The sequence below is a fragment of the Clostridium sp. LIBA-8841 genome (assembly GCF_034439435.1).
GTDB lineage: Bacteria > Bacillota > Clostridia > Clostridiales > Clostridiaceae > Sarcina.
This window is the reverse complement of the sequence record NZ_JAPCKJ010000002.1, coordinates 230,687-288,357: the sequence shown is the minus strand read 5'-3', so window position 1 is coordinate 288,357 and position 57,671 is coordinate 230,687. Positions and strand designations below refer to the sequence as shown.

The window sequence follows — 57,671 nt, the reverse complement described above, 5'->3', positions numbered from 1 at the left end:
GTTTATTTAGATTTTAGGTGATTGCTTATGAGATTTACTGATTTATTATCCATAATATGGAGAAATATGTGGAAAAGGAAGACAAGAACAATTTTTACAATGATGGGTGTAATAATTGGCTGTCTTGCAATTTTTATAATAAGTTCTATAACAAACGGCTTTGAACGATACTTAACTTATGAAATGGAAAGTTTAATGGATACATCTGTAATAAATATATATCCTAATTGGGGTGGAGAAACAGATGGTAAAGATGAGGAGAGTTCTAAAAGTAAATTAACAGATAAAAATGTTGAAGAATTAAATAATTTAGGATATTTTTCTGAGGTAATGCCTAAAAGGTATGCTCATACTCAAATAAAGTATGGGAAAGTACAAACATATTCAAGGGTATTAGCTAATGATAAGGCAAATTTGATTCCAGAAAGTTCTATTTTAGTAGGAAAGACTCCTAGACCACGAAGCAAGGAATTATTACTTGGATATGATGTAGCAAAGGAACTATTAGGGTATACTTGGGAAGAAAAGGTTAAAGACGATTCTGAATTTCAACAGCTTATTGGAAAAAGAGTAAAATTAGGTGGAGAAGATTTTGGAGTAGATGAAAATGGAAATCCAATAAAGAGCAAGCAAGTAACTTGTAATATTGTTGGGGTTTTAACAAGTGGAAATGGCCAGAGCAACTATGAAATTCAGGGTTCACGTAAACTTGTTGACGATATGATAAAAAGTGCTCCATTTGTGGATGAGCAATATTTGAAAGAACAGCTTACAACCTATGAAAGAATAGATGTTAGAGTTGATGATAAAGAAATGTTAGAGTCTTATGAAGGTATATTAAGAGACATGGGATATCAAACAAATTCCTTTAAGGAATTTGAAAAACAAACAAGATCCATGCTATTAGGTGTAAGTATAATACTTGGATCATTAGCAGGAATCTCTCTTTTAGTAGCTGCTTTAGGTATAACCAATACTATGGATATGGCTATATATGAAAGAAATAGAGAAATTGGAGTGATTAAAGTAATTGGTGGAAGCATAAAAGATGTTATAAAAATCTTTGTCGGAGAAGCTTGTGCAATATCAATTACTGGAGGATTTATCTCCATAATATTAGGTGGCTTAGCAACATGGGGTATAAATTCGGCAGCAAGATCAATAACACAAAATATGATGGGACAAGCTATAGAAAAAATAGCAGTTCCAAGTGTTTCATTAATTTTAGGTATTCTTGCTTTTTGTTTAATAATTGGGTTTGTTGCTGGAATACTTCCAGCTAGAAAGGCTGCTAAGACAGATGTTATAACAGCTATAAGATAAAAATAAAAGACCATACTAGTGTATGGTCTTTTATTTTTTTATTAATCAGCAACTCTAACTATTTGAACCCATGAACCTATTCCAGTGTTTATACCAGTAGATTCTCCTAAAATGGCTGGAGTTACAGCAATTGGTACTGATACTATTTGGCCTAAAACATTTCTTGTAGAATTATTGACTAATGTAAATACATCACCAGCATTAGCATTTACAGCAATACTTCCATTAACAACTCCTATTTGCCCAGGTTCAACCCTAGGAGTTCCAGATAAAAATACTCTAGAATTACCTTTAAATAAAGAAACCAATGCACTAGCAGTAGAAGGATTTATATTGTCTAAATTAAATGACCACATAAATAGGTATCTTCCAGCCTCATTTATTGTAAATGTTCCATTTGTTATATTAGCTGTTATTGCTGTGAATGTTGAGCCATTAGGATTTTGAACATTATAAGTGAAAATACCATTGGCATTAATATTTTGACTTGCTGTAGCTGAATAACTAACTAATAGTGTATCATTAAAGTTTCTTCCAGGTTCACCTTGAAGTCCTTGAAGGCCAATAGGACCTTGAGAACCAGCAGGACCTTGAGGACCAGTAGGGCCAGCAGGGCCAGTAAGACCTTGAGGACCTTGAGGACCAGTAGGACCAGTAGGACCTTGAGGACCTTGAGGGCCAATAGGGCCAATAGGACCAACAAAACCTTGAATACCCTGAGGACCAGTAGGACCAGCAGGACCTTGAACACCAGGAGGGCCTTGAGGACCAGTAGGACCGATGTCACCATCAGGACCTTGAGTACCTTGAGGACCAACAGGACCTTGATCACCTTGAGGACCTTGAAGGCCAGCAGGGCCAGGATCACCTTGAGGTCCAGTAGGGCCAGGGTCGCCTTGAGGACCAGTAGAACCAGTAAGACCTTGAGGGCCTTGAGGACCAGTAAGACCTTGAGGACCTTGAGGCCCTATAGGACCCATAGGGCCAGTACAACCTCTATCACCTTTAGGGCCCATAGGGCCTCTTGGACCAGGTTTACAACAACCACACTTTATTTCGAAAGAACATTTATCATCATGACATTTATCATCACGACATTTATCATCGCAACATTTATCATTATAACCGTTATCATCATAACAGCTATCTTGGTAATTGTTATTATATCTATCGTAATAATCAGATTCGTCATTATTATAATAATTATTATATTCATTTGGATTATAATTTCTTCTTACCATAACTAAAACTCCTTACATAATATTGAAAAAGCAATTTCACAATATTAGTTTATGAAATTATTATTATGTTGTTCCAAATATTAAATATAAAAAATTAAAAACACTCAATATAAAAATAATATAGAGTGTTTTTTTATTAGTTAACAATAGTTCTTAATAAATTAATTCCTAAAATATTATATGAAATTAAGTATATGTTATAGCCGATAAGAAAAATATTAACGATTTTAAGTAATTTGTTAATCATTTTTTCAAGTTTTGATCCAGTTTTGATTTTTGCTATTTTTAAGTTAGCTTTCCAAGGAAAGAATAACTCAATTCCTTCTGAGGTAAAAAAGTCTAAAATCAGATGAGATACATAACCGCAAATAAATCCCATAGAAATTACTAAAAATATTATGTTAAAGTTACTAACATGTACAATTGTATAAAGAATTAATATTATTATCGATAAACATAAGAGGCTATGGGTAAAACCTCTATGTCTACATCTGCTTCCTAGATATTTAGAAAGAAATGGATACATTTGACTGATTGAAGATTTTCTGTGATCTATGTCTGGAAATAAAGATCCTATATAAGAAAAATGAAAAAATAAAGCTATTAATAAAATCTTATAAGCTATATCATAGGGTATTAAAAATAGAGTTATAAGTGAGTTGAGCATTATAAGAGAAATGCATATACCACCTGTTGAATGTGTTTCTTTTGTCATATATTCTCCTTCAAAATAATTATCATTAGTTTTATATTAAAAATATTATCATAATATTACTTTATTATAAAGCTAAAATAGAAAGAGAAAGTTTAACAAAAAATCCTAGGAATAGAGTGGACAGTTCTATTCCTAGGATGATAGTTATGGTGGTAATTTTATGTAAGGTTTCTTACCAAATTTAAAGTAATATACTTAAATTACTGAGTAATATTATTTGTTTTTATTTATAAGTACAGAATATGCAATTAATAATATTCCTAATAAAGCAAGGATTGAATTTATAACACTTGAAAGAGCTTCCATAGATGTAAAGCAAAATACTCTTTGTTCTAGATATAAAGCTATGTTATTTAAAAATATATTTTCAAGTATTAAGGGAGAAAAAAGAGTTGTTAATATAACTGCGATTACGGCTATTAAAGCTTTTTGCGTGTTTTTCAAAATAAATCAACTCCTTACTTATTAAAATAAATATTACAAACTTCATTTAAGAGATATTACAAATGTATTCTAACAAGATTTTAAATTATATGGAATAGTTTGTGCATAACTGGGTAAAAAACATGTAAAAGTGGGCATTATATGTAAAATGTAATCTTTAATCTAATAAAAATATACTATAATTAATAAAAAGATTTTTAATTAAAATGTGAGGTTATAATATGGAAAAATGGTTAAGGTGGGCTACAGAAATAGATTCCATTGCACAGGCAGGTTTAGCTTCTTCAAAGGATGTATATGATATAGAAAGATTTAAGCAACTTAAAAATATAGCCTCTGAAATAATTAGTGAAAGTGCAAATCTGGAATTACATAAAGTAAAAAAATGTTTTGCTTTGAATCTTATAATAATCCTAACTTTAAGACTAAATTCGATTAATAATTATAAGAAACTAATAAGTTTATATGAATATACTAAAGGTCATAACTTATGAAACTATTAGATACTAAACTTTCATAAATTATGACCTTTAATTTTTGACTAGCTAAAATCAACATTTACTTAAAACAGAGCCTTTTAATTAAGTGGTTATTAACTGCTTAGAAGCCTCTTTTCTTTGCTTCTATTCCACTTTCATTAAGTGCAGGCTCTTCTATAGTTGTGTTAAGATGATTCTTAGACCATTGGTTTTGAGTTTTATTACCATTAGCTAAATACTTTTCTTTTGTATATACTTTTTTATTTATACTTTTCATGAAATCAACTCCTTAAACTTTTATATTAATAGTATGTAAAATTTTAAGAAAAATATATTGTAAATTGAGACCATATTTGTATAAAATAATTTGTATAGGAGGAAATTTGTTATGAGATTAAAGGTTATAAAACATATGTATGCAAGTAAATTAAAGAATTATAGAGATATATTAGTATATCTTCCAGAAGATTATGATAAAAATGAAAAAAGATATAATGTTATATATTTTCATGATGGTATGGAGTGTTTTTTTGAGGAATGGTCTTTATCAGGTAAATCATGGCATGTAGATAAGGTTATAGAAAATCTTATTGATGATAATTTATTAGAGGAATGTATAATTGTAGGAATTTCAAATAATTTTGATAGGATTAGAGAATTAGCTCATTTTAACTTTATAAATAAAGGAGAAGAAATTTATTTAGTAGAAGGAAAAGGTGAACTTTACGAGGATTTCTTAATAAAAGAGCTTAAACCATACATAGATAAGAATTTTAGGACAAAGCCAGAAAGAGAATTTAATGCTCTCATAGGATCTTCTATGGGTGGAATGGTTACTTTTAATATAGGTATGAGAAACCCAGAAGTCTTTTCAAAGTTAGGAGTGCTTTCTCCGGCCTTTTGGATGGCATATGAAAATGGGTTTGAAAAGATTAAAAATTATGGACATCATGATTTAAAACTATGGATGGATTATGGAACAGGAGAAGGAAGACTTATAACAGAGCCTGTTAAAAGTGTAAGTAAAATGCTTTTAGATAATGGGTATAAATATAAGGATGAATTTGTTCTTTATGAAGACTTAGATGCACCGCATAATGAAGGAGCATGGAATGCAAGGCTTAGAGATGTAATATTATATTTATTTAATGGAGATATGACAAATAATTATAAGCTTATTTCAGAAGAGAATTTAAAAAATCACAAAATGAATTTTGAAGAGCTTAAGTTTACTAATTATAAAAAAGATTAAGATTAACTATTAACTTTAAAAATTGTGTATTAAGTAAATTTTATTATTACAGGATTTTTTATGAATAGAAATTTAGGAGAAGATATGGATAAAAATAAAATAAATTCTTTAAATAGTATAGGACAATTTTTAGCTAAAAGAGATTTTAGTCAACTTACTAAGGAGTCTTTAAAGAAGAATTTTGGCATTGAAAAAGTAGATGTTTTAATATTATTAGGAAGTGCTATAACTTATAATATTAAGGTTGCTATAGAAGCTTATGAAAATAGGCTTTGTAATAAAATTTTAATATGCGGAGGAATTGGCCATTCAACTGATCTTCTTAGGGAAACAGTTAGAAAACATAAAAATTATAGTGATATAAAAACTTATGATAAAGCTGAAGCAGATATTATATATGAAATAATATTAAAATATTTTAACGTGCCAAAGGAAGATATAATTATAGAGAATAAATCAACTAATTGTGGTGATAATGCAATAAAAGCCATAGAAATTTTAGATAGATTAGATATTAACTATGATTCATTATTACTTATACAAGATCCTACAATGCAACTTAGAACATATTTAGGATTTTTAAAAGTTTTAAAAAATAAAGATAACGTTAAAGTCTTAAATTATGCTCCATTTATACCAATATTAAATGAAAATTTGGAGTTTGATAATAGTGAAGTTGATGGAATATGGAGTTTAGATAGGTATGAAGAACTTATTCTTGGAGAAATACCAAGACTTAGAGATGATGAAAATGGATATGGACCTAAAGGAGCAAATTATATAGAACATATTGATATACCAAAGGAAATAGAAGAGCATTACTTGATTTTAAGTAATATTTTAGGAAAAGAAACTAGATAAAAAAAAGAAGTAATATGGTTCATATTACTTCTTTTTTATTTTATTAACTAATTATCAATAGTTATATAAGGAATTAAGTAATAAAAACTTATTAAGTGAGAATAAATACTTTAATCTATTGGATTTAAAATAAAAGAATTTATCAAAAGGTTACATTGAACAAGGAATAGATATAATTTTAAATGACTCTAAATATGATTTTCTTAAAGAAAATCATAGATATAAGGATTTATTAAAGAATAAAGCTAATTAGAAAGATATTTATAAACTTCTAAATTTAAGTTGTATGTGTAATACTTAATATAGATGAACAAATTATATAGAAATTTTATTTTAGGAGACATAAGTATGAAAGTTTTTAAAATGCAATTACCTAAGATTCCTTTAGAATTAAATAAAATAGAAGATATAACTAGAGAAATTTTAAGTGAAGAAAAATTAGAAGAAGTTATAATAGAAAATGCAATAATAGAGAATATAGAACAAACTTCAGTAAAGTTCGATTCATGTATATTTAGAAATGTTATGTTCATAAATTGTAGCTTTACAAGAATAGATATGACAGATGTAAGATTTGAAAGATGTGATTTGTCTAACTGTGAGTTTTTTGAGGGGGGACTTTATAGAGTTGAGTTTAAAGGATGTAAAATAATAGGGAGTAGATTTGATGAATCATCTTTAAACAACATTTCTTTTAAAGATTGTTTAGGAAGATATTCTAACTTTTCTTTTAGTACTTTAAAAGAGGTAGAATTCAAGGAATGTGATTTAACAGGAGCTGTATTTCAAGAAGCTAAACTAAAGAAGGTAAATCTAGAAAATATAGATTTTAAAGAAGCAATATTTAGAGGAACAAATATTAAAGATATTGATTTTAGAAGTTGCAATATAAATGATATAGATATAAATATGGAAGACTTAAAAGGTGGAGTAGTTACAGCGTACCAAGCTTTGGAATTAAGTAGATTCTTAGGAATAATAATAAAATAAGATTAAGATAGGTGGATAATAATTTATTATCTACCTATCTTAATCTTTCATCATCCTCTTCTACATATTCTAAAATATCTCCTGGTTGACATTTTAATATTTCACATAAAGAATTTAAGGTTGAAAATCTAACAGCTTTAGCCTTATTATTTTTTAAAATAGAAAGATTAGCCATTGTTATTCCCATCTTTTCTGATAGTTCTGTAGAACTGATTTTTCTTTTAGCCATCATTACATCTAAATTCACAAGAATTGGCATGTTTTAATCCTCCTAAATCGTTTTATCATTTTCTTCTTTAATCTCAATAAATCTTTCAAATAATCTAGCAAGAACCATACATAATAAACCTATGGTAACACATATAAAAGATATTATTAATATAGGAGGTGCTATTATAGTTTTTTCAAAGAAATCTATTGAATATTTTAAATAAATAGAAGTTAAAGAAAATGTTATTATTTCAGAAAAAGAGCAAATACAAATAATTTGTAGTGATTTAACTATCTTAAATGAAAAAGGATTTTCTTTCTTTATCAAATGACATATTGTTTTTACTTTAAATAAAGCTAATATATAAGGAATAGCACAAATATAAATACATATAGTCACAGTCCATATTAAAGGAGAGTCTACCATAGAAAAATGGCTCTTAAAAAGTGCAGTTAACAATAAAGGTGTTCCTATAAGAACTAATATAGTTAAAATAATTCCCAGTGCTACTACATAGTCTAATATTTTTGAAGTAATATTACTTTTCAATTTTAGTACCCCATTTCAATTTTATATTATGAAGAAATTATAAACATTTTCTTATCGAATGTCAATAAATACTTATTAATAAAGTGCATGTAGTTCATAGGCTCATATATTAATAAGAACATAAAAAGTAATATATTAATTCTATAAACTTTCTATACTATGTAGTGAATTTTATTCTGTAATTAAAATGAGGATCTTGAAAAAGCATAGACATAAAAGAAAGTAAATATTAAGAGTCTTTAAATTAAATTCTTAAAGGCTCTTTTTTATTTTCAATAAAATCTTATAAAAATTAATCTTTATACAATCTTAATACTAACAAATAAAACTCTAACGCCATCTTAATATGTTTTTAAATATAATAAATTAAGGAAAGGGGGAAAGAAAGATGAAATTCATTTTAATCATTATGGGATTAGCATCCTTAATATTATTTATTTATCTTTGGTATATATTGCTTAGGGGGGATAGAAATGAGTAATGCAATTTTACAATATTCGTTATACTTAATAATCTTAGTTTTATTAGCGATTCCATTAGGAAAATATATTGGAAAAGTCATGAATGGAGAAAAGGTATTTTTATCAAAATTAATATTACCTTGTGAAAACTTTATATATAAGGTACTAGGAATTAATGAAGAGGAGATGGACTGGAAGAAATATTCAATGTCAGTTTTAGCATTCAGTGCTATAGGCTTTATATTCTTGTTTATTTTGAATTTGTTCCAAGGAGTATTGCCATTAAATCCTGAAGGAATAGAAGGAACTTCATGGGATTTAAGTTTTAATACAACAGCTAGTTTTATTACAAATACAAATTGGCAGGCTTATTCTGGTGAAAGTCAATTAAGTTATTTAACTCAGATGCTTGGCTTGACAGTTCAAAACTTTTTATCAGCAGGAACTGGAATTGCTGTTTTATTTGCTTTAATAAGAGGATTTACAAGAGTAAATAAAAATGAATTAGGGAATTTTTGGAGAGATTTAACGAAGAGTGTTCTTTATTTATTAGTTCCTTTTTCAATAGTTCTTTCAATATTATTAGTTTCACAGGGAACAGTACAAAATTTTAAATCTTATGAAGAGGTAGCTCTTTTAGAAGAAATTGTTTTAGATGATGGGAGTATAGTTACTAGTCAAATAGTTCCTCAAGGACCAGCAGCCAGTCAGGTAGCTATAAAACAGTTAGGAACTAATGGTGGGGGATTCTTTGGAGTAAACTCAGCACATCCTTTAGAAAATCCAACAGCCTTTTCAAATTTATTAGAAATGTTATCTATACTTTTAATACCTGCGTCTCTTTGCTTTACTTTTGGTAGAAATGTAAAGGATAAAAGACAAGGAAAAGCCATATTTATAGCTATGTTTACCTTACTTGTTGTTGCACTATGCATAATTGGAATAAGTGAAGCTAGTGGAACACCACAATTAGCTCAGGATGGAGCCGTAAATCTAGGCTATATAGATCAAGGTGGGGGGAATATGGAAGGTAAAGAAAGTAGGTTTGGAGTAGTTGGCTCTAGTACGTGGGCAGCGTTTACTACAGCGGCATCTAATGGTTCTGTAAATTCTATGCATGATAGTTTTACTCCAATAGGAGGAATGATTACAATGCTTTTAATGCAACTTGGAGAAGTTGTGTTTGGTGGTGTTGGATGTGGACTTTACGGAATGATAGCATTTGCAATAATAACTGTATTTATAGCAGGGCTTATGGTTGGAAGGACACCAGAATATTTAGGTAAAAAAATAGAACCTTATGAGATGAAGATGGCTATGCTTATATGTTTAGCAACTCCTATTGCTATTCTTATAGGAAGTGCATTAGCAGCTATTAATCCAGAAGTAATAAATAGCTTAACTAATTCAGGTACACATGGCTTTTCAGAAATTTTATATGCCTATTCTTCTGCAGGAGGAAATAATGGATCAGCCTTTGCTGGACTAAGTGCTAACACGGTATTTATAAATGTAACTATAGGATTAATAATGCTATTTGTTAGGTTTGTTCCTATGATTGCTACACTTGCTATTGCAGGTTCTTTAGTTAAAAAGAAAAAAGTTGCAACTAGTATCGGAACATTACCAACTCATAATTTATTATTTATAGGTTTATTAATTTTTGTAGTTCTATTAGTAGGTGCTTTAAGCTTTTTCCCAGCGCTTGCTTTAGGCCCAATAGCTGAGTTTTTGCAAATGATTGCTTAAGGAGGAGAAAAATATGAAGGAGAAAGAAAATTCTTTATTTAATAGAAAAATGATTAAAAGAGCTATAAAAGATTCTTTTATAAAATTAAATCCAAAGATTCAATTACAAAATCCAGTAATGTTTATAGTATATATAGCTTCTATATTAACAACCGGTTTATATATATTTTCATTATTCGGAATAAAAGATAACTCGCCATCTTTTATATTAGGAATTTCGATTTTACTTTGGTTTACTGTTTTATTTGCTAATTTTGCTGAAGCTATTGCAGAAGGTAGAGGAAAGGCACAAGCTGATGCTTTACGTTCTGCTAAAAAAGATATTTCAGCTAATAGAATAGATTCTATAGAAACAAAGGAAAGAGTTAGTAAGGTTAATTCAACTGAGTTAAGAAAAGGAGACTTAATAATAGTAAAAGCTGGAGAGCAAATACCAGCTGACGGAGATGTAATTTATGGAGCAGCATCAGTGGATGAGAGTGCAATAACAGGCGAATCAGCCCCTGTTATAAGAGAAAGTGGTGGAGATAGGAGTGCTGTAACTGGTGGAACTCAAGTTATATCAGACTATATAGTGATTAAGGTAAGTAATAATCCTGGAGAAAGTTTTATGGACAAAATGATAGCTATGGTAGAGGGAGCATCTAGAAAGAAAACTCCAAATGAAATAGCACTTCAAATATTATTAGTTTCTCTTACAATAATATTTTTAGTTGTTACAGTATCATTATATGCTTATTCGGAATTTGCTTCAAATCAGAGTGGAGTTATAAATAGTACTTCAGTAACTTCATTACTAGCTTTACTAGTTTGCCTTGCACCTACGACAATAGGAGCTTTACTTTCTGCTATTGGAATAGCTGGAATGAGTAGATTAAATCAAGCTAATGTACTAGCTATGAGTGGAAGAGCTATCGAAGCTGCAGGGGATGTTGATATTTTAATGCTAGATAAGACTGGTACAATTACTTTAGGAAATAGACAAGCTAGTGAGTTTTTACCTGTAGATGGAGTTGATATAGAAGAACTTGCAGATGCTGCTCAGTTATCATCTTTAGCAGATGAAACTCCAGAAGGAAGAAGTATAGTTATCTTAGCAAAGGAACAGTTCGGAATTAGAGGAAGAAATTTAAGTTCTTCAAATGCTAATTTTATTGAATTCACTGCTAAAACAAGAATGAGTGGAGTTGATTTTAATGGAGATGAAATAAGAAAAGGATCAGCAGATTCCATAAAAAAATATATAACTGAAAATGGCGGAGTTTTTTCTGAGGAATGTGAAAAAAAGGTTGAAGAGATTGCTAAAAAGGGGGGGACACCCTTAGTAGTGGCTAAAAATTATAAAATTCTAGGAATAATATATCTAAAAGACATAGTAAAAAGAGGGGTTAAAGAAAAATTTTCTGATTTAAGAAAAATGGGAATAAAGACAATAATGATAACTGGAGATAATCCACTTACTGCGGCGGCAATTGCAGCAGAGGCTGGGGTAGATGATTTTTTAGCAGAAGCTACTCCAGAAGGTAAGTTAAATATGATAAGAGACTTTCAAAAGAAGGGACATTTAGTAGCTATGACTGGAGATGGAACTAATGATGCACCAGCCTTAGCACAGGCAGACGTGGCGGTAGCTATGAATACAGGAACACAAGCAGCTAAAGAAGCTGGGAATATGGTTGATTTAGATTCATCACCAACTAAATTAATAGATATAGTAAGAATTGGAAAACAACTTCTTATGACTAGAGGAGCACTTACAACTTTTAGTATAGCAAATGATATAGCAAAATATTTTGCTATAATTCCTCCACTTTTTATAGGACTATTTCCTGAGCTTTCAAAGTTGAATATTATGGGATTAAGTAGTCCAGAAAGTGCAATACTATCTGCTGTTATATATAATGCTTTTATCATAATCGCTTTAATTCCATTAGCGCTTAAGGGTGTTAAATATAGAGAAGTTTCAGCTAATAATCTATTATCAAGGAACTTGTTTGTATATGGTCTAGGAGGTATTATAGCTCCATTTATAGCTATAAAAGTTATAGATATATTAATAACAATGTTAGGTATAGTTTAAAGAGGAGGATTAATATGAAGATTATTAAAAAGTCTATTTTAGCTCTTTTAATTTTCACAATATTATGTGGAATAATTTATCCGGTTTCAACAACAGTATTAGCGCAGGTTTTCTTTAAGGAAGAGGCTAATGGAAGCATTATAGAAATAGATGGGAAAAAATATGGAAGTGAATTATTAGGTCAACAATTCACAGATGATAAATATTTGTGGGGAAGGATTATGAATATAAATGTAGAAATATTTAAGGATGATAATGGAGATCCGTTAATGTATTCATCTCCATCAAACTTAAGTCCAGCAAGTGACGAGTATGAAAAATTAGTTGAAGAGAGAATAGAGAAGATTAAAAAATCAAATCCTGATATGAGAGAAGAAGCAATTCCAGTAGATTTAGTTACTTCTTCAGGAAGTGGATTAGATCCTCATATTTCCGTGGCAGCAGCTAAATATCAATCAAAAAGAATTGCTGAAACAAGGAATTTAAGTGTAGGGGAAGTAAATAGCATTATAGATAAATATACAACAGGAAGATTTTTAGGCGTCTTTGGAGAGAAGGTAGTCAATGTTTTACAAGTTAATCTTGCTTTGGATGGAATATTAAAAGAATAGGGGGATTATAAATGAGGGAAACTCGTCCTAATCCAGAGAAAATATTGAAAGAGATAAATAAGAATGAAAGAGATAGTAAAAAAGGAAAACTTAAAATTTTTTTTGGATATGCTGCTGGAGTTGGAAAAACATATGCAATGTTAGAAGCAGCTCATTCAGCAAAAGATATGGGGTTAGATGTTGTTGTTGGATATGTTGAACCACATACAAGGCCGGAGACAATAGCACTTTTAGAGGGACTAGAATTGCTACCTAATTTAGAAATATCATATAGAGAAATGATATTAAAGGAATTTAATTTAGATATGGCTTTAGAGAGAAAACCTGATTTAATAATCGTAGACGAGTTAGCTCATACAAATGTTAAAGGTCTTAGGCATGAAAAGAGATATATCGATATAGAGGAATTGCTAGATGCTGGAATAGATGTTTATACAACTCTTAATGTCCAACATATAGAGAGTTTAAATGATGTAGTGGCATCTATAACTAATATAGTTGTTAAAGAGAGAATACCTGATAGAATATTTAAAAATGCTTTTCAAATTGAATTAATAGATGTAGACCCATCAGTTCTAATGGAAAGATTAAATGAGGGGAAAATATATGTTAAGAAGCAGGCTAAAAAAGCATTAAAAAACTTTTTTATAAGAGAAAATTTGGTTGCTTTAAGGGAGTTAGCATTAAGAGAAACTGCCAATAGTGTAAATAAAGAGGTTATGATAAATAAAAGTGAGAATGCTTATCATACTAATGAGCACATATTGGTATGTTTAAGTTCTTCTCCTTCAAATAGTAAGGTAATTAGAACAGCGGCAAGGATGGCAGAAGCTTTTCATGGAAAGTTTACAGCCTTATTTGTTGAAACAACTTCATCAAAGGAATTGAAAGAGGGGAATATTGGAAGGTTAAGAGAGCATGTTAAATTAGCAAAAGACTTAGGTGCTAAAATAGAAACAGTTTATGGAGATGATGTTGCATATCAAGTTTCAGAGTTTTCTAAAATAAGTTCAGTTTCAAAGGTCATAATAGGAAGGACTAAGAAAAAAAGACACCCTTGGTCAAGACTAGGTATTGTAGATAGATTAATAGAGTTAGCACCAGAACTAGATGTTTATATAATACCTGACGAAGAAGAAACTACAGAATATATAAATAAAATTGTCTTAAATAAAGAAAAAATAACAACTAAAGATTCTTTTAAGACTTTAGGAATTTTAATTATGGCAATTGTTGTAAGTATATTCTTTGAAAACTTAGGTTTTAGTGAAGCTAATATAATAATAGTATTCATTTTAGGTGTCTTAATAATAGCAAAGGAAACCTATGGAAGAATATATGGAGTTTTATCTTCTTTATTTAGTGTTTTACTATTTAATTTTTTCTTCACAGAACCTAAATTTACTCTTGATGCATATGATACAAGCTATATAGTTACATTTTTAATAATGCTTATATCAGCTTTAATAACTAGTACACTTACAAATAAAGTGAAAGTACAAGCTAACAAATCAGCAATAACAGCTTATAGAACTAATATTTTATTAGAATCTAGTAGTGAACTTGGAAGATGTTCAGATTTGGAGGAGATTATTTTAAAGTCTCAAGAACAAATAAATAGATTAGTAAAAAAACCAGTAGTGATTTATAAATTGAAAAATGGACAAATTGAAAGCATATATAATTATAAATTTAAAAATGGAAGCGAGTTAAGTGATAAATATATAAATTTAGATGAATATGGAGTAGTTATTTGGTCTATTAATAATAAAAAATATGCAGGAAAGGGTACAGATACATTACCAGGAGCTAAAGCTATGTATATTCCTATATTAAGTCATGAGGATATAGGTATAGTAATAGGAGTAATTTTAGAAGAAGGAGAAGAATTAGAAGAAGGAGAAAAATCTTTATTAATAGCAATGATAAATCAGATATCTTTTGTAATTGATAATTATATTTTAGAAGAAGCCAAAAAAAGAGCATTAATGCAGGCTGAGAATGAAAAATTTAGAGCGAATTTATTAAGAGCTGTTTCTCATGATTTAAGAACGCCTTTAACTAGCATATCCGGAAGTGCAAGTTCGCTTTTAAACAATAATTTTGATGAAGAAACTAAAAGGAAATTGACATTAGACATATATGATGATTCGGTTTGGTTAATAAACTTAGTTGAAAATTTACTTTCAGTTTCAAGAATAGATAATGGAAATATAAATTTAAATAAAGAAGCTCAATTAGTAGAAGAAATTATTTCAGAGGCTTTACAACATGTAAATAGAAATGTATGTGATTATGACATAGAGGTTGATTTAGAAGATGAATTGTTAATGATTAATGCAGATGTAAGACTTATAATACAGGTGATTATAAATATTGTAGATAATGCAATAAAGTACACAGAAAAAGGATCAAAGATAAAAATAAGTGCTTTTCCTAAAGGAGATAATGTAATAATTGAAATAGCTGATAATGGTAAAGGAATTAGTAAGAAAGATAAGGAGCATATATTTGACATGTTCTTTACTTCTAAGGAAAATAGTAGTGATAGTAGAAGAGGATTAGGATTAGGACTAGCTTTATGCAAGTCAATTATAAATGTACATCAAGGAGAGATATATGTTAAAAATAATAAGCCTAGAGGAACTATAATTGGCTTTAGTTTACAGAGATTTGAGGTGAATGAGGATGAAGTCATCAATTTTAGTTATTGAAGATGAAAAAGCTATAAGAAATTTTATAACAGCTACTTTGGAGATAAATTCATATGAGTGTTATACAGCTGTTAATGGCTCACAAGGAATAATTTTAGCAATATCAAAAAGACCAGATATTATAATACTAGATTTGGGATTACCAGATATGGATGGTATAGAAATTATTAAAAAAGTAAGAGAATGGTCAAACTGTCCAATAATTGTAGTAAGTGCAAGAAGTGAAGATAGAGATAAAATTGAAGCATTAGATCTAGGGGCTGATGACTATTTAACTAAACCATTTAGTGTAGAGGAGCTACTTGCTAGAATACGGGTTGCTATAAGAAAAATGAATTATGATAGAAGTAACACTCAAGAAATACAAGAATTTATAAACGGAGATTTGCGGATAGATTATACTTCAAGATGTGTATTTTTAAATGAAGAAGAGGTACACTTGACTCCAATTGAATATAAGTTATTGTGTTTGCTTTCTAAAAATGTTGGAAAAGTTCTTACTCATAATTATATATTAAGAGAAATTTGGTCTAGCACTTGTGAAAGTGATATTCCATCATTAAGAGTTTTTATGGCAACATTAAGAAAAAAATTAAATAAAAAGTCTATTGATACAAATTATATTCAAACACATATAGGTGTCGGATATAGATTACTTAGAATTCAAGATAAGGATAGTGAAGTTTAATATGAGTATTATAATTTCAAAATGTTTAATAGATGATTTAATAGAACAAATTGAATCTATAAGAAAAAAGATATTAAGTATGAAGGAAAATGTGTATATAAAAGAATGTATAGATAAAGCGAAAAAATATATTGTTACTAAAGAATATGATGAAGCTGAGGTGTTACTAAGAAGTGCTTTAATACTTAATAGTAATTCAGCAGAAATAGAAAACTTACTTGGAGTAATTGAAGAAAAAAAAGGAAATGTTTTATTAGCTCAAAGATATTATAGAGCAGCATTAGCCTTTGAACCATGCTATTTGCCAGCAGATAATAATTTAAGAAGAACTGTTTTATATAATAGTGGGATTTCAAATTTTGATATGGGATAGAATAAACACAGAAATAACCTATATATTAAATTGTTTATTTAATATATAGGTTATTAATTATTTGAAATATGTTAACAACATATATATTAAATTAAGAAATGATTAAGAAAATAGTTGTTTTTTTAGTAATTTAAAAATTGAAAATGTTTAAATGTGAAATTGAAAATATTGTTTTATTTTTAACAATTTTAATTAGTGTGATAAAATAAGTTTGAAATTTTAAACAAAGGATGTATTATTATGAGATACAAAAGATATTTTATAGCACTTATGCTTATATTAGCTATGGTAGTTATTGCAGAATATACAGGAGAAAGAGAAGTTATATTCCCAGAAGTAGCTGCACTTGTTGTAGGAACTTGGGTATTAGAAAAACAACCATGGAAGGTTAGTAAAATAGGACTAGTTTCACTTATGACTTTATGTTCTATAACTGGTGTACTTGTAGTCAGATATGTGCACTTAGGATTAACATTACAAGTACTTATTGGTTTAGTTTTTACAGGTTTATTATTAAAGATTACCAAAACAACACTTGCTCCAATTATATCTGCTTGTATTTTACCAATTTTACTTAGAACTGAAACTTGGATATATCCAATATCTGTATTTATACTTACTATGGCCATAGTATTAATTCAATATATTATGGAGAATAATAGTTGTAGTAAAATAGAAGATGTAAAGGAAGAACTAAAAGAAGAAATTGAGAGTCTTGAAAAAGATCCATCTTTAAGAAAAAAAGAATTTATAAAAATGGTTAAGATATTTTTTATAGTTGGAATATTAACATATTTTTCAGTAAGATTTAAAGAAACTTTATTAATAGCACCTCCTTTAATAGTTGCTTTTGTTGAACTTACTAATTGTCATTGTAAATTTAGGAAGCGTGCAAAAAGTTTATTTTTACTTTTTATAATAGTTGCTTTATTAGGAACATTTTTTAGAGTAGGATTAAATGAATACTTAGGAGTACCTCTATGGATTTGTACGATTTTAGTTGTACTTAGTGTATTTGTTTTCTTTGAAGTTTTTAATATTCATTTTCCGCCAGTAGCAGCAATTGCATTATTACCTATGCTTTTAGATAAAAATCAGTTGCCATTTTATCCGCTAGAAATAGGAGTTGGATGCGCACTTTTTATTCTAATTGCTCTTTTATTATTCAAAGAGGAAAAAACATGTAATATGGAATATAAGATAGAAAAAGTTATTCATTAAAAAAATGAGTATAGAATTATAAAAATTCTATACTCATTTTTATTACTTACCTTTATCATTTGCCTCAGTTACAGAAGCAGCTTTATGAACTTTTGAATGGCCATCATTAGGATTTTCTAAATCTATTAGACCTATTTCATCATTAGTAATATCTTCTTCTGCCATTTCAATTTTTTCAAGTCTATCGTCAACTTTATTATTTATATTTGAAATCTTTGATTTTAAAACATTATTCTCATATCTTCTATATATTAACCAAGCTAATATCCCAAATATGATTGGACCTGAAATTTGGAAAACCACAGCAGTATAATCTTTTTCTGGCAAAGTAAGAGGTTGTATTATTGTAAAAAAGTTAGCGAAACCAACTGTCAATGTTACAATAATTGACCAAACTAAGGCACTTTTATAGGTTTTAAAAACTTCAAAAGGTTTTTCTATTTCCTTTTTCTTTTTAAAGAATGGAAAAGCAAATGATAAGAGCATATACGGTAATGTCATGGCTACATTTCCCATAAGGATTAAATAATTAAAGAACTTAGAAGAATCTTGTCCGCCTATTGAACAGCATAATACAAATATTATTACAGTTATACATTGAATCCACATAGCAGTAGCTGGCATTTTTTCTTTATTTAATCTTGTCCATTTTTCAGGCCAAATATCTTTAGGAGTACCCTCTATTAATTGTTTTAAAGGAGAATACGTTATTGCGAAGAAAGCTCCTGTAAGAGCTAAAAACATTGAAAGTCCTATAAATCTAGCTAGCAAGTCACCTAAGAATATACAAGCGTTAAGACTTAATCCAATCGCTTGACCTATATAAAAACCAAGGTAATTTACTATAATGTAAGCTATATTAGCCATATTTACATCTGGACCAGTTAAATCTCTATTCCAATTAACAAAAAATCCAATACAAAGTATTCCAATTGCATATCCTACAACAATTATAAATGCTGAAATTTTTATTCCCTTAGGGAAGTTCTTCTTAGGATTTTCAGTTTGGTCAACTAATCCACCAACAACTTCTATCCCACCATAAGCAAATATTGCAAAAACAACAAATCCTAATACACCTAAAGGAGATTGGTAGGCTGGATTCGGAGAGTGAATAAATTCTTGAATGTTAAACCCTTGAGCAGTAGTAAACCCATTACTTACTAACACAAATATACCACCAAGAATTAAAACTACATTGGCTAAAGCTACAACTGTTCCACCTATAGATGTAATTTTTGAGATTTTATTCAGTCCTTTAGATGAAATAAAAGTTATTGTTAGGAGTAATATTGTAGCTAATAAGGCCATTGCATGAGGTCCTTTTAGCCCTAATATAGTCCAAGATGCAGTTGTATCTTTTCCGAAGAATACATTAGACAGTGGAATCCATATAGATGAAGAGACAGATACCATCCATATTAGGTTTGAAGAAAACCACATAAATGTTACTATAAAAGCAAATTTAGGATTTACGGATTTTGCCATCCAAGAATATATACCCCCTTTTTCCTTTCTAAAAGCGGAGCCATATTCGGCCATCATAAAAGCATAAGGAATAAAAAATAGAACGGCTGAAATTATATACCATATAATACCACTATAACCCATTAAGTAGAAGGTTCTTGGCATATTAGTAAAGCCATAAACCGATGTGAATATCATAAGTATAAAAGCGGTTAGGGTTAGTTTGTTTTTTTCTTTTGATTCCATAAAATCACCTCTCAAATATACTTTTAAAACCCTATTTTTTATAATTATACAAATAATAACAGTTAAATTAAAGTATATTATGTTAATAAATTCATTATTTGTTAACTTGAAGGAGGTTAAAAGTTATGTAAACAAATTCATATTTTATGAAAATGAGCAAAGATTTTATAGTTTTAATGGTAAAGTAATAAACTTAATACAATAATACAAAATAATTAATTAAATATGATACTAGTAAAATTTGTTTCGATTTGGTAATTTGATGAAGAGAAAGGAATATAATTAAGTATCAATTGTTAGCAAGAGGTTTTAGATGAGTGATTTTTTTAATGTTGAAAAAATGAAATTTATAGATAAGTTTTTTGATTATATAGATTATAAAGAAATATGTGAAAAAGACGAGTACTTAATTTTAGATTTAAGAACTTATAAAGAATTTAATTATAAACACCTAGAAAATAGTGTTCATTTCCCTTTGCTAGATGACAAGAAGTCATTAAAATTAGAAGGGATGTTTGAGAATAAAACTTATTTTTCTACAATGACAAAGTCAATAATTTATATATTACCTAAGTTATATACAATAATTAAGAAAATAAAAATATATGAAAAAAATAAAATTGTTGTTTTAGCTTGTAGACACGCCAGAATAAGGAGTAGAGGAATTTCCATGATTGCCAATATATTAGGTTCAAAAACATTGGTACTTAAGTATGGAGTAAATTCCATATTAAATATAAATAAAAAAGATGTATTATAATTATAGGGGCAGCATAAAGAAGAGAATCATATAATTTATAATAGAAAGTTTTTAGGTGATTTTATGTCCTTAAAAAATCAGAGAGTCTTATGGATAATAGGCATAATTTATTTTTTTATAGGAGCCATAATTTTTTTCTTTGAAGGCTCTTATTTAGGGTGGATAAGTACAATCATATCTTTTCTACTAGGAGTTAATATACTTAAGGTAAATAAAGAATTTAAAAATACATAAGTATTTTTAATGAGTTTATAATAAATCAAATAGATAGCATAGTAAAGATATGGGAGGAATAAAGAATGAGAATTTACACAACATATAATTGAGGTGATATTAATGACTAAAAAAAATAATAATAAAAAGCACATAAATCATAATCCTCAAAGTGAGAGTGTAAAAGCTGTTTTTGGAGAACCAAAGGCAAAAAGTGATGAATTTATTCCAAAAACTTTTAAGTAAGTTACAAACCCTCCTAAAAATATAGTAGCTGTCATTAAAATGGTAAAGGCAATTCTGTTAGAATTGCCTTTACCATTTTATTTACTAATACTTTGAAATATTTATGTTAATAAAATATTCCCTTTTAATATGCATTTAATCTGTTTGTAAATTGTAAAGAATAATATTAACTTATTTTACTTGTTTTTTCTTTATTATTTAACTTGAATTTATAAGATTTTAATAGATATAAAAGTAGAGTCACGATTAAATTTGATAAAAATTTTAAATTAACATAATTAAGTTAATTAACAGAAATGTCTTTAAAAGTTAAACTATTAGTAAAATGTTAATGTTTACATAACTTATCCCTTATAGTAAAATATTACTGTAAATTACATAAAATGTTAATGATTACAAAAAAAGGAATAATCATTAGTAGAATTACTGATTTTTGAAATTTATATAAGTTTAAATAATTTTTTGCATAGCAAAGGAGATTATTAATTTAATTAGGCTGATTATCAAATCTAAACTTATATATTTTATTTCAATGATAGTAATGGTATTTTACATTAGTTTTATTAATTGCTTTTTTCTTTTTTGATGAGATAAATGTTTTTCAACAAATTCCTTATATTTTGAAAATTTGAAAAGAGTAATGTTCATTTAACTCAACAGATCCAATTATTTTAAGGGGGAGAATATTATGATGAACAAAAAAACAATTGCTAAAATTTTAACTGTTGCTTTAAGTTCTGGTATGCTGTTAAATAATTTTAGCGGTGAATGGGTTTTTGCTAAAATGAAAGGCGTAGAAATTGAGAAAGGTGCTTTTTGGGCTAGCAATCCTGAAAAATTTGAGGATAATAGAGAGGAAGCACATTCTACATTAATGCCTTTTAATAGTATAGAGGATGCGCTTAATAATCCTAAGTATTCAAATTATTCTAATTCTGAGAATTACATGTCTTTAAATGGAGACTGGAAATTTAATATGGTGGAAACCTATAATAAGGATATAAAAGATTTTTATAAGACTGACTTTGATTCAAGTTCATGGGATACTATACCAGTTCCATCAAGCTGGCAGTTACATGGATATGATCAACCAAGATATAATGATACTGCTTATCCTTGGGAGTATCAAGACAATATACCTGAGCCACCAGATGTTCCTACTGACTATAATCCAATTGGTTATTATAAAAGAACTTTTACTGTTCCTGAAGGTTGGGATGGAAGAGAAGTTTTCGTATCTTTTCAAGGGGTTGAATCTGCATATTATTTATATGTGAATGGTGAATATGTAGGATATAGTGAGGATTCATTTACAGGACATGATTTTAATATAGGAAAATTCCTTAAAGAAGGAGACAATGAAATTTCAGTTAAGGTTCATAGATGGAGCGATGGTAGTTGGTTAGAATCTCAAGATATGATTAAGTTAAGTGGAATATTTAGAGATGTATTTTTATATTCAACTCCTAAAGCTCATATGAGAGATTATACATTAGTTACAGATTTAGATGAGAATTATATAGATTCAGATTTAAATGTGGAAGTTAATGTTTCAAACTATGGAATTGAGGTTGGACAATATAAGATAAGAGGCCTTTTATATAATGAGAATAAAGAATTAGTAAAAGAAGATTTTAAAGAGTTTGAATTAAATAATGAAGAGGATGCAATAATCAATATTAATACAAAGATTGAAAATCCTAAAAAATGGACAGCAGAAACACCTAATTTATATACTTATGTAATTGCTTTAGAAAATAGTGAAGGAGAAGTAATTGAAACAATAAGTAATAGAGTTGGTTTTAGAGAGATTGAGGTAATAAATAATCAGGTATGCATAAATGGACAACCAATCTCTTTTAAAGGGGTAAATAGACATGAGTTTTTACCAGACACTGGTAGAACTTTAACTGAAGAAAGCATGATTAAAGATATTGAACTTATGAAACAATATAATATAAATTCAGTTAGATCATCTCACTATCCTAATGATCCAAGATGGTATGACTTAACTGAAGAGTATGGATTATATGTTATGGATGAGGCTAATTTAGAGACTCATGGTAGATTAGATGACATACCACAAAGTAGACCGGAATGGACAGCAGCAGTTATAGATAGACAAAAATCAATGTTAGAAAGATCAAAGAATGAGCCAAGTATAATAATGTGGTCTTTAGGAAATGAATCAAGCGGAGGAAAGAACTTCGAGATAGCTGCAGACTGGATAAGAGAAAATGACCCAACAAGATTAGTACATTACGAGGCAGAGAGAAATGTAGGTGATGTATACAGTAGAATGTACAGAACTATAGAAGAAATGGAATCTTATGCTAATGATCCTGATAATACAAAGCCCTATATACAATGTGAGTATGCACATGGAATGGGAAATAGTATAGGAAATCTTCAAAAGTATTGGGATGTTTTTGATAAATACGACATAATGCAAGGTGGATTTATATGGGATTGGGTTGATCAATCCATAAGAATGAAAGATGAAGAAACTGGAGAAGAGTACTTTAGTTATGGTGGAGATTGGGGAGATGAAGATTTTACAGATGGAAACTTCTGTGCTAATGGTTTAGTTTCAGCTGATAGAACAGTTCAACCTGAGCTTCAAGAAGTTAAAAAAGTTTATCAAGAGATTGAAATAAAAGATGTTGATATTCTTAATGGAAAGGTTAATATAATAAATGAACATTTGTTTACTAATGTAAATAAATATAAGGGGAAATGGGAATTAAGAGCGGATGATAAGGTTGTTCAAAGTGGAGACTTAGATTTATCAGTTGATCCTTTAAGTTCAAAAGAAGTTACTGTTCCATTTACAAAGCCCGAGGTTAAACTAGGAGTTGAGTATTGGTTAAATTTAAGCTTTGAATTAAAGGAAGATGAATCTTGGGCTGAAAAAGGACATGTAGTATCAAAACAACAATTTAAGCTTCCATTTGATAATGAGGCTGAAAAAGGAATTGATTTAAGTTCAATGAGTTCAATAAAACTTAAAGATGAAGAGAATAAGGTAAATGTTAATGGAGAAGGATTTAAAGTTTCTTTCGATAAAGCAACAGGTGCTTTAGAATCATATAAAATAGACAAAAATGGAAGTGAGACTGAACTTATAGAAGAAGCTATAAGACCTAATTACTGGAGAGCATCTAATGATAATGATAAGGGGTTTGGTTTTGAAGGAGTATTTGAAACTTGGAGACATGCAGGAGTAAATGCTAAGGTTGAAAATCTAGAAATTACAGAAGTTGGAGATAAAGCTGTAAAAATAAATGTAGATTTTACATTACCAACAAGTGTAGAATCTAAGCTTAATGTTGAATACATTGTTTATGGAAATGGAGAGGTTGTTGTAAGTAACACTCTTAATGCTCCAGAAGAGCTTTCTGAAATACCTGAGATAGGAATGATGCTTCAACTTCCTAAAGAGTTTGATAATGTTACTTGGTATGGAAGAGGACCAGAAGAGAACTATATTGACAGAAATACTGGATATGATGTTGGTGTTTATAATAAAAAAGTAGAAGATTTCTTCTTTCCATATATAGAACCATCTGAAACAGGAAATAGAACAGATACTAGATGGGTAACATTAACTAACAATAGTGGAGTAGGATTAATGGCATCTGGAATACCTAGTATAGAATTTAATGCTTTAAATTACACTCCTGAAGAACTTTCATCAGGTAAACGTCACCCATATGAACTAGAAAAAGAGGACAGTGTTGTTTTAAGACTTAATTATAGACAAATGGGTGTTGGTGGAGATAACAGTTGGGGTGCAAAACCACACAGAGAATTTATGAATGAAAGTGGAAAAACATACAACTATTCTTTTAAACTTAAAGGAATAGATGATAGTGTTTCTCCAATGGAAATAAGTAAAAAGAATTTAAAGGAAGATTTAGTTGAAGATATTAAAGTTGATGGAGTTAGCGTAAAAGACTTTAATGAAAATATTACAGAGTATAATGTAGATTATTTAGAAAAAACATTAGAAAAGCCTCCAGTAATAGAAGTTGTAAAAGCTAATGATAATATAGATGTAGAGATAGAAAATGTAGATACAATCCCAGGAAAAGCTACTGTTAAGGTTACTCATAAAGATGATCTTTTAAATGAAATTTATAGCAAAGAATATGTTATAAATTTTGGAACGCACAATGTTGAGTATATTTCAGATATAGAGTGGGAAAGCGCAACTTCTGGAATGTATGAACCTGTAAGAGATAAGTCAGTAGTAAATAATCCATTAGTATTAAAAGTTGATGGTATGACAAAAACTTTTGATAAAGGTGTAGGAGTAAATTCAAACTCAGAAATAGTAGTTGACTTAAAAGGAAAGGGATATGAAAAATTTGAAGCTTATGTTGGAATGGATAGAGGCGTAAGCGGATATGGACCATCTGTAGTAGCTAGAGTTGAGGTTGATGGAAAAGAAGTATTCAATAGTGATAGAATATACAGCACTTGGAATGGACATAAAGTTGAAGTAGATTTAAAAAATGCTAAGAAATTAGCCTTATATATTGAAGATTATGATGGAAATATTAAATATGATCATGGAAACTGGGCGGATGCTAAATTTATAAAATCTGAAGCAAATAAAGATACATCTTTAAAATCCTTAAAAGTAAATGGAGAAAAGATAAAGGAGTTCAAGCCTGATGTTTTTGAATATGATGTGGAGTTACCAAAGGATTATACAGGAACACCTGAAATAGAAGCAGTGGTAAATAGCAAAGAAGCAAAAGCATTTATTGAAAATACTCCATCTATTCCTGGTACAAGTTATATTAAGGTAATATCAGAAGGAAGTGCTATGAATACCTATAAAATAAACTTTACAATAAAAGATGATCCTTCAGAAAAACCAGAGAAACCAGAGAAGCCTGAGAAACCAGAGAAGCCAGATAATTTACCAAATACAGGACAAGATGTTGCGAACTTTGCCGTTGTTGGTTTAATAGCATCTTTGGCAGGAGTAAGATTATTAAAAAAGAAAAATAACAAGTAATATTAAAAGCATCTTCTTTACTAGTTAAAGAAGGTGCTTTTTTTTGTGTGACAAAGTCACAGAAGAAGTACATATATTTTTTTATAATTATATTGTAAATTAGATAGATGATTATGAGTCTCAAAGTTAAAAAAATCACAAAATAAATCAATAAGAAACAATGTTATTTAAAGGAGAACTTATTATTATGAATAAAAGAATTGTTATAGTTGGTGGAGTTGCAGGGGGAGCTTCTACTGCAGCAAGACTTAGAAGATTAGATGAAAATGCTGAAATAGTAATGTTTGAGAAAGGTGAATATATATCTTTTGCAAACTGTGGATTACCTTACTATATAGGAGAAACAATTGAGAATAGAAGTAATTTAATAGTTCAAACTGTAGAACAAATGTCAGATAAATTTAAATTAGATATAAGAAACTTAAGTGAAGTTATTTCAATAGATAAAGAAAATAAAAAAGTAAAAGTAAAAAATCATAAAAATGGTGAGGAATATGAAGAGAGCTATGATATTTTAGTTTTATCACCAGGGGCTAAGCCTTTAAAACCAGGAATTAATGGCATAGATAAATGCGATAATTTATTTACTCTTAGAAATATTCCAGATACAGATAAGATAAAAGCTTATGTAGATGATATTAAGCCTAAGCATGCTACTGTAATTGGTGGTGGATTTATAGGTCTTGAGATGGCTGAAAATCTTCATGAAAGAGGGATTAAGGTAACTTTAGTTGAGGCTTCAAATCAAGTTATGGCACCCATAGATATTGAGATGGCTAGTATTATTCATGAGCATTTAATAGATAAAGGAGTAGAGCTTATCCTAGAAGATGGCGTTTCTTCTTTTGAGGAGGGCGGGAAAAAGGTTTTATTAAGCAGTGGAAGAGAAATAAGTACTGATATGATAATTCTTTCAATAGGTGTTAGACCAGAAACTAAAGTAGCTCAAGAGGCCGGTTTAAATTTAAATGAAAGAGGAGCAATAATTATTGATAAAACAATGAAAACTTCAGATGAAAACATTTATGCTTTAGGTGACGCTGTAGAAATCATGGATTTTGTTAATAAGAAACCTACAATGATTCCTTTAGCGTGGCCTGCAAATAGACAGGGAAGATTGGTTGCTGATAATATATGTGGAAAACATGTTGAATATAAAGGAACTTTAGGCTCTTCGGTAGCTAAAGTTTTTGACTATACTGTTGCTTCAACTGGAAATAATGAAAAGACTTTAAAAAGATTAGGATTACAATATAAGGCTATTCATATTCATCCTTCTTCTCATGCGGGATATTTTCCAGGTGCTTTCCCAGTTGCATTTAAAATGCTATTTAATCCTAAAACAGGAGAAATATATGGAGCACAGGGGGTTGGAATGGAAGGTGTTGAGAAGAGAATAGATGTCTTAGCAACAGCTATTAAGGCGGGATTGAAGGTAGAAGATTTACAGGATATAGAACCTTGTTATGCACCTCCTTATAATTCAGCAAAAGATCCAGTAAATATGCTTGGATACTATGCTTCTAATATAATTGAAGGTAATGTGAAAACAATTCAATGGCATGAAGTTGATTTGCTAGATAAAAATAATTCTTTAATTGTGGATGTTAGAGAAGTATTTGAGCTTATGACAGGTAAAATAGAAAACGCTGTAAATATTCCACTTGGACAGCTAAGGGAAAGAATAAATGAGATTCCAAAAGATAAAAAGATATATGTAACTTGTCAGGTAGGATTAAGAGGATATGTAGGGTGTAGAATATTAGAGCAAAAAGGATATGATGTAACTAATATAGATGGAGGAATTAAGACATATCTAGCTATAAAAAAAGTAGATAGTGCTCTGAGAAATCAAGAAATTTTAAAAAAAGAAAGTTTAGCTAATATTGAGGAGAAGAATATGAATTCGAAGGAAGTTGATTTAAATAATATAAAAGTAGATGTTAATTTAAATGCATGTGGTCTTCAATGTCCAGGACCTATAAAAAGAGTTTTTGAAGAGACTAATAAAATGAAGGATGAAGAAATTTTAAAGGTTTCTGCAAGTGATCCAGGTTTTGTAAAAGACATAAAGAGTTGGTGTGAAAAAACAGGAAATACTCTTTTAAGAGCGGTAATGAATGATAAAAAAATTGTTGAGGCTTATATTCAAAAGGGAACTTCAGAATCTGCATGTGTAAGAAAATATTCAGGTAATCTTACTAAAGATGGAGCTACTTTAGTAGTGTTTAGTGGAGATTTAGATAAAGCTATAGCATCCTTTATAATAGCGACAGGAGCTGCTTCCATGGGTAAAAAAGTTACTATGTTCTTTACTTTCTGGGGACTTAGTATATTAAAGAGGAAAGACAAACCAAAAGTTGAAAAGAAAACAATTGAAAAGATGTTTGATGCTATGCTTCCAGGAAATTCAGAAAAACTTCCTTTATCCCAAATGAATATGATGGGAATGGGACCAGCTATGATAAAGAAAATAATGAAAGACAATAATGTTGAAAATTTAGAAACATTAATAAAAAATGCTATTGATATGGGGGTAAATGTAGTTGCCTGTGCTATGAGTATGGATTTAATGGGAATAAAGAAAGAAGAGTTTATAGATGGAGTTGAAATTGGAGGAGTTGCATCATATTTAGGAGCAGCTGAAGATTCAGGATTAAACTTATTCATATAAAATTTAATTTACAAATAATTTAATCATTAAGTAATAAAGAGTTAACCTTAATTTTGAAGTAAGAAATTATTAATTGGTTAACTCTTTTGTATTTTGATTAACTTTTTTTCGCAATATAAATAAAAATTTAAGTTTAATAATTAATTTAAAGGAAAAATTTAGAATTTAAATATTGGTATATTTTTAATAAATTTAATGAATAATAAAGATGAAAATGTTTAAAATAAAAGCTAATAGTGAATTTGAATATTGACTTGGAATATTGAGATTTATATAATCAAATACGTTCTTAAAAAAATATATAGGTAAGGTGATTAGATGTCGAAAAAATTCAAAGGAATAATTGTTGTATTAGTTACTTTAATAGTACTTGGAGGAGCAAGTAAAATTTGCTTTAATAAATATGCTAGTGAAGAAGTTTATAATATAGGTGATACAGTTAAAATTAATAATCAAAGCTTCATAGTAAATAGCATCAAAACAAGTATGGGAACAGATAGTGATAAACCTAAGGATGGTAATGAATTTGTAGTTCTTAATGTAACACTTAAGAATAATGGAAATTCAGATATGAATTATAATCCATATAGCTTCCAAGTTGAAAATAGTAAGGGGGAAATAAAAGATAGAACTTTTACAGCTATTGACGGCAAAGAAGCTTTAAATAAAGGAATTTTATCTCCAGGAGAAGAAGTAACAGGAACTATTGTAGTTCAAGAACCTATAGGAGCTAAAGATTTAAAACTAAATTATATACCTAATATATTTAAAAATGATGTAGCAACAGTTAGATTATAAAATTCGGCATTATATACAGTAAAATTCGTAGTAATAGTTATATTTAAATTATAGAAATACATTTAGAAATAAAAAGAGTAATGTTTGTAAACATATTACTCTTTTTATTTACAAAATTTTAAATTTATGTTGACTAAGGATAAAATTCACATTATAATAAAATTAATTCTTAGGAAAACACTAAGGATTAATTTTTAGATAAAGTAAAGGCTATGATTAGAAAAGTAGAATTAATTTCTTTATACAGAGAGAGTCTTCTAGGTTGGAAAAGACTTTAAAGAATTTTTTCATGAGTGCCTCTATGAGCTCATTTCCAGAAATAATTTTAGGTTAAAGTAGGGGAATGCGGGAATGCCCGTTATAGCAGAGTGGTATGTTTGTACCTAAAGAGATTTTGTAATTTAACTTTTATTAATATTTTATTACATAAAATCAGAGTGGAACCGCGGAATTTATACTTCTGCCTCTGTATAGAGGCGGAAGTTTTTTTATTTTATTATGCTTTATAAATAATTCTTTACATAGAAAATACAAAATAAAGGGGGTTAAATTGTGAAGAAATTATTTAATAATCTTATTTTTAAACTTATTTTAGGTGTCATATTAGGAATAATAATAGGTACATATTCTTCAGAGGGGCTAATGTCAACAATTGTGACTATTAAATATGTATTAGGACAAATTATATTTTTCTCTGTTCCTCTTATTATTTTAGGATTTATAGCACCATCTATTGCTAAATTAAAGGAGAATGCAAGTAAATTGTTAGGATATGCTGTTTTAATAGCTTATTTATCTTCAGTTTTTGCTGCTACTCTTTCAATGATTGCTGGATATGTTTTAATTCCTAAATTATCTATAGTATCCAATATATCATCATTGAAGGAATTACCAGAACTTATATTTAAATTAGATATACCACCAGTGATGAGTGTAATGAGTGCTTTAGCATTAGCTTTACTTTTAGGACTAGCTGTTGGATGGACAAAGGCTGATTTAGTAGAAAAGCTTTTAGATCAATTTCAAGATATAGTACTTAGTATTGTAAATAAAATAATAATACCTATATTACCATTTTTCATAGCTACTAATTTTGCAGTTTTAGCTTATGAAGGTGGTTTAAGTACTCAGCTTCCTGTATTCTTTAAAGTTATATTAATTGTATTATTTGGTCATTTTATATGGTTAACAGTTTTGTACTTAATAGGTGGATTGATATCAAAAGAAAATCCATGGGAAGTTGTAAAATACTATGGACCAGCATATCTTACTGCCGTAGGAACAATGTCAAGTGCTGCCACATTACCAGTAGCTTTAGAATCAGCTAAGAAATCAAAGGCCTTAAGAGAGGACATAGTAGATTTTGCAATACCATTATGCTCAAACATCCACTTATGTGGTTCAGTTCTTACAGAAGTATTCTTTGTAATGACAGTATCACAAATTTTATATGGTAAAATTCCTAGTTTGCCAACCATGATATTATTTATATTATTATTAGGTGTGTTTGCTATAGGAGCACCGGGAGTTCCAGGTGGAACTGTAATGGCATCTTTAGGGTTAATAATTAGCGTATTAGCTTTTGACGAAGCTGGGACAGCACTTATGCTAACAATATTTGCTCTTCAAGATAGTTTTGGAACAGCATGTAATGTTACTGGGGATGGAGCTATAGCACTTATGCTAACAGGTATAGCTAAAAAAAGAAATTTATAATAGTTGAAAGGTATGTTATTAAGACATACCTTTTTTTATTTTAATAAAAGGAATATATATGAAATTGTAGAACTAATAATAAAATGCAATATTAATTATGAAGGTAGGGATTATAATGAAAAAAGTAAGCATAGCTGTTATTGGAGCTGGGGCAAGAGGAAGATTTGCTTATTCTTCATATGCCTTGAAAAATAAAGAAGATGTTGAAATTGTTGCAATTGCAGAGCCTAATGAAGAGAGAAGAAATTTATTTGTTGAGGAGCATGGTATAAAGAATGAGCTTGTTTTTAATACTTGGGAGAATATGTTAAAGGAAGATAAATTAGCAGATGGTATTATAATAGCAAACAATGATGAAGGACATTTTAAGCCAACAAAAATAGCACTGGAAAAGGGATATAATGTTTTGTTAGAAAAACCGATGTCAAATTCCTTAGGTGAAGTTATAAGGCTAGGGGAACTAGCAAAAAAATATAATGATAGAGTATTTATGGTATGTCATGTTTTAAGATATACTCCTTTCTTTGAGGCTTTAAAAAATATAGTAGATAGTGGGAGGCTTGGAAGACTTATTAATATTCAACATAATGAAAATATAGGTTACTGGCATTTTGCTCATAGTTTTACAAGAGGAAATTGGAGAAATTCTAATGAAACATCACCATTAATTTTGGCTAAAAGTTGTCATGACATGGATATATTATTATGGCTAACTGGAGCTAAGTGTAAAAAAATAGCTTCTTTTGGTCATCTGACTTATTTTAAGGAAGAGAATTTTAAAAAGGATATGGGAAATAGGTGTTTAGAGTGTCAATGTGAGGAGGATTGTCCTTATTCTGCAAAAAAGTTATATTTAGGAGAAAAACCTGTGTTTACTTCAGTTGTACATCCTAATCCGACTTCAGAAAACTTAGAAAAATCCTTAAGAGAAGGACCATATGGAAGATGTGTTTATAAATGTGATAATAATGTTGTAGATCATATGGTCACAATACTTGATTTTGATAATGAAGTAACTGCAACATTTAATTTGTCAGCTTTTACAAAGGATATCCATAGAACTATAAAATTAATGTTTACAGAAGGTGAAGTCGGTGGAAATGATATAAAAAATATTATTGAAATTAAAAAGTTTGGAAGTGATGAAGTAGAAATTATAATACCAAAAGAAGTTGAAGGAGGACATCTTGGAGGAGATATTGGAATTATGAAGGATTTCATAAAATCTATAAGAGAAGGAGTTAGTGAAACAAGAACATCAGCCTTAAGAAGTATAGAAAGTCATATTATGGCTTTTGCGGCTGAAGAATCTAGATTAAATAATAGTATAATTAATATAGATGAGTTTTGGAATTCAAAAATATGATTAAAGAGTTTAAAAAAGTCAGCTAAGACTTAAGCTGACTTTTTTTATTATAAAACGCATAGAAAATCTTGATAAAAATCACAAAAATGTAGAATTTTGATAATATGAATAGTATAAGGGAGTATAAATAAGTTTAGATTTTCATTGCTATAAAGATGGGATAGAGCATTGAAATTTAAGCTAAAAATAAAAATATTTATATTATTTTAAATTTATGAAAGGAGGCAATTATCAAGTTTTAAGGAGCTTGATAAAAACTTATGCGAAGCAGAGTTGATAAGGTAAGTAATCGTATAGTTGCTGCTTTAGGAATAAAAAATTTAGATAATAATTTAGAAAATACATTAGTTAATATAATAAATTGTAATCCCAAATATATAGTTTTAGGGTGTAGAGAACTGCCATTTACAGATAAGATCTGGGAAGTATTAAATAATGTTGATTGTCCTAAAATAATTATAAGTCCATTTAATTATATGTTTAGAAATCAAAGAGAAGTTGTCAATGAAATCAAATTCATAGAAAATTTTTCGAAAAATAATATAGGAACAATATTAAATTCAATAAATGAAGCTAACTTTATATTAACAGATAAATTTTGTTATATATCTTCAGGAAGTTTAACCTATAATGGCATAACGAATAATGTTGAACTTTATGAAGCAATGAATTTAAATGATTCTAATTATAAATTATGGAGAGATGAAATACTCGACTTTATAAATCAAGAAGTAGAAAATTATAGAAGTACTTGTCATAAAGAAAAGATTGAATACATTTTAGAAGAGTTAAAAAAGAGGTTAGTTATTAATATTTCAAGTAATCTAGGTGAATTAACTAAAGATTACATTTATATTCTTTTAGATATATTAGAAAATATAGAGAGCTTTACAATGATTGGAACAGATGTTTATCAGTATTTAAATAAGGACTTTGTAGAACTTGTAAAACTTAATAAAAAGTTTTTAACAAAAAGTAATTCCATAAAAGGTGAATTGTTTAAAATGTTATTAAATATTGAGGAAAATAAAGTAGAAGCTAATATAAAAATTTTCAACTGTTTGAGAAATGAGTTCTTAATCCTTATAGAAGAATTAGAGCAATTAAAAAGTTTGAGAGAAGTTAAATATCATAATTCAAATAATCCATGGAGAAATGAAGAAGGAATAATAGCATTTTTATCAGAAAATACTACAGTTAATAACTCTTTAATTAAAGTGTTTTATGAAAATGTTCTTTTAGAACGTTATATATAAAGGAGCAGTGATAAAAATGAATAATAAGAACAATTTAAGTAGGGCTGCCTTAGGAAATTACACAAAAAGTGCAGTAAAGGAGTTTGAAAAAAATATAGTCAATAAAAAGGATTATCTAGAAGAGGTCAAAAAAAATAAATAGAATTTTGTAAGTATTAAATAAACAATAATAAGATATTTATTATTGTTTATTTTTTGCCAAGAATTTCTTATGAGGTATACACTAATATGGGTAAGAATTTTAATAAAGAATATAAGGATTATAAAATTTATTATATACAAGGAAATCCTTCAAAAGGAGAAAAGCATAAATCTTGCTAAATAATAGGAGTATAAAAAGCAGTAGAATTATTCATATCTACTGCTTTAAACTTTTATTTCTTTATAAGTACATTTTTAATTTCTGCTATATAAAGCATGTGGTAATCTTTTTCAGGATACCATCTTTTATCTATTCCATCTTCTAAGAAACATTTAGGATCTAAGTATTGTCCATACAATTTTTTGCATACAAGAACAACTTTTCCTTCTTCAAAATAAGGTGTGTTTTCACATGTATTTAATGTAAGATTTGAATTTGAAATCTTGTCTTCATCTCTTCCAGAAACTTTTCCTAAGTAACCTAATGTCTTTTTATATTCATCATCGAAAAATGTTAAAGAGAAAGTATCAGAATTATCTATAAACTCTTTTGTATAACGCTGAGGTCTTACAACAATGTAAGCAACATCTTTTCCCCACATAACACCAAGACCGCCCCAAGAAGCTGTCATTGTATTAACTTTATCATCTTTCTTTGCTGTTACAAGCATCCAATCTTTTCCGATTAACTTGAAAGGACTTTCTTTTAATTCTTCAGTCTTAATTTCAATGAACTTATCCATAATATTTTCCTCCAATTATTATATAAGTATCTTATAAAATTATATCAAATATTATATTTTAAAAAAACTTTTAGTTTATAATAAATATATAAACAGTTCATTTTTATAATGAAATCTTAAGAAAAGAAGGTAAAAAGATGAAGCATAAGTTTAGCATAGGTGAAGTAAGTAATATGTTTAAGGTTAGCATACATCTTGACATTAGTGTTACCTTAGTGTTTATTATAAAAATAGTACGAGTTTTGACAAGAGGTGATAAAACATGTGGAAGAAACAAATTATGTATCTAAAAATGTTTTTAATAGCCTTAACTTCTATACTATTCTTTGTTTTATTGTTTGGAAAAGAAAATCTTTTTATTGGGTTAGCAGCTGTTATTACAGTTACTGCAATGTTTGGAGAGGATTATACAATAAACCCAATACATCATACACTATATTTTATTGGGGTTGAGCTTTTTGTTGGTTTAGGAGCATATTTTGCAGGACTTACCCCTATTTTAGGTGCTATGGTAACCTTAATTGTATCATTTTTTATATATTTTACATTTACTTATGATACAAAACCTACTAAAGCTTTAGGTTTTATACAATTATATTTATTTTTGTTATATCAACCAGTTACAATTAATGAATTACCAAAAAGAGTACTTGCTTTAATATTTGGCGGTATAGTTATAATGATACTTTATTATATTTTAGCTAGGTATAATTTTAATAATATATTCAATAAATCAATAAATGGATGTATTACTTTGTTAATTACAAATTTAAATGAATTATTAAAAACTGGATATATAGAAAAAGATAACAGTGAAAAGGTAGCTTTAATGATTAAGGAGCTTGAGGTAAAGGTTCATGAAAGATTAGAGTTAGATAAAAAGCAAGTGTATTCCATATATTTTAAAAATTTAATAGTGGTTTTTCTAAAAAGATTAACTAGTCTTTCATCTGAAGTCGTAAAAAGAGAGGTTAATAAGGAACTTATTGAAAAAACTATTGAATTACTTAAAAATGTACAAAACTTTACGGTTAATGGAGATAAGGAAAATTTTAAAAAGATCTTAAATGAATACTACAATTATTTGGATTCATTTAAATTAAGAGATGACTTTGATAGATATAGTTATTATAATGCTAAATTAAGTATAAAAGAATTTTTACAGGGGCTTGATGTAAAGGAAGATGATATTAAAAATTATACAAATGATAATATTAATTTTTTAAAAGCCTCAAAAGCTAATTTACATAAGTTTAGAAAAAATTTAAGCATAAGATCATTAAGATTTAATTTGGCAGTAAAAGCTGCTATAACACTATCTTTTTCAGTGTTTATAGTAAATTATTTTGAAATTTTTCAAGGGAAGTGGGCATTATTCACCATTTCTTTATTATTAATTCCATACGCAGAACAAAGCAATAAGAAAGCAAAGGCAAGAGTTATAGGTACTATAATAGGAGCCATTTTATTTAATATAGTTTTTTATTTTGTTCAATCAAATCTAATATTAATATTTGTTTTTATAGTTATTTGCATATATTTAAGTATGTTCATTGTTCCTTACAAAATAAGATGTATATTCATAACATTAAATGCTTTATTAATGGCAGGATTAATGGATCCATCACATACACCTTATTACGTATTAAGTGAATACAGGGTATTCTTTATTTTAATAGCATCAATAATTGTTGCAATAGTTATGAATTATGTATTTCCTTATAAAATGAAAGATGAAACTAATAAGGCTATAAAGAGATATGTTTATTTAAATGAGGACATATTAGATAGTTTAATAGAGGATGATTCAGATAAAGAAAAATTAGTATTATCTTTTTTTGAAAGTTATAGTATTTGGAAGAAGATAAATTATAATAATAAAGAGATAAAATCAGAGCAGATTCAAGAGTTATTAATATTACAAAATGATTTTGTATCAGATATAAACTTTTTAGTTAAGAGTCCTATGATAAAAAACAATAGAGCTTTATTTAAAAAAAGCTTTGAGGATTTTAAAAATTATATGAAGAAAAAAGATTTTGAAGATTTAGTAATAGAAGATTTAGAAAAGGCAAAAACAGAGGATGAAAGATTAATACTTGTACTACTTTATAAACTTTTTTATGTAGTAAAAGAAATGAAAAAATTAAGTAACTTAATATATTAAGAATAAAAAAAGAGAGTTTTAAACTCTCTTTTTTTATTCTTCTGGTAAAGTTAAGTCACAAGTTGAAAGCATATTAAGTGTTTCATTTACATCATGTTTAACACCAGCAAGTATTACTAAATCATGCTCTTCTAAGATAGTATCAGCATTTGGCATAAATTCATGATCATCTCTTACTATGGAGAAGATTCTACAGCCTGTAGGAAGCTTACAATTCTTTAGAGCTTTACCAATATACCAGTGACTAGTAACAATTACTTCACGTATTATTATTTTTTCATCTTCCTCTACGGTATCATTAGTATCTTCATCAAATACAATAAATTTTTCAAATAGTATTGGGAATAAGATACAAGTTATTACTGTTGTAACCACAAAGGCTGAATAATCAGCTGTATTTATATAACCTAAGTTTAAGGCCATTTGAGCACCTACTATAACTAAGCTAAGTTGAGCTGTTAAAAGCATAGAAGCTGCTAAAAAATTCTTAGTTCCATATTTTTTTCTTAATAAAAGGGACGGTATAAATTTTACTAAGAAGAAAATAAGTATAAATAAAGGTATCTTAGCAATAGATTGTGGATTTTCAAAAACAGCTTTTAAATCAACATTAACACCTACCATTATGAAGAATATAGGAATTAAGAAACCATATCCAACCACATCTAATTGATGAGAGATTTCATCTTTAGCTTTTCCGACTATTAGAGAAAATACCATACCAGCTAAAAATGAGCCTAAAATTATCTCAGAATCAACTTTTTCAGCTACAGCAACTAATACTAAAACAAGAACAAAGGCACCTCTTACGCTAAGGTGAAGATTTTTAAATGCTATTGTTGAGAAATCATGAACTTTAAAAATTATTCTTGCTATAAAGTAAACTATTATGGCCACAGCAAAAATTATTAAGAAAGTAAAGCTTTTAAAAGTAACGCCATTTACTGCAACTGAAGCAACAAAGGTAACACCTATTAAACTTACTAATTGAGTTATTATTCCAAAAACAAGTAAAGTTTGTCCATAGCTACTATTTATAATGTGCTTTGCTTTTAAAATAGGAACAAGTAGACCAGGGGCTGCAGCAGTGAATAATAAGGCGAAGAATAAATAGCCTTGAGAAATTCCTGCAAACTTTAATGTGAAGGATAATAGTATAGAGGTTGTTATTGATACAATAAACATTTTTATACTAGTAAATAGTTTTGAATCCTTTAAAAGTTCTCCTTCTTTAGGTTTAAGCTCATCAAAATCTATGGCAAGACCACTTAAGAACATTAAGTAAGCTAAGCCAAGATTTGATAAAAATAATATCCAAATATCAGGTTTAATTATATTTAAAAAGCTTTTACCTAATAGTATACCTATAAAAATCTCCCCAACTTGATAGGGGATTTTTACTCTTTTTAGTTTTGAAACTAAAAAAGGAGTAAAAAAAGCTACTACAGACAAGATCAATAATGAATCATAATTTATAGTTTCATTCATAAATAAATCCTCTCTTTTCTTTAGTTTTCTATATTAAATTATTAAATTTAAATAGCTAAGTTCATATATAAGGATTTTTTCTCTTGAATCATGTTCATACTTTCTAGGTATTTTTATTTCCTTCTTCAGAGAAAAAGGAGTGTAATTTTCTAAATAGTAGGCATAATCATCAGAAGGGTAATAAAGTATAATATTTACTTGCCTCTCATGATTAGATACAGAATCAAGAATGTTTCCAATAACCTTTATAAATATTTGTTCAGAAAAAGGATTGAAAAAATAAAATTTATTATCCTTTGAGTTTATCTCATATTGTTCTGCAAAGCAATTAATAAAGTTTATTTTATCTATGTTATTTTTATTTTGTGATAAATAAGATTTTTTATTGCTTAAACATTCATTATAAAAAAAGTTATTCATTTCTATTCCAGTGACCTTAGTATTAAAAAAGTAATTGATATAAAAATTCAATCTTCCTTTTCCACATCCAAAATCAATTAATGAATCATCTTCGGAAAATTCATATTGGGAGCAAAGAGCATCTAATACTTCATAGGATGTTGGTTCATACCTGTTATAATGAAGAGATTCATTAAATATTTTTTGTTCACCAGAAGTTTTTATGTTGAGTAATTTTTCAAAGTATTGTTCTTTCATATTGTCCTCTTTCGTAAAATTTTAGTATTTAAATTTACAATTATCAGTATAGTATTTTGTATTAAATAGGGCAAGTTAAAATTTGATAGAAGGAATTCTATGTTAATTGTAAATACTTTATGCAAATTAAACTAAAGAAGAGATAATGGATTTATAGAATAGAAATTTAGTGTTGGTCAATTTTTTATAATTAGATACAATAATAAATGAAAAAAGCTGAATACATAGGAGGAATTTTAATGAAAAGCAATTATCATACACATACATATAGATGTAATCATGCTACTGGAACTATTGAAGATTATGTTAAAGAGGCTATAAAAGCTAATATAGATGAGATTGGAATTTCTGATCATTTACCACATCCAGGTAAGAATATAGATAATTATCATAGAATGGCTTATGAGGATTTAGAAGATTATTTTGGAAAAATAGAAGAGGCAATAAAGAAATATGGAGATAAAATATCAATAAAGAGATCAATGGAATGTGAATATTTTCCTGATTTTGCATGGCTTTATGAAGAATTAAAGGAGAAATATAAGGCTGATTATTTAGCTTTAGGAGTGCACTTTTTTCCTTATAAAGGAGAGTGGGTTTATGTTGGTACAATAGAGTTAACGCCTGAAAGCTTAATGGTTTATGCTGATTTTGTAGTAGAGGCTATTAAAAGTGGATATTTTGATTATCTTGCTCATCCAGATCTTTTTGGAATGACTTATAGAAATTGGGATGAACATGCAGAAGAGGCATCAAAAAGGATTTTAAAAGCTGCTGAAGAGATGGATATGCCTATAGAAATAAATGTAAATGGTATGAGAAAAGATAAGCTTTCTTATAATAATGGGGAAAGATATCAGTATCCAATAAAAGAGTTTTGGGAATTATCTAAAGAATATAATGTAAAAAGAATAATTGGAATAGATGCTCATAATCCTGAAGAAATGTATGACTTAGATATGGGAGCTAACTTTGCAAAGGAACATAATTTAAGTATCATAGATAGATTAGAATTTAATGAAGATTAAAAATAGGGACTGTATCGAAATGATACAGTCCCCATTTTCTCATATAAGTATTATTTATAGGTTGTTCTAGGAGATGGTTCATTAGAGCCATATGGAGTCTTTTCATTGGCTTTATTTTTAATTTTGTCATTGTAATTATGAGAAGTTGGGAAAGTTGAATCTATTCTTTGTTTTTTATTATAATTTTTATTCATAAGGGTATCCTCCTATTTATTGTGAGAAAGTTTTGATCTCTTTGTAAATTTTTTACCGTTTGAATGTGCACCTTTTTTTTGCCCATTTTCAATACCTATTTCAGATCCTGCTTCTGAGTACATTTTTCTTTTTTCAGCATTTGACTTAGGTCTATCTTTTAGTCTATTTTTATTATTATCCAAATTTTGGTACCTCCTTTAACATTTTAGAATTTATTAATAGCTTATCCATTTGAATATTTCATATAACAGGCAAAAAGATTAATTAAATATATTTTTTGGTAAGATATAAAAGGTATTGGAAAATAGCTTTATGGTAAAAGAGAAGAATAAAAAAATAAGTGTATTAAGCTTTAATTTATCTTAATACACTTATTTTTCTATTTAAATTTTATACATGTAGGAGAAGGAACAAATATATCTTTATTTAAAAGTTTAAGTGTTCCATCTGAATTTTTTGAATAAATTGTCAAGTTATCTGATTTTTCATTTGCAACAATCAAAAATTTGTTACATGGACTTATTTCAAAATCTCTAGGAAAATCTCCATAAGAACTATAGTGATTTATAAGAGATAGAGTTCCGTTTTCTTCATTGATTCTAAAGGCAGATATTCCGTTAAAACCTCTATTAGATACATATAAAAATTTACTACATGGACTTATTTTAATAGCAGACCCAAAATTCATACCTCCAAATCCATTAGGAAGTACATGAGTATATTGAATTAGTTTAAAGCCATTTTCTCCTAAATATTTTAATATTATAACTTCAGAGCTGTTTTCACATATAACATATGCAAATTCTCCATTTTTTGAAAACTCTATATGCCTTGGACCACATCCTTTGGTACAGTGAAAGCTTAAGTTTTCTATATAAGTTAGTGTATTGTCTAAATTAATTTCAAAAAGTTCTATTCTATCCATTCCTAGATTTGTAGCACATATAAATTTCTCATCAGGAGTTAAGGTTGCAAAGTGCATTTTCGAATCATCTTTATGAGTAAATACGTTTAAAGAAGTATCTATATCGAATGATTCATTTAAAGAATATGTATTAATTGATTTTTCATGATAATTACTTGAAACAATTATAGGTTTATTAGAAAGTATGTTTATATGGCAAGGTCTTTTTCCTTGAAGTAAACTAGCTCCTGTTAATTTTAATGAATGATCTTCTTCTATGTTAAAAGAAGCAACTCCACCTAAGGTATCTAAAGAAAATGGATTCCCAACTGCATAGAGTTTATTTTTATTTATGCATAAGTAAGCAGGATTACCGAATCTAGCAACTAATGATAAATCTTCAACATTTCCTTTTTCAGTATCTAGAGATAATCTATATATACCTTCACTAGCCCCATTAGTGTAAGTACCTATATATGCAATAGATTTGTTCATTTTTAAAGCCCCCTCTGACTTAATTATATTGTTAAGTTTATATTCTATATTGTATGATATAAGATATATGTTAACAAAATTTATAAATAATATTAAATATTATTTGTTATACCATATAAAAGGGAAATAGTAAAGATTTCAAGGGCTATAAAAGTAGAAAAAAATATAAAAAATTTAATGATTAATTTTTTTTATAGATGGAGGGAAGTAAATGAAGAAGACTATTGGCATATTAGCTCATGTTGATGGAGGAAAAACAACTTTTTCAGAGCAGCTTTTATATCACACTAAGAGTATAAAAAATAGGGGAAGAGTTGATCATAAAAACTCTTATTTAGATAATAATGAAATAGAAAAAGAAAGAGGAATAACAATATATTCTGAAGTTGGAAAATTTTCTATAGAGAATAATGAGTATTACCTTATAGATACTCCAGGACATATAGATTTTTCTCCTGAAATGGAGAGAACAATTAGTATCTTAGATTATGCCATATTAATTATAAGTGCTGTTGAAGGAGTTCAAGGACATAGTGAAACTATATGGGAATTATTAGAGAAGTATGAGGTGCCTACCTTTATTTTTATAAATAAGGTAGATAGAGAAGGTGCTGATGTAAATAATGTTATAAAAGAAATGAAGAACAAGCTAAGTGAAAATATAATTTATTTTGATGAAGAGTTTAATGAGGAATTAAAAGAGGAGACTATAGAGGAAATAGTTGAAAGGGATGAGGAATTATTAAATTCATATTTAGAAGGAGATTTAGATAAAAAACTAATTTTAAATAAGTTAGCAAAGATGATAAAAACTTTAAAGGTATTTCCATGTTTAAGCGGATCTGCCTTATTAGATCAAGGAGTAGAAAATTTTATAAGATGGTTTGATAATCTATCCTTTAGTAATTATAATGATGAATTGACTTCTTTTAAAGGAAGAGTATTTAAAATTAGATATGATGAAAAAGGAAATAGACTAACCTTTATAAAAGCTATGGAAGGATGCTTAAAGACAAAGGAAGAATTAGTTTATTTCAAAGAGGGAGAAGAGATTAGAGATAAGATAAACGAAATTAGAGTTTATAATGGAAATAGGTATGAATTTGTAAATAGAGTAGATGCAGGAGATATATTTGCTGTACTTGGAGTAAAAGATTTAGAGGCAGGAAATGGAATTGATATAGAAGATGTGGTTTCATATGATATGGTTCCTACTTTAAAATCTAAGGTATTATATAGAGAAGAATTAAATCCAAAGGAAGTGCTTTCTTGGTTTAAAATTTTAGAAAGTGAAGATAATAGCTTGAAGGTAACTTGGGATGAGAGATTAAAAGAGATACAGATAAACATTATGGGAAAAGTCCAATTAGAAGTTCTTAAGGAAGTTGTTAAAAATAGATTTAATGAAGAAATTGAATTTGGAATTCCAGAAATATTATATAGAGAAACCTTAAAGGGAGAAGTAATAGGATATGGCCATTTTGAGCCTTTAGGACATTATAGTGAAGTACACTTAAAACTTGAGCCTGGAAAGAGAAATTCAGGAATTGTATTTGAAAATAAGTGTCATACTGATGATCTTACTGTAGGAAATCAAAATCTAATTAGAACTCATATATTTGAATGTGAACATAAAGGTATATTGACAGGATCACCTATTACTGATATTAGAATAACCTTGTTAACAGGAAGAGCTCACAATAAACATACAAGCGGAGGAGACTTTAGAGAAGCTACAAAGAGAGCCTTAAGACAAGGGTTAGAAAGTGGAGAAAACAAACTTTTAGAACCTTATTATAAGTTTAAAATAGATGTAGATATAAACTTGATAGGAAGAGTAATGACCGATATACAAAAAATGAGTGGAGAGTTTAATGAGCCAATTATAAATGGAGAGAGGGCAACTATAACGGGAAGAGGTCCAGTTTCTACATTTATAAATTATGGTATGGACTTTCAATCTTTTACTAAGGGCAAAGGAGGACTTACTCTTAAATTTGAAGGGTATGATTTATGTCATAATGAAGATGAAGTTATTGAAAAGTTTGGTTATGATAAAAATGCAGATATTGATTACACTTCAACATCTATATTTTGTTCAAAAGGACAAGCTTATTTGGTAAAAGGAGAAGAGGCAAAAGAGCATATGCATTGTTTAAGTTAAGTGAAAGTCCAAATTTTTAATTTGCTATCTTGAACTTATGCAATGAAACACAGTGAGAGTGTATTTCTTAATTTAAATTTTAGCCTAAATTAAAATATAGCAATTAGACAAAAGTATAGAGCTTGGTTATAATTTATAGAGAAACTTATATTAAGGTTTAAGAGATTTAAACCTTATGAAGAAACAATAGTATTATTTTAGTAAATAACAATCTATGAGGTGGAGAAATGGAAATAGTAAATATTTATGATGAATATAGAGAAGTAAATAAAAATTATGTGGATTTTATAGAGGAATTAGTAAATAAAAATTTTGAAGGTTTTAGTGAAGACTTTGTAATGAGTAATCTTGAAAAATTTCAAAACGCTATTGGAGATTTAAAGATAAAGGCTGATGAGTTAGAAGTTAATAATGAGAATGTAGACAACTTAAAGGATTTGAAATATCTAATTGTTGATACATTATTTCTGACTTTTGATTTAAATAATTTTTATAAACTTAAAGAGTTTGAAAGGTTTAAAATGAGATTTGCAAATTACGTAAATAAGAGAAGAAGAGATGAGATGCTAAAAGCTTTTTAAAATAAGGCTATGTTTTAGGTGAGTGTTAATTTTTAGCTAGCCCTTCAGACCTACTTAATTTCGCAAAGTAATGCTATCATCTACTTCAGAATAATAGCTAAAGCTTTTAAACTCGCTTCGCTCAAACAGAAAAAGCTTCTTAACGTTATTATTCTTACGTATATGATGCAATACTATATGCTCATTAAGATGGTCTTACAGTTCTATCTAAAAATCAACACTGGCTTAAAATAGAGCATAAAGTAAGGTATAGATTTTTTTAATCTATACCTTGTTTTTTATTTAGAAACACGAGTTAATACAGTATGTTCAGTGCATCCAAGTATTAATGGAACATTTTCAATTTCAATTTCACTAGATTCAAGTCCAAACCATTTTGCTGGAGAAACTGTAAATTTCTTTATGAAAAGTTTAGCTCTAATTATCATTGAGTTCCATGATTTTAGTTTACTTTCTGATGATAAACATTCATTTATAAGAGTAAAGCGGAAATCACCTACTTTTCTATTAGGAAGAGTAGTATATTTTCTGTTTTGAACTTTAATATCACCGTTATCTATTAGCTCACATACTATTTGACGTAAAAATACATTTAGCTTTTGGTTAACTCTAAAACCAAGTTTAAGTTGAACTTTAACCATGTAGTCAGTACCAAATGTATTTACTGTATATTCTGCTGTATAAGGTTCATCAGTAACAACTACATTTACAAACCAATATACATCAGCTCTCTTAGGTCTTTTATCTAATATAGAATACATGATTTTTCTTTCTATTCTTTTAGATTTTTCTGAACTTGTTAAATAAACAAGATTTGTAGCATACTTAGGTCTATCTACGTCATTTTTTAATTCCTCTAATTGTTTTTTATAGTTTTCAATAGGAATGTAGTCTAGTAAACTCATCTTAATATAATGACCTTTTATCCAAATATACATTATGCTTAAAATACATAAAGCTATTAGAACAGATACAAAGCCTCCCTTTTCAAATTTAACTGCACTTGAAATTAGGAATGAAGACTCTAAAGTACCAAAGAAAATTAGTACAACCAATGCAATTGGTCGAGGAGTTTTTTTCATTAATAGGTAATTGAATAAAAGTATTGATGTCATAAGCATTGTTACAGTTATTGATAATCCGTAAGCTGCTTCCATATTATCTGAACTTCTAAAGTATAAAACTATAGCTATACAAGCAATCCAAAGTATTTTATTTATAGCTGGCATATAAATTTGTCCCTTAGAGTTAGATGGATAAAGACATTGTAATCTTGGGAATAAATTTAATTTAATAGCTTCTGAAACTAAGGTATAAGAACCTGAAATTAAAGCTTGAGATGCTATAATAGCAGCTAAGGTTGAAATTATTACTCCAAATATTAAAAGCCAATGAGGCATCATTTGGAAAAATGGATTTAAACTTTCAATTCCATATAACTCAGTGTTATCTTTTTGAGATAATATCCAAGCCGCCTGACCAAAATAATTAAGTAACAAGCAAATTTTAACAAATGGCCAGGTAAAGTAGATATTTTTTCTACCAACATGTCCAAGATCAGAGTATAAAGCCTCGGCTCCAGTGGTTGATAAGAATACTCCTCCAAGTATGAAAAATCCTAAGTGATTGTTAGGACTAAATAAAATCTTTATAGCATAATAAGGTGATAGAGCTTTTAAAAGATATAAATTCCCTGACATATTTGCAATACCTAATATAGCTAAAAAGCAAAACCAAATAAACATAACTGGCCCAAAAATTTTGCCTACGATTTCTGTACCAAAATGTTGAATAAAGAATAAAACAGTTATTATTACTATTACTATAATTATAATTATATCTTGGTTACTTCCAAAAATGCGATTGAAGCTAGGTAAAACATTTAATCCCTCAATAGAAGAGGTAACAGTTACTGCAGGGGTTAGCATTCCATCTGCTAATAAAGCAGAGCCACCTATCATAGCTGGTATAATAAGCCACTTAGCACGACGACGTACTAAGGTATAAAGAGAGAAAATACCACCTTCTCCTTTATTATCAGCTTTTAAGGTTATAAGAACATACTTTATTGTTGTTAATAAAGTCATTGTCCAGAAAATAAGTGATAATACTCCAAGTATAAAATCAGGAGTAACACTTGCTAATCCACCATTACCATTTATTATTGATTTCATAACATAAAGAGGAGAAGTTCCAATATCACCATAAACAACTCCTAAGGCTATTAAAAAGCTTCCTAATGTAATTTTCTTAATAGAACTCTTATTAGTACTCATATTTATTCTTCCTTTAATCTGATAAGTTTAATTTATTTAATTGTTATAATATTGATAAAATATTAATGTGTACACAAAAAATTTAAATATAATAAAAATTATACTAGCACCATTAGGAATATCTGTAAAGGAATTAGTGAAAAAGAAATGAAATATATTTTATTAAAACTTTTACATAGAAAGTTTGTTAAAAAAAACATAGGATTTTTATAAAAAATGCAATAAATTTATAAAAGGTAGAGAAATATATGGAAAAAAAGCAAAAATAGAGAGAAAGAATAGTGTTTTAATATTCCTTCTCTCTATTTTTTATTAATGATTAAATTTTATCTTGTAGTTGTTGGTGGAGTAAATACTCTTGCTGCTAATTCATCATCCATCATATATAAAGCAGCTGGGTTACCTTCAGATCTTCTAACTTTCTTTAATAATGAGTGGAAGTTATTTTCTTCTTCAACTTGTTCATCAATAAACCATTGAAGTAAACTCATAGTTGCATGTTCTTTTTCTTCAAAAGCAACATCAGCAAGTTCGTAAATTCTACGAGTTACTAATTGTTCATGTTCATATCCTTTTTCAAAAGCTTCGATTATATTATCAAAGTTGAATTTAGGTTTATCTATTTGTTCTAATTCAACAACTCCGTTTTTTTGGAATATATAATCATAAAATTTCATTGCATGGAATAATTCTTCCTGAGCTTGAACTCTGAAAAAGTTAGCAAAACCACTTAAATCAACTGATTCAGCATAAGCAGCCATAGCTAAATAAGTGTATGATGAGTAGAATTCAAAGTTAACTTGTTCATTAAGTTTTTTTAATAAATTTTCACTTAACATATATGTACACCTTCTTCTTTATTATTATTGCTATAAAAATATTTTAGTATTAAAAAGAAAATTAATCAAACTAATATATAAATATTATTAATTAAAATTATAATTCTATTAATAATAGATAGTGGTTTCTTCGAATTGCTTTACCATGCTTGAATTTATGTAAGTTTTTCTTCTGATGGAAGCAATCCCATATGTTTTTTATAGATTTTTGAAAAGTAAGATAAATTATTAAAACCACTTCTATAAGCACTTTCAGATATAGTATATCCATTGTAAAGAATTAAATTTCGAGCATTAAGGCATCGAATGTGATTTATATAGTCTAATAAGGTTTTTCCTGTAACTTCTTTAAATGTACGACAAGTATAATACTTACTAAAGGAAACATGATTGCATATATCATCAATTGAAATTGAATTCATATAATTTTCTTTTAAATAAGCTATTATTTCCTTTACCATGATTATTTTATTATTATCTTTTACTTTTATATATTGATTCTTATGGTCAATATGGTTTCTGTGAAGATGAATTAAAATTTGAAGTATATTTGATTTTATAAACTCTTTGAAGAATTCCTTTTTTTCAAGTAATTCAGAGTTTATTTCTTCTATTTTTGTCCTCAAAAATTCATCTTTAATCAAATTTTTAAAGCTGAAATCATCAAAGTATTTCTTATTATAGTTAAACATGCTTTTATCTATAATAAGACAATAATATTTACATGAATCAGAATATGTTTCTATTGAGTGTAGTTCATTTGAATTTATTATTACAATATCTTTAGAAGTAGCATTAAATATTTTATTATTACAGCTTATTTTTGCTGTTCCTTCTAAAAAATAAAGAAGTTCTATGCTTTCATGATAATGCATAATAAAGTTAGGTCTGTTTTTATTTAAAATATCACAATGAAATATTACAGGGAAGTTAGGATCTTTATGAACATGATTTTCATATATATAATTACTCATAATCTCTCCTCTTAAAAAGCAATATTATATCAAAAAATAGCAAAATGATTACTTAAATAAAGAAAATAATTTTATATAATTATAGTAAACATTTAAATAGTTTAATATCATTATGAATAATTTTAGAGTTAAAGTAAAGTTTTAGTTTGTATTAGGGGGAAGAGTAATGCATTTAATACCAAGACCAAAAAGTATAGTTGAAAAAGAGGGAAATTTCCTTATTGAAAGAGATACAGAGATTGTATTAAGTAGTGAATTATCTTTTGATGAGCTTAATTTAGCTATTATGATTCAAAAAGAAGTAGAAAAAAGCTTAGGATTTAAGCTTAATATAAATAAATTGTTTATGAATAAGGATTACAACAATGTAATAATTCTTAAAAAAGCTAATCTTTTAAATGAGGAAGCATATAAATTAGATATTAATGAAGATCAAGTAATAATAGAGGGAAATGGTACTGGAATATTTTATGGAGGACAAACATTTAGACAAATTATAAGAGAATTTGGAGCATGGTTACCTAGTATTTCAATAGAAGATGCTCCATATTTTAAGCATCGTGGATTTTATCATGATGTTACAAGAGGAAAAGTACCAACATTAGAAACATTAAAAGATTTAGTTGATAAAGCGGCCTTCTATAAAATAAACCAACTTCAATTATATATAGAGCATACTTTTGCATTTAAGGGAATGAGTGAGGTATGGATGGATAAGGATCCATTAACAGCAGAGGAAATATTAATTTTAGATAAATATTGCAAAGAAAGACATGTGGAACTTGTACCATCATTATCAACCTTTGGTCATCTTTATGAAGCTTTAAGAAGTAAATCTTTTAGAGAACTTTGTGAATTAGAAATAGCAGATGAAGAATATTCATTTGTTGATAGAATGGCACATCATACTTTAGATGTAACTAATGAGAAAAGTTTAGAATTTATTGAATCAATGCTTTTAGAGTTCATTCCTTTATTTAGCTCAGATAAGTTTAATATTTGTTGTGATGAAACCTTTGATTTAGGAAAGGGAAAAAGCAAAGAATATGCTGAAAAGTTAGGTGTAGGGAAAATATATACGGAGTTTTTAAATAAGGTATATAACATTGTAAAAGGCTTTAATAAAAAGGTTATGTTTTGGGGTGATATAATAGTTGGATACCCAGAACTTTTAAGTGACATACCAGAAGATTTAATTTGTTTAACTTGGAATTATCATCCAGAAGCTAATGATATAGCTACAAAAATCATAGCAGATTATAATAAAGTACAATATGTTTGTCCAGGTGTAGGTGGATGGAATATGATGATGAATCTTATAGAAGGTTCTTTTAGTAATATAAGAAGGATGGTTTCTCATGGAAGAAAGTATGGTGCTATAGGGGTTTTAAACACAAATTGGGGTGACTATGGAAATGTTAATTTACTAGCTAATTCAGTGCCATCTATGATTTATGGAGGAGCTATTTCTTGGAACCCAGATGAGGGAGATTTTGATGAGATGTTCAAATCCATATCTTTTATGGAATTTGGAGATAAATCTATGAAAGTAGTTTCTTTAATGGATAAGCTTTCTAAAAATCAAGTTGCTGGATGGGGAGAACTTGTTAGATGGAAAGAAAAATTCAATAAAAGAGAAGAGACTAGAGAAGAAATAAAAAATATAGATTCTTTAAAGCTTTTTGAAGGATATAAAGTTGCTTCAGAAGTTAGACAAGAGTTTATCAAGATTCTTAGGAATGTTGATGATAAAGAGGCTATGCAAAGCTTTATTGTATCTTCAAAAGGATGGGAGCTTATAAATGAATTCTTTATGATATTACTTGAAAAAGAGTTTAATAAGGAGTGCTTAGTAGTTATAGATAAAGAGAAATTAGCAAAAGAGTTAGAGTTTTGGTTTTATGATTACACATCAATTTGGAGAAAATATAATAAAGAAAGTGAGATAAACAGAATAAGAGAAGTTATAGTATATATGTGTTCTTATTTAAGAGGATAAATTGAATTTTTAAGGGCTAAACAAATATAAATTTAAGGAGTATAATATATTATTATAAAGTAATATTTACTTTGTTGATAACTTTGTTTTATATTAAGAAAGATGAAAGAAGGTAATAATTATGAATTATTGGCAAATATCAGCAGAGATAGGTAACACAAATTTGATAGATATATTCTTTGATTTAGGTGTAGCGATTGTTGGGCCTGGAGATAAGGGAGATTATTTTGACAATAAAGAAGAGTATGCATCTCTTGGCAAAGAAGGAGTATTAATACAAAGGTTTGCTGAAGAAGTTAAGGTTGGAGATGTACTTATATTAAAACAGGTAAGTTCAGGAGATGGAAGTTTCACTATTGTAGCGGCTGGTAAAGTAACAAGCCCTTATAGATTTGAACCTATATTCAATAAAGTTGGATTAGATGAGTTACCAATGCAACATTGTAGAAGAGTAAGGTGGTATATTCCTACAGATGGACTAGTAATAGATAAAGAAGGATTTAGTATTGGTTTACAGAAGCTTAAGGATGATAGTCCATTAAAAATAAAAGCTCAAGAGTTTATAGCAGAATTAAAAGATAAAGAGTAAAAGATTTAATATTTAAAATGCATCAGTTATTTAACTGATGCATTTAGTTTTTTTCTTTTTTAAGTAATCATATTTATTTCATTAATTTATTTCAGGCTATCAAAGTAGTCTAAAGAGTCTATATCATTTACTTGAAGTATTTTATCAGCTAACCATTTATCATCTTTTCTTACAAATCTCCAGAATTCTTCAAAAGAATGGGCATTTAAAGGGTCGCCGTCAATTATCTTAAGGTTTTCTTCATTAATAGTATAGTCAACCATTTTAGCATTTAATAATACCCAAATAAAATCGTCCCTATTTTTATTGTCTTCAACGGCTAATATAGGAGTTACTTTATTTAGTTTTATTCTATCTAATATATTTTTTTCTTTCCTTAAAAGCATCCAATTCATTTTTGTAGTATGAGTTTTATAAAAATTATCTGTCATTAAATGTTTTATAGAAGAATAATCCCTATTCATCCAAGCTTCTTGAATTAGAGGAAATGCATCTTCGATTTGGATTTCTATTTCGTAGAAATTCCAAGCGGGATTTTCAATTTCAAAATCTTTTAAGGCAGAAAGAGTCTCTCTTTTCCTAGAATAAAGCTTGAATTTAGATACTGTACCATTCTTAAAGAAAATGAAGTGTATTCCTAGAAACATGGTTATTCCTAGAAAACTAATTTCATTTTCATATGGAGAGTTATGATTTCCTCCTGAGGAACTACTTGAAGAAGAACTACCTCCACCACCACCTCCGCCTCCACCACCTCCGCCTCCACCGCCACCACCAGCACGACAAAGAACAGTGGTAGCTGGGATTAAAAAGATTAAGAGTAACAATATAATTAAAAATTTTCTTGTATTTTTCATTTGAAATCCTCCGAAATTTTTTATAAGTTAATAATTACTACAACATTTAACAAAATCCTTCTTTTTTATTAAATATTAAAATATTGTTATTCGATTAAATAAAATATTAACAAGAAAATAATATTAATGTTTAAAAATTTTCTTTTTTACATTTCTTATAAAAATCAAAAAGGAACACTAGCTCAAGCTAGTGTTCCTTTTTAGTTAAGTTATGAAAGTATAATAAGTTTTTAATTATGGTATAATGAAGCATTTACTAATCTTTTTGCTTAGGTATTAATCTTACTCTAAATATAAGTGCTTTAAGTGCTTTCCAATCAAATGGAATAAGTGGATATAAATAAGAATCTCCAGTTAGAGTTTTATTGGTTGCAATTAAGACTATACCAAGTATTAATCCTGCAATAAATCCAATAATATTAAATAAGCTTGTTAATATAAGCAGGAAGGTTCTTAAAAATTTAAATGCATAGCTAAGTTCCAAACTAGGTTGAGAAAAGCTACCAAGTGTAACTATGGCCATGTATAATATTGTTTGAGGTAAGAACCAACCAGTATCTACTGCAAACTGGCCTAGAATTAATCCTCCTATAACAGATAAGGACATACCTAGAGCATTAGGGGTATTTAATGATGCTAGTTTTAATCCATCTACAGCAACCTCAAGAAGTAAAAACTGAAATATTAATGGTACTTTATATCCTTCATCAGGCAGTAAAAATATTAAGTAATCTGGTAATCTATCCGCATTTTGAACTAAAAGTAAATAAAGTGGTGTAATAAAAATTGTAGATATTAATATAAAATTTCTTAAAAAACGAACAAAGTTACCTGTTATTACTGGAAGATAATAATCATCTACATCCTGTATGAAATCAAATATGGTAGTTGGCAATATTATAACAGAAGGAGAGTTATCTATTATAACAACTATTTTACCTTCCATTATATGAGCAGCAGCAATATCAGGTCTCTCTGTATACCTAACTTTTGGAAAGGGATTATACCATGATGCATTTGCAATGGACTCTACAAGGCTTTGCTCACTCATGGTCAATGCTTGAATATTTAAGTTAGAAAATTTTTTTCTTATCATATTAAGAGTTTTTTTATCCACAACTTCATCTAAAAAAGAGATTACAACATCTGTTTTTGAAACATTTCCTATTGAGATCATTTCAAAAGTTAACCTTGGATCTCTAATCCTTCTTCTTATTAAGGCTGTATTAAAGACAATTGTTTCTACAAAACCATCCCTAGATCCCCTTAGGACCTTTTCTGTTTCAGGTTCTTGTACTCCTCTAATCGGGTAAGTTCTAAGGTCAATCATAATTGCACTAGAGAAGTCCTCTAAAATTAAAGCTGTCTGTCCACTGAGAACTTGAGAAACTATATTTTTTATAGAAGTTTCTTCAGCAACCTCTACATAAGGGATTTGTCTTTTAATAAAATCCTTAGGTGATTTTATTAAACTCATTTCAGTTTTGCTTAATGAGAAAAAATCACTCATTATTAGTTCCATTATGTCATCTTTCACAAAGCCATCAATGTAATACATAGTTGCCTTTTTATCACCTATAATTATGGAACGTTCAATCATATCAAAAGTTTTTCCAACTCTTAAGACTTTAGACAAAGTATTTATATTTTTATCAAAATTTGATGTTAATTCCAAAAAAATTCCTCCTTAGTAAACAATATAAATTTATTATTTCAAAGGAGCATAAATAATATTCCTATAATTAAGTTATGGGATTAAATATAAAAGCTTGTTTAATAAGCTTTAGTTATTTATTAGAAAGGTCTTATGATATATTTAATAATCAACTTTAATTAAAATATAGATGAATATGAAACTTTATGAGCTAATAAAAAATGCATGGTTTATTTTAAACCATGCATTTAAAAACTTTATAGATGTACTTGTATTAGTAAAAGTATAGCTGCAAAAGCAGTTATAATACCCATAAGAGGCATAATGAATTTCAACCATTTATCATATGTAACATGAACCATAGCAAGGGTTGCTAAAATTAAACCAGTTGGTGTTATAAAGGATATCAAACCTTGACCAAATTGGTAAGCACTAACTATAACATCTCTTGGTAATCCAACTGTATCTGCAAGTGGTGCCATAATCGGAATTGATAAAACTGCAAGACCAGAAGATGATGGAATAAAGAAACCTAAAATTATGAATATTACAAGCATTAATAATATAAAGATGTTGCTATTCATACCTTGAACTCCATTTGAGAATATATAAAGTAAAGTATCAGATATTTTACCATTTTCAAGTATTAAGTTAATAGATCTTGCAACACCAATAACTAATGCAACTCCCACAAGTTCAGAGGCACCAGCTATAAAGCTATAAACGAATTTTTTCTCACCAAGACCTGAGATGAATCCTAAGATTATTCCAACTACAAGGAATAGAGCAGTCATTTCTATAAAACCCCATCCTTTAGCAGAAACACCATAAACCAGTATTATAAAGGAAGCAGCAAATATTAGGAGCATAAGTTTTAATCTCCAAGTGAATTTTGGAACATCTTTAGCTGATTCATGAAGAAATACAGCATTTATTTCATCTTTTTGATCATATATAAGTGATTTTGAAGGATCATTTTTAATTTTACGAGCATATCTAAGTATATAAACTATAGTTATTATTGTAGCTAAAATTAACCCTATCATCCTAAAACTAAGGCCTTCTTTAAAGCTTATCCCTGCTGCAGTTGAGGCTATTACAGAAGAAAATGGGTTTACTGTTGAGAACATTGTTCCTATTGAAGAACCCATATATATTGTTGCTATACATACTATAGCATCATAACCAGAGGCCAGGAATATTGGGAGTAGTATAGGATAAAGAGCAATGGTTTCTTCTGCCAATCCAAAAGTAGTACCACCAAGAGAAATAAGCACTGATAATAATATTATAAGTATATATTCCTTCCCTTTAGTTATTTTAGAAAGACTAGCAATTCCAGCATTAAATGCTCCTGTAGTATTTAATACTCCTATTACTCCACCAATTATTAGAACAAACATAATTATATCTATTGTATCGTAAGTTCCTTGAATAGGTGCTTCTATTATTTGAACAATACCCTGAGGACTTTGGGTAACCTTTTCATAGGTATTAGGTATAGCTATAGGTTTGTTTATACTTCCATCAGTAAACTTATCTAAGCTTATTTTTATTCCAAGGCCATCTAAAGTGCTTTGAGTTGCAGCTTCCTTAGAACTTTTCCCCTGGGGATTAGTAATAACAAAGGTATTTTCAGCTTCGTTGTAGGATAATTTTGAGTATGATCCTGCTGGAATTAAGTATGTTAAAATGGCAGATAAAATTAAGACGATGAATAGCACTGTAAAGGCTGTCGGGAATGTAAATTTTTTCTTTTTACTCATTTGTTTTCCTCCTCCTATATTTTTTTATAGTATTAAACTTTGTTTTTAGTATTATATTATATTATTTTTATTATACTATTTTGTAATTTGATGGTAAAATGTGAAAAAAATATTAAGGACGTGAATTAATGATTAAATAAATATATATTTATAGTTAATTAACTTTAAAAGAGATATATTGTACTTGACTTATAGAAAATTTTAGGATAAAAATTTTTAAACGTGCAATTTCTATATGTTATCATCATTAAAATAAATTTAATGTATTGTATTAAAGCGTTAAAAAAAATATAATAAAATATAGGGAAAACTGTTTTAATTTGTAAATAAGTGATTTTCATAACTTAAAGGGGAGTTATAGATGAAGGATTTTAATTTTGATATAATATTAGAATCATGTCCCATGGATTACATTTATGGAAAAGTAAGAAGTAGAGACTTTAGTGATTTATTAATAATAAAGTCTAGTATAGAAACTTTAAATGGAAAACTATTAAGTGAAATATTAAATAATAACTTAAAGCTAAAAAATATATTTAAAGGTAAACATTTTCGAAAAGTAGAAAAAGACACAGATTTAGATGAATATACTAATGAATTTATAAATGTAAGAATAATGGACAAAGATTACGTAGTTATTTGGTTCAAGAAGGATGTATTAAAAGAATATGATGAATTAGAGAAGAAATTAGAAAAAGAAAAAGATATGCTAGATCTATTTTTAGATTCTCTAACTGATTATGTATTTTTTAAAGATATTGATGGAAAATATATAAATTGCAATAAGGCTTTTGAAAATAAAATTGGAATGGAAAAAAAGAATATAGTAGGAAAAACTGATAGAGAAATTTTTTCCAGTGATGATTATAGAGTAGAAATGTTTTACAAAACAGATATGGAAGTTATTAAATTTAAAGAAAAAAGAGTGTATGGTGAAGAATGGGAATTTACTGATAAAGAGTTTTATTTAGAAGAGACAATAAAAGCTCCATATTTTGATGAGAATAATGAGATAAAAGGAATAATAGGCTTGACTAGAGATATATCATATAAAAAAGCTATAGAGCAGAGGCTACAAAAAAATGATAGCATGTTTTTTGAAGTTTTAAACTATTTAGATGATGTAGTAATAGTTAAAGAGGGGGCTAAGACAGTTTATGTAAATGATGCTTTTGAAAAATTATATGGATTAAATTGTAAAGAATTATATAAAGAGGAAAGTATGATAATTAAATTGGATAGAATTCATCCAGAAGATAGGTATAAATTTACCAATGTTGATTTTGAAAACTTTTTCTCTGAAAAAGCTAGAATAATTAGAGCGGATAATGAAATTAGAACTGTTTGGTTTAGAGCAAATTCCATAAAAAATGAAGAGGGAAAGGTTATAAGAAGAATTATAGTTATAAATGATATAACAGATAGTATATATGAAGAAAATGAAATGGAAAAGCTTAGAAAGGAGTTTTTTGCTAATATATCTCATGAATTTAAGACTCCAGTAAATTTAATATTTAGCGTGTTTCAGCTATTGGAATTAAAATTGAAAAATTCTAATAGACGGGATAATGCTAACTACCTTAATTATATAAAAATAGGAGAGCAGAATGTTTTTAGACTATTAAAATTAATAAATAACTTAATAGATAGCACTAAACTAGAAGCAGGATTCTTTAATATCAATATAGAAAATCATAATATTGTTAGTTGCGTAGAAAATATAACAATGTCTATATGTGAATTTGCAGAGACTAATAAAATTAATATTACATTTGATACAGAGGAAGAAGAGAAAATAGTTGCCTTTGATTTAAATCATTTAGAACGAATAATAATAAATATTTTATCTAATTCTATAAAGTTTAATAAAGAAAATGGGAATATAGATGTTTACATGAGCTTTGATGAAAAGTATGTAAATATAAGCATTAAAGATACGGGAATAGGGATACCAAAGGATAAAATAGATTTGATTTTTGATAGATTTAAAATAATCAATAATAGATTAACTAAAGTTAATGAAGGTAGTGGACTTGGATTGTTTATAGTTAATGAATTAGTTAAAATTCATGATGGTGAAATAGAAGTTCATAGTGAACTTGGAGAGGGAACAGAATTTATAGTAAAAATACCTATGAGGAAGATAGAAAGTTCACCTTTAGATGAAATTGCTCTTACATCAAATGAAGAAGAGAGAAGAGATGAGGTATATAAAATAGAATTATCAGATATATATATTCATTAAGAAATAAGTGTACAAGATTTCTTGTACACTTTATTTTACATTTTTCTTACAATTTCTTTATCCCATACAAACATTTGATCTGTATTGGTTAGAGATTTAAAAAGATTTTTCTTAAAACCAGGCATTGTCTTATCTAAATTCCTAATTAAAATTTTCATATCTTCCCTTTTAGTCTT

Annotated in this window: 49 protein-coding genes (2 of these 49 running past the window's edge); 29 read left to right on the top strand and 20 right to left on the bottom strand. The window is 28.0% G+C overall.

The window, feature by feature from the left end; genetic code table 11:
• Together OIF33_RS06995 and OIF33_RS06990 are read left to right on the top strand one after the other, a co-directional pair.
• Window positions 1-17: the final stretch of a hypothetical protein gene (locus OIF33_RS06995; protein ID WP_322503510.1), read on the top strand. 907 nt of this gene lie to the left of the window's left edge; only the last 17 of its 924 coding nucleotides appear in the window; its start codon lies beyond the left edge, outside the window; it ends in the stop codon at window positions 15-17.
• 10 nt (window positions 18-27) lie between these two features.
• On the top strand, window positions 28-1,323 hold the full coding sequence (locus tag OIF33_RS06990; RefSeq protein WP_322503509.1) for an ABC transporter permease: 1,296 nt from the start codon (window positions 28-30) through the stop codon (window positions 1,321-1,323).
• Between the two features lie 41 nt (window positions 1,324-1,364).
• Here OIF33_RS06990 and OIF33_RS06985 read toward each other — a convergent pair whose 3' ends face one another.
• The 3 genes from OIF33_RS06985 to OIF33_RS06975 form a co-directional block, all read right to left on the bottom strand.
• Entirely contained in the window at window positions 1,365-2,564 is a 1,200-nt protein-coding gene (locus tag OIF33_RS06985; RefSeq protein ID WP_322503508.1) for a collagen-like protein, read from the bottom strand.
• Window positions 2,565-2,700: 136 nt separating this feature from the next.
• Window positions 2,701-3,279 carry a metal-dependent hydrolase gene (locus tag OIF33_RS06980; RefSeq protein ID WP_322503507.1) on the bottom strand — a complete coding sequence of 193 codons (579 nt, stop codon included), beginning with the start codon at window positions 3,277-3,279 and terminating at the stop codon, window positions 2,701-2,703.
• A 213-nt stretch (window positions 3,280-3,492) separates the two neighbouring features.
• The gene (locus OIF33_RS06975) at window positions 3,493-3,723 is read right to left on the bottom strand and encodes a hypothetical protein (protein WP_322503506.1); all 231 of its coding nucleotides are present in this window, start codon (window positions 3,721-3,723) and stop codon (window positions 3,493-3,495) included.
• A gap of 221 nt (window positions 3,724-3,944) precedes the next feature.
• Here OIF33_RS06975 and OIF33_RS06970 point away from each other — a divergent pair, with 221 nt between their 5' ends.
• On the top strand, window positions 3,945-4,217 hold the full coding sequence (locus tag OIF33_RS06970; protein ID WP_322503505.1) for an NUDIX hydrolase N-terminal domain-containing protein: 273 nt from the start codon (window positions 3,945-3,947) through the stop codon (window positions 4,215-4,217).
• Between the two features lie 106 nt (window positions 4,218-4,323).
• Here OIF33_RS06970 and OIF33_RS06965 read toward each other — a convergent pair whose 3' ends face one another.
• Window positions 4,324-4,479 carry a hypothetical protein gene (locus tag OIF33_RS06965; RefSeq protein ID WP_322503504.1) on the bottom strand — a complete coding sequence of 52 codons (156 nt, stop codon included), beginning with the start codon at window positions 4,477-4,479 and terminating at the stop codon, window positions 4,324-4,326.
• A 111-nt stretch (window positions 4,480-4,590) separates the two neighbouring features.
• Here OIF33_RS06965 and OIF33_RS06960 point away from each other — a divergent pair, with 111 nt between their 5' ends.
• The 3 genes from OIF33_RS06960 (at window position 4,591) to OIF33_RS06950 (ending at window position 7,305) form a co-directional block, all read left to right on the top strand.
• Complete coding sequence (locus OIF33_RS06960) at window positions 4,591-5,454, top strand: alpha/beta hydrolase (protein WP_322503503.1); 864 nt, start codon at window positions 4,591-4,593, stop codon at window positions 5,452-5,454.
• Window positions 5,455-5,514: 60 nt separating this feature from the next.
• Window positions 5,515-6,315 (top strand): YdcF family protein, encoded by an 801-nt coding sequence (locus tag OIF33_RS06955; RefSeq protein ID WP_322503502.1) that lies wholly within the window; start codon window positions 5,515-5,517, stop codon window positions 6,313-6,315.
• Between the two features lie 348 nt (window positions 6,316-6,663).
• Window positions 6,664-7,305, top strand: coding sequence for a pentapeptide repeat-containing protein (locus OIF33_RS06950; RefSeq protein ID WP_322503501.1), 642 nt, complete (start codon window positions 6,664-6,666; stop codon window positions 7,303-7,305).
• A 34-nt stretch (window positions 7,306-7,339) separates the two neighbouring features.
• On the opposite strand, the gene OIF33_RS06945 is transcribed toward OIF33_RS06950, so the two are convergent.
• Window positions 7,340-7,564, bottom strand: a complete 225-nt coding sequence (locus OIF33_RS06945; protein WP_322503500.1) for a helix-turn-helix transcriptional regulator — start codon at window positions 7,562-7,564, stop codon at window positions 7,340-7,342.
• Window positions 7,565-7,576: 12 nt separating this feature from the next.
• Window positions 7,577-8,065 carry a DUF2975 domain-containing protein gene (locus tag OIF33_RS06940; protein WP_322503499.1) on the bottom strand — a complete coding sequence of 163 codons (489 nt, stop codon included), beginning with the start codon at window positions 8,063-8,065 and terminating at the stop codon, window positions 7,577-7,579.
• 473 nt (window positions 8,066-8,538) lie between these two features.
• Between OIF33_RS06940 and kdpA the strand changes: the two genes are divergently transcribed.
• The 7 genes from kdpA (at window position 8,539) to OIF33_RS06905 (ending at window position 17,962) form a co-directional block, all read left to right on the top strand.
• On the top strand, window positions 8,539-10,275 hold the full coding sequence (kdpA, locus tag OIF33_RS06935; protein ID WP_322503498.1) for a potassium-transporting ATPase subunit KdpA: 1,737 nt from the start codon (window positions 8,539-8,541) through the stop codon (window positions 10,273-10,275).
• Between the two features lie 13 nt (window positions 10,276-10,288).
• The gene (gene kdpB / locus OIF33_RS06930) at window positions 10,289-12,355 is read left to right on the top strand and encodes a potassium-transporting ATPase subunit KdpB (protein WP_322503497.1); all 2,067 of its coding nucleotides are present in this window, start codon (window positions 10,289-10,291) and stop codon (window positions 12,353-12,355) included.
• 14 nt (window positions 12,356-12,369) lie between these two features.
• Window positions 12,370-12,966, top strand: coding sequence for a potassium-transporting ATPase subunit KdpC (gene kdpC, locus OIF33_RS06925; RefSeq protein ID WP_322503496.1), 597 nt, complete (start codon window positions 12,370-12,372; stop codon window positions 12,964-12,966).
• 11 nt (window positions 12,967-12,977) lie between these two features.
• Window positions 12,978-15,680, top strand: a complete 2,703-nt coding sequence (locus OIF33_RS06920) for a sensor histidine kinase KdpD (protein WP_322503495.1) — start codon at window positions 12,978-12,980, stop codon at window positions 15,678-15,680.
• A complete protein-coding gene (locus OIF33_RS06915) occupies window positions 15,655-16,368 on the top strand; it encodes a response regulator transcription factor (protein WP_322503494.1) in 714 nt (237 codons plus the stop codon). The genes OIF33_RS06920 and OIF33_RS06915 overlap by 26 nt, the downstream gene beginning before the upstream one ends.
• 1 nt (window position 16,369) lies before the next feature.
• The gene (locus tag OIF33_RS06910) at window positions 16,370-16,741 is read left to right on the top strand and encodes a hypothetical protein (protein WP_322503493.1); all 372 of its coding nucleotides are present in this window, start codon (window positions 16,370-16,372) and stop codon (window positions 16,739-16,741) included.
• A gap of 240 nt (window positions 16,742-16,981) precedes the next feature.
• Entirely contained in the window at window positions 16,982-17,962 is a 981-nt protein-coding gene (locus OIF33_RS06905) for a hypothetical protein (protein WP_322503492.1), read from the top strand.
• 42 nt (window positions 17,963-18,004) lie between these two features.
• On the opposite strand, the gene yjeM is transcribed toward OIF33_RS06905, so the two are convergent.
• Window positions 18,005-19,675 carry a glutamate/gamma-aminobutyrate family transporter YjeM gene (gene yjeM / locus OIF33_RS06900; protein ID WP_322503491.1) on the bottom strand — a complete coding sequence of 557 codons (1,671 nt, stop codon included), beginning with the start codon at window positions 19,673-19,675 and terminating at the stop codon, window positions 18,005-18,007.
• A 313-nt stretch (window positions 19,676-19,988) separates the two neighbouring features.
• On the opposite strand from yjeM, the gene OIF33_RS06895 reads away from it, so the two are divergent.
• From OIF33_RS06895 to OIF33_RS06855, 9 genes are all read left to right on the top strand, one after another.
• Window positions 19,989-20,435: a rhodanese-like domain-containing protein gene (locus OIF33_RS06895; RefSeq protein ID WP_322503490.1), complete on the top strand. Its 447-nt coding sequence runs from the start codon at window positions 19,989-19,991 to the stop codon at window positions 20,433-20,435.
• Window positions 20,436-20,771: 336 nt separating this feature from the next.
• Entirely contained in the window at window positions 20,772-20,894 is a 123-nt protein-coding gene (locus OIF33_RS06890; protein ID WP_322503489.1) for a CPC_1213 family protein, read from the top strand.
• Window positions 20,895-21,582: 688 nt separating this feature from the next.
• Complete coding sequence (locus OIF33_RS06885) at window positions 21,583-25,923, top strand: glycoside hydrolase family 2 TIM barrel-domain containing protein (protein ID WP_322503488.1); 4,341 nt, start codon at window positions 21,583-21,585, stop codon at window positions 25,921-25,923.
• A gap of 187 nt (window positions 25,924-26,110) precedes the next feature.
• Complete coding sequence (locus OIF33_RS06880) at window positions 26,111-28,597, top strand: CoA-disulfide reductase (RefSeq protein ID WP_322503487.1); 2,487 nt, start codon at window positions 26,111-26,113, stop codon at window positions 28,595-28,597.
• A 318-nt stretch (window positions 28,598-28,915) separates the two neighbouring features.
• Window positions 28,916-29,395, top strand: a complete 480-nt coding sequence (locus tag OIF33_RS06875; protein ID WP_322503486.1) for a DUF4352 domain-containing protein — start codon at window positions 28,916-28,918, stop codon at window positions 29,393-29,395.
• Between the two features lie 552 nt (window positions 29,396-29,947).
• Window positions 29,948-31,111: a dicarboxylate/amino acid:cation symporter gene (locus tag OIF33_RS06870; protein WP_322503485.1), complete on the top strand. Its 1,164-nt coding sequence runs from the start codon at window positions 29,948-29,950 to the stop codon at window positions 31,109-31,111.
• A gap of 115 nt (window positions 31,112-31,226) precedes the next feature.
• Window positions 31,227-32,477, top strand: coding sequence for a Gfo/Idh/MocA family oxidoreductase (locus tag OIF33_RS06865; protein WP_322503484.1), 1,251 nt, complete (start codon window positions 31,227-31,229; stop codon window positions 32,475-32,477).
• A gap of 260 nt (window positions 32,478-32,737) precedes the next feature.
• Window positions 32,738-33,733, top strand: a complete 996-nt coding sequence (locus OIF33_RS06860; protein WP_322503483.1) for a hypothetical protein — start codon at window positions 32,738-32,740, stop codon at window positions 33,731-33,733.
• A 16-nt stretch (window positions 33,734-33,749) separates the two neighbouring features.
• Window positions 33,750-33,875: a hypothetical protein gene (locus OIF33_RS06855; RefSeq protein WP_322503482.1), complete on the top strand. Its 126-nt coding sequence runs from the start codon at window positions 33,750-33,752 to the stop codon at window positions 33,873-33,875.
• 232 nt (window positions 33,876-34,107) lie between these two features.
• Here the strand turns inward: OIF33_RS06855 and OIF33_RS06850 are convergent, their stop codons facing one another.
• Window positions 34,108-34,617 carry a flavin reductase gene (locus OIF33_RS06850; protein ID WP_322503481.1) on the bottom strand — a complete coding sequence of 170 codons (510 nt, stop codon included), beginning with the start codon at window positions 34,615-34,617 and terminating at the stop codon, window positions 34,108-34,110.
• Window positions 34,618-34,879: 262 nt separating this feature from the next.
• Here OIF33_RS06850 and OIF33_RS06845 point away from each other — a divergent pair, with 262 nt between their 5' ends.
• Complete coding sequence (locus tag OIF33_RS06845; protein WP_322503480.1) at window positions 34,880-36,784, top strand: FUSC family protein; 1,905 nt, start codon at window positions 34,880-34,882, stop codon at window positions 36,782-36,784.
• 33 nt (window positions 36,785-36,817) lie between these two features.
• On the opposite strand, the gene OIF33_RS06840 is transcribed toward OIF33_RS06845, so the two are convergent.
• Window positions 36,818-38,272: a cation:proton antiporter gene (locus OIF33_RS06840; RefSeq protein WP_322503479.1), complete on the bottom strand. Its 1,455-nt coding sequence runs from the start codon at window positions 38,270-38,272 to the stop codon at window positions 36,818-36,820.
• A gap of 33 nt (window positions 38,273-38,305) precedes the next feature.
• Entirely contained in the window at window positions 38,306-38,929 is a 624-nt protein-coding gene (locus tag OIF33_RS06835; RefSeq protein WP_322503478.1) for a methyltransferase, read from the bottom strand.
• 239 nt (window positions 38,930-39,168) lie between these two features.
• Between OIF33_RS06835 and OIF33_RS06830 the strand changes: the two genes are divergently transcribed.
• Window positions 39,169-39,957, top strand: coding sequence for a histidinol-phosphatase (locus tag OIF33_RS06830; RefSeq protein WP_322503477.1), 789 nt, complete (start codon window positions 39,169-39,171; stop codon window positions 39,955-39,957).
• A 50-nt stretch (window positions 39,958-40,007) separates the two neighbouring features.
• On the opposite strand, the gene OIF33_RS06825 is transcribed toward OIF33_RS06830, so the two are convergent.
• The 3 genes from OIF33_RS06825 to OIF33_RS06815 form a co-directional block, all read right to left on the bottom strand.
• Window positions 40,008-40,151 (bottom strand): hypothetical protein, encoded by a 144-nt coding sequence (locus tag OIF33_RS06825; RefSeq protein WP_322503476.1) that lies wholly within the window; start codon window positions 40,149-40,151, stop codon window positions 40,008-40,010.
• A gap of 12 nt (window positions 40,152-40,163) precedes the next feature.
• Window positions 40,164-40,334 (bottom strand): hypothetical protein, encoded by a 171-nt coding sequence (locus tag OIF33_RS06820; protein WP_322503475.1) that lies wholly within the window; start codon window positions 40,332-40,334, stop codon window positions 40,164-40,166.
• A 197-nt stretch (window positions 40,335-40,531) separates the two neighbouring features.
• On the bottom strand, window positions 40,532-41,551 hold the full coding sequence (locus OIF33_RS06815) for a lactonase family protein (protein ID WP_322503474.1): 1,020 nt from the start codon (window positions 41,549-41,551) through the stop codon (window positions 40,532-40,534).
• A 211-nt stretch (window positions 41,552-41,762) separates the two neighbouring features.
• Between OIF33_RS06815 and OIF33_RS06810 the strand changes: the two genes are divergently transcribed.
• Together OIF33_RS06810 and OIF33_RS06805 are read left to right on the top strand one after the other, a co-directional pair.
• A complete protein-coding gene (locus OIF33_RS06810; RefSeq protein ID WP_322503473.1) occupies window positions 41,763-43,715 on the top strand; it encodes a translation factor GTPase family protein in 1,953 nt (650 codons plus the stop codon).
• Between the two features lie 227 nt (window positions 43,716-43,942).
• Window positions 43,943-44,296 carry a hypothetical protein gene (locus OIF33_RS06805; RefSeq protein ID WP_322503472.1) on the top strand — a complete coding sequence of 118 codons (354 nt, stop codon included), beginning with the start codon at window positions 43,943-43,945 and terminating at the stop codon, window positions 44,294-44,296.
• Window positions 44,297-44,574: 278 nt separating this feature from the next.
• Here the strand turns inward: OIF33_RS06805 and OIF33_RS06800 are convergent, their stop codons facing one another.
• The 3 genes from OIF33_RS06800 to OIF33_RS06790 all read right to left on the bottom strand — a co-directional run bounded on the left by OIF33_RS06800 (window position 44,575) and on the right by OIF33_RS06790 (window position 48,385).
• On the bottom strand, window positions 44,575-46,572 hold the full coding sequence (locus tag OIF33_RS06800) for a KUP/HAK/KT family potassium transporter (protein WP_322503471.1): 1,998 nt from the start codon (window positions 46,570-46,572) through the stop codon (window positions 44,575-44,577).
• Between the two features lie 326 nt (window positions 46,573-46,898).
• A complete protein-coding gene (locus OIF33_RS06795; protein ID WP_322503470.1) occupies window positions 46,899-47,411 on the bottom strand; it encodes a ferritin in 513 nt (170 codons plus the stop codon).
• 155 nt (window positions 47,412-47,566) lie between these two features.
• Window positions 47,567-48,385, bottom strand: coding sequence for an AraC family transcriptional regulator (locus OIF33_RS06790; protein ID WP_322503469.1), 819 nt, complete (start codon window positions 48,383-48,385; stop codon window positions 47,567-47,569).
• 166 nt (window positions 48,386-48,551) lie between these two features.
• Here OIF33_RS06790 and OIF33_RS06785 point away from each other — a divergent pair, with 166 nt between their 5' ends.
• On the top strand, window positions 48,552-50,384 hold the full coding sequence (locus OIF33_RS06785; protein ID WP_322503468.1) for a beta-N-acetylhexosaminidase: 1,833 nt from the start codon (window positions 48,552-48,554) through the stop codon (window positions 50,382-50,384).
• 121 nt (window positions 50,385-50,505) lie between these two features.
• Window positions 50,506-50,973: a hypothetical protein gene (locus OIF33_RS06780; protein ID WP_322503467.1), complete on the top strand. Its 468-nt coding sequence runs from the start codon at window positions 50,506-50,508 to the stop codon at window positions 50,971-50,973.
• Between the two features lie 86 nt (window positions 50,974-51,059).
• Here OIF33_RS06780 and OIF33_RS06775 read toward each other — a convergent pair whose 3' ends face one another.
• The 3 genes from OIF33_RS06775 to OIF33_RS06765 all read right to left on the bottom strand — a co-directional run bounded on the left by OIF33_RS06775 (window position 51,060) and on the right by OIF33_RS06765 (window position 55,250).
• Window positions 51,060-51,830 carry a Tim44-like domain-containing protein gene (locus tag OIF33_RS06775; RefSeq protein WP_322503466.1) on the bottom strand — a complete coding sequence of 257 codons (771 nt, stop codon included), beginning with the start codon at window positions 51,828-51,830 and terminating at the stop codon, window positions 51,060-51,062.
• A gap of 256 nt (window positions 51,831-52,086) precedes the next feature.
• The gene (locus OIF33_RS06770) at window positions 52,087-53,505 is read right to left on the bottom strand and encodes a spore germination protein (RefSeq protein WP_322503465.1); all 1,419 of its coding nucleotides are present in this window, start codon (window positions 53,503-53,505) and stop codon (window positions 52,087-52,089) included.
• Window positions 53,506-53,741: 236 nt separating this feature from the next.
• Complete coding sequence (locus OIF33_RS06765; RefSeq protein ID WP_322503464.1) at window positions 53,742-55,250, bottom strand: YfcC family protein; 1,509 nt, start codon at window positions 55,248-55,250, stop codon at window positions 53,742-53,744.
• A gap of 361 nt (window positions 55,251-55,611) precedes the next feature.
• Between OIF33_RS06765 and OIF33_RS06760 the strand changes: the two genes are divergently transcribed.
• Window positions 55,612-57,495 carry a sensor histidine kinase gene (locus OIF33_RS06760; RefSeq protein ID WP_322503463.1) on the top strand — a complete coding sequence of 628 codons (1,884 nt, stop codon included), beginning with the start codon at window positions 55,612-55,614 and terminating at the stop codon, window positions 57,493-57,495.
• Between the two features lie 35 nt (window positions 57,496-57,530).
• Here the strand turns inward: OIF33_RS06760 and OIF33_RS06755 are convergent, their stop codons facing one another.
• On the bottom strand, window positions 57,531-57,671 hold the end of the coding sequence (locus tag OIF33_RS06755) for a tRNA 2-thiocytidine biosynthesis TtcA family protein (protein WP_322503827.1). 585 nt of this gene lie beyond the right edge of the window; the window shows 141 of its 726 coding nt (coding positions 586-726); its start codon lies beyond the right edge, outside the window; it ends in the stop codon at window positions 57,531-57,533.

Bases quoted from the DNA above. Each gene is read 5' to 3' on its own strand.
- OIF33_RS06800 (WP_322503471.1), bottom strand. From the start codon at position 46,572: ATGAGTACTAATAAGAGTTCTATTAAGAAAATTACATTAGGAAGCTTT.
- OIF33_RS06960 (WP_322503503.1), top strand. From the start codon at position 4,591: ATGAGATTAAAGGTTATAAAACATATGTATGCAAGTAAATTAAAGAAT.
- OIF33_RS06855 (WP_322503482.1), top strand. From the start codon at position 33,750: ATGAATAATAAGAACAATTTAAGTAGGGCTGCCTTAGGAAATTACACA.
- OIF33_RS06875 (WP_322503486.1), top strand. From the start codon at position 28,916: ATGTCGAAAAAATTCAAAGGAATAATTGTTGTATTAGTTACTTTAATA.
- OIF33_RS06775 (WP_322503466.1), bottom strand. From the start codon at position 51,830: ATGAAAAATACAAGAAAATTTTTAATTATATTGTTACTCTTAATCTTT.
- OIF33_RS06880 (WP_322503487.1), top strand. From the start codon at position 26,111: ATGAATAAAAGAATTGTTATAGTTGGTGGAGTTGCAGGGGGAGCTTCT.
- OIF33_RS06985 (WP_322503508.1), bottom strand. From the start codon at position 2,564: ATGGTAAGAAGAAATTATAATCCAAATGAATATAATAATTATTATAAT.
- OIF33_RS06860 (WP_322503483.1), top strand. From the start codon at position 32,738: ATGCGAAGCAGAGTTGATAAGGTAAGTAATCGTATAGTTGCTGCTTTA.
- OIF33_RS06780 (WP_322503467.1), top strand. From the start codon at position 50,506: ATGAATTATTGGCAAATATCAGCAGAGATAGGTAACACAAATTTGATA.
- kdpB (WP_322503497.1), top strand. From the start codon at position 10,289: ATGAAGGAGAAAGAAAATTCTTTATTTAATAGAAAAATGATTAAAAGA.
- OIF33_RS06835 (WP_322503478.1), bottom strand. From the start codon at position 38,929: ATGAAAGAACAATACTTTGAAAAATTACTCAACATAAAAACTTCTGGT.
- OIF33_RS06865 (WP_322503484.1), top strand. From the start codon at position 31,227: ATGAAAAAAGTAAGCATAGCTGTTATTGGAGCTGGGGCAAGAGGAAGA.
- yjeM (WP_322503491.1), bottom strand. From the start codon at position 19,675: ATGGAATCAAAAGAAAAAAACAAACTAACCCTAACCGCTTTTATACTT.
- OIF33_RS06815 (WP_322503474.1), bottom strand. From the start codon at position 41,551: ATGAACAAATCTATTGCATATATAGGTACTTACACTAATGGGGCTAGT.
- OIF33_RS06795 (WP_322503470.1), bottom strand. From the start codon at position 47,411: ATGTTAAGTGAAAATTTATTAAAAAAACTTAATGAACAAGTTAACTTT.
- OIF33_RS06805 (WP_322503472.1), top strand. From the start codon at position 43,943: ATGGAAATAGTAAATATTTATGATGAATATAGAGAAGTAAATAAAAAT.
- OIF33_RS06825 (WP_322503476.1), bottom strand. From the start codon at position 40,151: ATGAATAAAAATTATAATAAAAAACAAAGAATAGATTCAACTTTCCCA.
- OIF33_RS06945 (WP_322503500.1), bottom strand. From the start codon at position 7,564: ATGCCAATTCTTGTGAATTTAGATGTAATGATGGCTAAAAGAAAAATC.
- OIF33_RS06845 (WP_322503480.1), top strand. From the start codon at position 34,880: ATGTGGAAGAAACAAATTATGTATCTAAAAATGTTTTTAATAGCCTTA.
- OIF33_RS06950 (WP_322503501.1), top strand. From the start codon at position 6,664: ATGAAAGTTTTTAAAATGCAATTACCTAAGATTCCTTTAGAATTAAAT.
- OIF33_RS06830 (WP_322503477.1), top strand. From the start codon at position 39,169: ATGAAAAGCAATTATCATACACATACATATAGATGTAATCATGCTACT.
- kdpA (WP_322503498.1), top strand. From the start codon at position 8,539: ATGAGTAATGCAATTTTACAATATTCGTTATACTTAATAATCTTAGTT.
- OIF33_RS06840 (WP_322503479.1), bottom strand. From the start codon at position 38,272: ATGAATGAAACTATAAATTATGATTCATTATTGATCTTGTCTGTAGTA.
- OIF33_RS06890 (WP_322503489.1), top strand. From the start codon at position 20,772: ATGACTAAAAAAAATAATAATAAAAAGCACATAAATCATAATCCTCAA.
- OIF33_RS06915 (WP_322503494.1), top strand. From the start codon at position 15,655: ATGAAGTCATCAATTTTAGTTATTGAAGATGAAAAAGCTATAAGAAAT.
- OIF33_RS06955 (WP_322503502.1), top strand. From the start codon at position 5,515: ATGAATAGAAATTTAGGAGAAGATATGGATAAAAATAAAATAAATTCT.
- OIF33_RS06790 (WP_322503469.1), bottom strand. From the start codon at position 48,385: ATGAGTAATTATATATATGAAAATCATGTTCATAAAGATCCTAACTTC.
- OIF33_RS06765 (WP_322503464.1), bottom strand. From the start codon at position 55,250: ATGAGTAAAAAGAAAAAATTTACATTCCCGACAGCCTTTACAGTGCTA.
- OIF33_RS06885 (WP_322503488.1), top strand. From the start codon at position 21,583: ATGATGAACAAAAAAACAATTGCTAAAATTTTAACTGTTGCTTTAAGT.
- OIF33_RS06785 (WP_322503468.1), top strand. From the start codon at position 48,552: ATGCATTTAATACCAAGACCAAAAAGTATAGTTGAAAAAGAGGGAAAT.
- OIF33_RS06990 (WP_322503509.1), top strand. From the start codon at position 28: ATGAGATTTACTGATTTATTATCCATAATATGGAGAAATATGTGGAAA.
- OIF33_RS06970 (WP_322503505.1), top strand. From the start codon at position 3,945: ATGGAAAAATGGTTAAGGTGGGCTACAGAAATAGATTCCATTGCACAG.
- OIF33_RS06850 (WP_322503481.1), bottom strand. From the start codon at position 34,617: ATGGATAAGTTCATTGAAATTAAGACTGAAGAATTAAAAGAAAGTCCT.
- OIF33_RS06760 (WP_322503463.1), top strand. From the start codon at position 55,612: ATGAAGGATTTTAATTTTGATATAATATTAGAATCATGTCCCATGGAT.
- OIF33_RS06920 (WP_322503495.1), top strand. From the start codon at position 12,978: ATGAGGGAAACTCGTCCTAATCCAGAGAAAATATTGAAAGAGATAAAT.
- OIF33_RS06905 (WP_322503492.1), top strand. From the start codon at position 16,982: ATGAGATACAAAAGATATTTTATAGCACTTATGCTTATATTAGCTATG.
- kdpC (WP_322503496.1), top strand. From the start codon at position 12,370: ATGAAGATTATTAAAAAGTCTATTTTAGCTCTTTTAATTTTCACAATA.
- OIF33_RS06965 (WP_322503504.1), bottom strand. From the start codon at position 4,479: ATGAAAAGTATAAATAAAAAAGTATATACAAAAGAAAAGTATTTAGCT.
- OIF33_RS06810 (WP_322503473.1), top strand. From the start codon at position 41,763: ATGAAGAAGACTATTGGCATATTAGCTCATGTTGATGGAGGAAAAACA.
- OIF33_RS06910 (WP_322503493.1), top strand. From the start codon at position 16,370: ATGAGTATTATAATTTCAAAATGTTTAATAGATGATTTAATAGAACAA.
- OIF33_RS06980 (WP_322503507.1), bottom strand. From the start codon at position 3,279: ATGACAAAAGAAACACATTCAACAGGTGGTATATGCATTTCTCTTATA.
- OIF33_RS06895 (WP_322503490.1), top strand. From the start codon at position 19,989: ATGAGTGATTTTTTTAATGTTGAAAAAATGAAATTTATAGATAAGTTT.